This window comes from Sulfitobacter aestuariivivens, from assembly GCF_014763045.1.
GTDB lineage: Bacteria > Pseudomonadota > Alphaproteobacteria > Rhodobacterales > Rhodobacteraceae > Sulfitobacter > Sulfitobacter aestuariivivens.
On record NZ_JACTAG010000002.1, the window covers coordinates 1,576,337 to 1,633,491 of the forward strand.

At 60.8% G+C, this 57,155-nt stretch carries 48 protein-coding genes and 1 pseudogene (2 of these 49 running past the window's edge); 33 read left to right on the forward strand and 16 right to left on the reverse strand.

The features are described 5' to 3' along the window. Positions 1 to 303, forward strand: a pseudogene (locus H9Q16_RS17555) (tyrosine-type recombinase/integrase); it begins 332 nt to the left of the window's first position. A gap of 385 nt (positions 304 to 688) precedes the next feature. On the opposite strand, the gene H9Q16_RS17560 reads toward H9Q16_RS17555, so the two are convergent. The 5 genes from H9Q16_RS17560 to H9Q16_RS17580 all read right to left on the reverse strand — a co-directional run bounded on the left by H9Q16_RS17560 (position 689) and on the right by H9Q16_RS17580 (position 8,495). After that, entirely contained in the window at positions 689 to 1,774 is a 1,086-nt protein-coding gene (locus tag H9Q16_RS17560; RefSeq protein WP_191076707.1) for a C45 family autoproteolytic acyltransferase/hydrolase, read from the reverse strand. Between the two features lie 102 nt (positions 1,775 to 1,876). Then, entirely contained in the window at positions 1,877 to 3,538 is a 1,662-nt protein-coding gene (locus H9Q16_RS17565) for an ABC transporter substrate-binding protein (RefSeq protein WP_191076708.1), read from the reverse strand. Then, complete coding sequence (locus H9Q16_RS17570; protein WP_191076709.1) at positions 3,535 to 4,530, reverse strand: dihydrodipicolinate synthase family protein; 996 nt, start codon at positions 4,528 to 4,530, stop codon at positions 3,535 to 3,537. Before H9Q16_RS17570 ends, H9Q16_RS17565 begins: the two co-directional genes overlap by 4 nt. Then, positions 4,527 to 6,950: an FAD-dependent oxidoreductase gene (locus H9Q16_RS17575; RefSeq protein ID WP_191076710.1), complete on the reverse strand. Its 2,424-nt coding sequence runs from the start codon at positions 6,948 to 6,950 to the stop codon at positions 4,527 to 4,529. Before H9Q16_RS17575 ends, H9Q16_RS17570 begins: the two co-directional genes overlap by 4 nt. Before the next feature lie 3 nt (positions 6,951 to 6,953). Continuing rightward, positions 6,954 to 8,495, reverse strand: coding sequence for a trimethylamine methyltransferase family protein (locus H9Q16_RS17580; protein ID WP_191076711.1), 1,542 nt, complete (start codon positions 8,493 to 8,495; stop codon positions 6,954 to 6,956). Between the two features lie 159 nt (positions 8,496 to 8,654). On the opposite strand from H9Q16_RS17580, the gene H9Q16_RS17585 reads away from it, so the two are divergent. The 4 genes from H9Q16_RS17585 (at position 8,655) to H9Q16_RS17600 (ending at position 13,521) form a co-directional block, all read left to right on the forward strand. Beyond that, positions 8,655 to 9,632: a GlxA family transcriptional regulator gene (locus tag H9Q16_RS17585; RefSeq protein ID WP_191076712.1), complete on the forward strand. Its 978-nt coding sequence runs from the start codon at positions 8,655 to 8,657 to the stop codon at positions 9,630 to 9,632. Positions 9,633 to 10,206: 574 nt separating this feature from the next. Continuing rightward, complete coding sequence (locus H9Q16_RS17590; RefSeq protein ID WP_191076713.1) at positions 10,207 to 10,632, forward strand: ester cyclase; 426 nt, start codon at positions 10,207 to 10,209, stop codon at positions 10,630 to 10,632. Positions 10,633 to 10,873: 241 nt separating this feature from the next. Further along, on the forward strand, positions 10,874 to 12,208 hold the full coding sequence (locus H9Q16_RS17595) for a M16 family metallopeptidase (protein ID WP_191076714.1): 1,335 nt from the start codon (positions 10,874 to 10,876) through the stop codon (positions 12,206 to 12,208). Then, positions 12,205 to 13,521 carry a M16 family metallopeptidase gene (locus H9Q16_RS17600; RefSeq protein WP_191076715.1) on the forward strand — a complete coding sequence of 439 codons (1,317 nt, stop codon included), beginning with the start codon at positions 12,205 to 12,207 and terminating at the stop codon, positions 13,519 to 13,521. Before H9Q16_RS17595 ends, H9Q16_RS17600 begins: the two co-directional genes overlap by 4 nt. A gap of 21 nt (positions 13,522 to 13,542) precedes the next feature. On the opposite strand, the gene H9Q16_RS17605 is transcribed toward H9Q16_RS17600, so the two are convergent. Together H9Q16_RS17605 and deoC are read right to left on the reverse strand one after the other, a co-directional pair. Further along, on the reverse strand, positions 13,543 to 15,888 hold the full coding sequence (locus H9Q16_RS17605; protein ID WP_191076716.1) for an aldehyde dehydrogenase family protein: 2,346 nt from the start codon (positions 15,886 to 15,888) through the stop codon (positions 13,543 to 13,545). A gap of 34 nt (positions 15,889 to 15,922) precedes the next feature. Continuing rightward, entirely contained in the window at positions 15,923 to 16,927 is a 1,005-nt protein-coding gene (gene deoC / locus H9Q16_RS17610; RefSeq protein ID WP_191076717.1) for a deoxyribose-phosphate aldolase, read from the reverse strand. Between the two features lie 170 nt (positions 16,928 to 17,097). Here deoC and H9Q16_RS17615 point away from each other — a divergent pair, with 170 nt between their 5' ends. The 7 genes from H9Q16_RS17615 to H9Q16_RS17645 all read left to right on the forward strand — a co-directional run bounded on the left by H9Q16_RS17615 (position 17,098) and on the right by H9Q16_RS17645 (position 24,244). After that, positions 17,098 to 18,579, forward strand: coding sequence for a DUF4153 domain-containing protein (locus H9Q16_RS17615; protein WP_191076718.1), 1,482 nt, complete (start codon positions 17,098 to 17,100; stop codon positions 18,577 to 18,579). Beyond that, entirely contained in the window at positions 18,576 to 19,268 is a 693-nt protein-coding gene (locus H9Q16_RS17620) for a response regulator transcription factor (RefSeq protein ID WP_191076719.1), read from the forward strand. The genes H9Q16_RS17615 and H9Q16_RS17620 overlap by 4 nt, the downstream gene beginning before the upstream one ends. After that, a complete protein-coding gene (locus H9Q16_RS17625) occupies positions 19,253 to 20,197 on the forward strand; it encodes an ATP-binding protein (protein WP_191076720.1) in 945 nt (314 codons plus the stop codon). Before H9Q16_RS17620 ends, H9Q16_RS17625 begins: the two co-directional genes overlap by 16 nt. A 98-nt stretch (positions 20,198 to 20,295) precedes the next feature. Next, positions 20,296 to 21,291: a metal ABC transporter solute-binding protein, Zn/Mn family gene (locus H9Q16_RS17630; protein WP_246455788.1), complete on the forward strand. Its 996-nt coding sequence runs from the start codon at positions 20,296 to 20,298 to the stop codon at positions 21,289 to 21,291. Positions 21,292 to 21,294: 3 nt separating this feature from the next. Further along, on the forward strand, positions 21,295 to 22,128 hold the full coding sequence (locus H9Q16_RS17635; RefSeq protein WP_191076722.1) for a metal ABC transporter ATP-binding protein: 834 nt from the start codon (positions 21,295 to 21,297) through the stop codon (positions 22,126 to 22,128). Next, positions 22,125 to 23,318 carry a metal ABC transporter permease gene (locus H9Q16_RS17640; RefSeq protein WP_191076723.1) on the forward strand — a complete coding sequence of 398 codons (1,194 nt, stop codon included), beginning with the start codon at positions 22,125 to 22,127 and terminating at the stop codon, positions 23,316 to 23,318. The genes H9Q16_RS17635 and H9Q16_RS17640 overlap by 4 nt, the downstream gene beginning before the upstream one ends. Further along, a complete protein-coding gene (locus H9Q16_RS17645; RefSeq protein WP_191076724.1) occupies positions 23,315 to 24,244 on the forward strand; it encodes a metal ABC transporter permease in 930 nt (309 codons plus the stop codon). Before H9Q16_RS17640 ends, H9Q16_RS17645 begins: the two co-directional genes overlap by 4 nt. Here H9Q16_RS17645 and uraH read toward each other — a convergent pair. Beyond that, entirely contained in the window at positions 24,224 to 24,583 is a 360-nt protein-coding gene (uraH, locus tag H9Q16_RS17650; RefSeq protein WP_191076725.1) for a hydroxyisourate hydrolase, read from the reverse strand. The two genes, H9Q16_RS17645 and uraH, sit on opposite strands and share 21 nt — an antisense overlap. A gap of 228 nt (positions 24,584 to 24,811) precedes the next feature. Here uraH and H9Q16_RS17655 point away from each other — a divergent pair, with 228 nt between their 5' ends. The 7 genes from H9Q16_RS17655 to H9Q16_RS17685 all read left to right on the forward strand — a co-directional run bounded on the left by H9Q16_RS17655 (position 24,812) and on the right by H9Q16_RS17685 (position 33,474). Beyond that, positions 24,812 to 25,432 carry a rhodanese-like domain-containing protein gene (locus H9Q16_RS17655; protein ID WP_191076726.1) on the forward strand — a complete coding sequence of 207 codons (621 nt, stop codon included), beginning with the start codon at positions 24,812 to 24,814 and terminating at the stop codon, positions 25,430 to 25,432. Continuing rightward, entirely contained in the window at positions 25,429 to 26,427 is a 999-nt protein-coding gene (locus tag H9Q16_RS17660; RefSeq protein ID WP_191076727.1) for a LysM peptidoglycan-binding domain-containing protein, read from the forward strand. The genes H9Q16_RS17655 and H9Q16_RS17660 overlap by 4 nt, the downstream gene beginning before the upstream one ends. Before the next feature lie 140 nt (positions 26,428 to 26,567). Then, a complete protein-coding gene (gene puuE, locus H9Q16_RS17665; RefSeq protein WP_191076728.1) occupies positions 26,568 to 27,983 on the forward strand; it encodes an allantoinase PuuE in 1,416 nt (471 codons plus the stop codon). Next, the gene (locus H9Q16_RS17670) at positions 27,980 to 28,789 is read left to right on the forward strand and encodes a bifunctional allantoicase/(S)-ureidoglycine aminohydrolase (RefSeq protein ID WP_191076729.1); all 810 of its coding nucleotides are present in this window, start codon (positions 27,980 to 27,982) and stop codon (positions 28,787 to 28,789) included. The genes puuE and H9Q16_RS17670 overlap by 4 nt, the downstream gene beginning before the upstream one ends. Before the next feature lie 147 nt (positions 28,790 to 28,936). Then, positions 28,937 to 30,256: a uracil-xanthine permease family protein gene (locus H9Q16_RS17675; RefSeq protein WP_191076730.1), complete on the forward strand. Its 1,320-nt coding sequence runs from the start codon at positions 28,937 to 28,939 to the stop codon at positions 30,254 to 30,256. A 144-nt stretch (positions 30,257 to 30,400) separates the two neighbouring features. Beyond that, the gene (gene mutL, locus H9Q16_RS17680; RefSeq protein ID WP_191076731.1) at positions 30,401 to 32,233 is read left to right on the forward strand and encodes a DNA mismatch repair endonuclease MutL; all 1,833 of its coding nucleotides are present in this window, start codon (positions 30,401 to 30,403) and stop codon (positions 32,231 to 32,233) included. Further along, positions 32,230 to 33,474, forward strand: a complete 1,245-nt coding sequence (locus H9Q16_RS17685) for a DNA recombination protein RmuC (RefSeq protein WP_191076732.1) — start codon at positions 32,230 to 32,232, stop codon at positions 33,472 to 33,474. The genes mutL and H9Q16_RS17685 overlap by 4 nt, the downstream gene beginning before the upstream one ends. Before the next feature lie 8 nt (positions 33,475 to 33,482). Here H9Q16_RS17685 and H9Q16_RS17690 read toward each other — a convergent pair whose 3' ends face one another. Then, positions 33,483 to 34,379, reverse strand: coding sequence for a LysR family transcriptional regulator (locus H9Q16_RS17690; RefSeq protein WP_191076733.1), 897 nt, complete (start codon positions 34,377 to 34,379; stop codon positions 33,483 to 33,485). 131 nt (positions 34,380 to 34,510) lie between these two features. Between H9Q16_RS17690 and H9Q16_RS17695 the strand changes: the two genes are divergently transcribed. Further along, positions 34,511 to 35,020 carry a YybH family protein gene (locus tag H9Q16_RS17695; RefSeq protein ID WP_191076734.1) on the forward strand — a complete coding sequence of 170 codons (510 nt, stop codon included), beginning with the start codon at positions 34,511 to 34,513 and terminating at the stop codon, positions 35,018 to 35,020. Positions 35,021 to 35,095: 75 nt separating this feature from the next. On the opposite strand, the gene H9Q16_RS17700 is transcribed toward H9Q16_RS17695, so the two are convergent. Next, a complete protein-coding gene (locus H9Q16_RS17700; RefSeq protein ID WP_191076735.1) occupies positions 35,096 to 35,734 on the reverse strand; it encodes a ChrR family anti-sigma-E factor in 639 nt (212 codons plus the stop codon). Positions 35,735 to 35,738: 4 nt separating this feature from the next. Then, positions 35,739 to 36,251 (reverse strand): sigma-70 family RNA polymerase sigma factor, encoded by a 513-nt coding sequence (locus H9Q16_RS17705; RefSeq protein ID WP_386260599.1) that lies wholly within the window; start codon positions 36,249 to 36,251, stop codon positions 35,739 to 35,741. 278 nt (positions 36,252 to 36,529) lie between these two features. Here H9Q16_RS17705 and H9Q16_RS17710 point away from each other — a divergent pair, with 278 nt between their 5' ends. Genes H9Q16_RS17710 through H9Q16_RS17730 form a run of 5 tightly spaced genes read left to right on the forward strand, consistent with a single transcriptional unit; the run spans position 36,530 to position 41,135 of the window. Continuing rightward, positions 36,530 to 37,852: an NAD(P)/FAD-dependent oxidoreductase gene (locus tag H9Q16_RS17710; protein ID WP_191076737.1), complete on the forward strand. Its 1,323-nt coding sequence runs from the start codon at positions 36,530 to 36,532 to the stop codon at positions 37,850 to 37,852. After that, on the forward strand, positions 37,849 to 38,610 hold the full coding sequence (locus H9Q16_RS17715) for a DUF1365 domain-containing protein (RefSeq protein ID WP_191076738.1): 762 nt from the start codon (positions 37,849 to 37,851) through the stop codon (positions 38,608 to 38,610). Before H9Q16_RS17710 ends, H9Q16_RS17715 begins: the two co-directional genes overlap by 4 nt. Next, entirely contained in the window at positions 38,607 to 39,842 is a 1,236-nt protein-coding gene (locus H9Q16_RS17720; protein ID WP_191076739.1) for an MFS transporter, read from the forward strand. The genes H9Q16_RS17715 and H9Q16_RS17720 overlap by 4 nt, the downstream gene beginning before the upstream one ends. A gap of 52 nt (positions 39,843 to 39,894) precedes the next feature. After that, complete coding sequence (locus tag H9Q16_RS17725; protein WP_191076846.1) at positions 39,895 to 40,404, forward strand: DUF3833 family protein; 510 nt, start codon at positions 39,895 to 39,897, stop codon at positions 40,402 to 40,404. Then, positions 40,401 to 41,135, forward strand: a complete 735-nt coding sequence (locus H9Q16_RS17730) for an SDR family NAD(P)-dependent oxidoreductase (RefSeq protein ID WP_191076740.1) — start codon at positions 40,401 to 40,403, stop codon at positions 41,133 to 41,135. The genes H9Q16_RS17725 and H9Q16_RS17730 overlap by 4 nt, the downstream gene beginning before the upstream one ends. Here H9Q16_RS17730 and H9Q16_RS17735 read toward each other — a convergent pair. The 3 genes from H9Q16_RS17735 to H9Q16_RS17745 are packed head-to-tail and all read right to left on the reverse strand — an operon-like array spanning position 41,132 to position 43,463. After that, positions 41,132 to 42,181: a Rossmann-fold NAD(P)-binding domain-containing protein gene (locus H9Q16_RS17735; protein ID WP_191076741.1), complete on the reverse strand. Its 1,050-nt coding sequence runs from the start codon at positions 42,179 to 42,181 to the stop codon at positions 41,132 to 41,134. The two genes, H9Q16_RS17730 and H9Q16_RS17735, sit on opposite strands and share 4 nt — an antisense overlap. After that, positions 42,178 to 42,798 carry a glutathione S-transferase family protein gene (locus H9Q16_RS17740; protein WP_191076742.1) on the reverse strand — a complete coding sequence of 207 codons (621 nt, stop codon included), beginning with the start codon at positions 42,796 to 42,798 and terminating at the stop codon, positions 42,178 to 42,180. The genes H9Q16_RS17735 and H9Q16_RS17740 overlap by 4 nt, the downstream gene beginning before the upstream one ends. 11 nt (positions 42,799 to 42,809) lie before the next feature. Next, positions 42,810 to 43,463, reverse strand: a complete 654-nt coding sequence (locus H9Q16_RS17745; RefSeq protein WP_191076743.1) for a histidine phosphatase family protein — start codon at positions 43,461 to 43,463, stop codon at positions 42,810 to 42,812. A gap of 190 nt (positions 43,464 to 43,653) precedes the next feature. On the opposite strand from H9Q16_RS17745, the gene fdhF reads away from it, so the two are divergent. Both fdhF and H9Q16_RS17755 read left to right on the forward strand, forming a co-directional pair. Next, positions 43,654 to 46,419 (forward strand): formate dehydrogenase subunit alpha, encoded by a 2,766-nt coding sequence (gene fdhF / locus H9Q16_RS17750; protein ID WP_191076744.1) that lies wholly within the window; start codon positions 43,654 to 43,656, stop codon positions 46,417 to 46,419. 118 nt (positions 46,420 to 46,537) lie between these two features. Beyond that, positions 46,538 to 47,728, forward strand: a complete 1,191-nt coding sequence (locus H9Q16_RS17755; RefSeq protein WP_191076745.1) for a hydantoinase/carbamoylase family amidase — start codon at positions 46,538 to 46,540, stop codon at positions 47,726 to 47,728. On the opposite strand, the gene H9Q16_RS17760 is transcribed toward H9Q16_RS17755, so the two are convergent. Both H9Q16_RS17760 and H9Q16_RS17765 read right to left on the reverse strand, forming a co-directional pair. Beyond that, positions 47,715 to 48,416, reverse strand: a complete 702-nt coding sequence (locus H9Q16_RS17760) for a response regulator transcription factor (protein WP_191076746.1) — start codon at positions 48,414 to 48,416, stop codon at positions 47,715 to 47,717. The genes H9Q16_RS17755 and H9Q16_RS17760 overlap by 14 nt on opposite strands. Next, complete coding sequence (locus H9Q16_RS17765; protein ID WP_191076747.1) at positions 48,413 to 50,290, reverse strand: PAS-domain containing protein; 1,878 nt, start codon at positions 50,288 to 50,290, stop codon at positions 48,413 to 48,415. Before H9Q16_RS17765 ends, H9Q16_RS17760 begins: the two co-directional genes overlap by 4 nt. A gap of 122 nt (positions 50,291 to 50,412) precedes the next feature. Between H9Q16_RS17765 and H9Q16_RS17770 the strand changes: the two genes are divergently transcribed. From H9Q16_RS17770 to H9Q16_RS17795, 6 genes are all read left to right on the forward strand, one after another. After that, entirely contained in the window at positions 50,413 to 51,060 is a 648-nt protein-coding gene (locus H9Q16_RS17770; RefSeq protein WP_191076748.1) for a DUF1007 family protein, read from the forward strand. Continuing rightward, positions 51,060 to 51,944, forward strand: a complete 885-nt coding sequence (locus H9Q16_RS17775; RefSeq protein WP_246455789.1) for a nickel/cobalt transporter — start codon at positions 51,060 to 51,062, stop codon at positions 51,942 to 51,944. Before H9Q16_RS17770 ends, H9Q16_RS17775 begins: the two co-directional genes overlap by 1 nt. A 135-nt stretch (positions 51,945 to 52,079) precedes the next feature. Continuing rightward, the gene (locus tag H9Q16_RS17780) at positions 52,080 to 54,092 is read left to right on the forward strand and encodes an AMP-binding protein (protein ID WP_191076750.1); all 2,013 of its coding nucleotides are present in this window, start codon (positions 52,080 to 52,082) and stop codon (positions 54,090 to 54,092) included. Between the two features lie 166 nt (positions 54,093 to 54,258). After that, positions 54,259 to 55,077, forward strand: a complete 819-nt coding sequence (locus H9Q16_RS17785; protein WP_191076751.1) for an ATP-binding cassette domain-containing protein — start codon at positions 54,259 to 54,261, stop codon at positions 55,075 to 55,077. 122 nt (positions 55,078 to 55,199) lie between these two features. Then, positions 55,200 to 56,207 (forward strand): branched-chain amino acid ABC transporter permease, encoded by a 1,008-nt coding sequence (locus H9Q16_RS17790; protein ID WP_191076752.1) that lies wholly within the window; start codon positions 55,200 to 55,202, stop codon positions 56,205 to 56,207. Between the two features lie 77 nt (positions 56,208 to 56,284). Then, positions 56,285 to 57,155 carry the 5' portion of a branched-chain amino acid ABC transporter permease gene (locus H9Q16_RS17795; RefSeq protein WP_191076753.1) on the forward strand. 242 nt of this gene lie beyond the right edge of the window, so the window shows 871 of its 1,113 coding nt (coding positions 1-871); the start codon lies at positions 56,285 to 56,287; the stop codon falls past the right edge of the window.

Here is a 57,155-nt window from a genome sequence, read left to right on the forward strand (position 1 = left end):
GTTCACCCGAAAAGATTGGCTGCCCATTTCATGTTCCCCAGCCGCTTACGCGACCGTCCGCACATCTCTCCGCGCCAATATGGTCGACTGGTTCGTGATTGGGTGACTGCGATTGGATTAGAACCGAGCGGCTACGGCACTCATTCGCTCCGTCGGAACAAAGCCGCTGAGATACACCTCAAGACTGGCAACCTTCGTGCTGTTCAACTTTTGCTCGGCCATTCGAAGGTTGAAAGCACAGTGCGCTACCTTGGCGCCGTATTGGAAGATGCTCTGAGCATTACAGAGCGCATCGACATTTAAGGGATGTTCGCGAACGGTGCTTGCCGTTCGCTAACTTAGAAGAGACCTAGGATCATGCAGCGGCCAAAACGAACTGCGAGCCCCTTTCGACCGATGCTGCAACTTGCATAGTGCGCAGCGAAGGGCAGAAAGCCGACGTAAGAAAATGACAGAACCGCGCGAAAATACCACTCAGCCATGGCTCAAAAATGCATCAAGAAGCCGGATACAGAGGAGTCTCGTTACACAAAATACAGTGAAAGGTGGATCTGCATCTGATGGAATTCGCCGCCCATCTTTTGCTGTTTGAAGGCAAAGACGGGCCTCTGGAGCCGACCCTTGGTCGGGATTACCACTTGCATCAACCTATCCGCCTGCAGGGGTAAGAAACCGCGTTGAACAATGCTCAGTCTAAAGTGAAACGTCTGAAGGCGTTGCTGCAGGGCGGACCATCCGAGCAGAGCATCACGCCCGAAGCCGCGTTCATCACAACGGCTGCGCGCGACTCGGCGGTCGACACACCCGGCTCCACATGGTTGCAGATGCCCACCGGATAGTTTGCGTGATCCGCAAGAATGGCTGTGATGGTATCGGCCGTCACGGGGCGCTGAGATTTCGACAACAGCTGAAACATGCGCCCGTCGCGCACATAGGTATGGGCAGAGGGAAGCGGTGTTTCGCGCGGTTTCAGATCGGTTGATTTCATATGGTTCGAGAAAGTATGTATCGGCTCATGGGCGTATCTGATCGCGTGACTGCCCGCGCTGCTTTCCACATCGACAACGCCGTAGGGGGAGCCGACCGCGTAGTGAATACCGACAGTGCGGTGGTTAAGCACGATGGCCTCCACCGCTGAGCTGAGGCGCGTCTCGTTCAGGATCAACCGCGCGATGATCGGGGCGGGAACGCCGGGACGTTGATCGTCCACACGCAGCGCGCTGGCGACAACGGAGATGCCAGCGGCGTTCATGCCGAACTGACACAGAATACCGGCATGGCCGACAAAGAGCGCTGCGGGCGTCGTCTCAGTTGCAGCATTGCGGAAGAGAATTGGGGTCCAGATCGGTTCGATGTCGTAGGTTTGTGTCAGCAGCACGTCACCACCCGTGGCATCGCCCTGAACCACAGCACAGGTGCAACCGCCATTTGCCGTGTCCGGCCCCGCGTTTATGCGTGCACGGACGTCAGGCCAGCGCAACCGACGTATTTCCGCAACGCAGTTCATTGCAAGGATCTGTTCAAACGCGATGCCGGAGGCCTCGGCGATGCCATGCATTTCCGCCAGCAAATCAGGGGCCGCCGCGTCGATGAAGGGCAGGTGCTGAGCGGCGTAGGCAAGAACCTCAGCCTCTGACAGCGCCACAAAAGGCGGCTCGTCCGCGCCGATCATGTCGAGAAAAGCCGCATAGAGCGCATGGATCTCGTCGCGCAACATAGCACCATGTTGCAGGCCGCGGTCTTTCGGCGCTCCACTCAGTTCAATCAGTTTCATGGTGGCGCATTCCTTGACCAGTAGATGTGACGCTCTGCAATTGCTTCCAGGTCAAAACAAAATCAGGCGGGGCCACAGAGAGGAAGACCCCGCCTGCGGATATCAAGTCCAGTAAATAGCGTCTGGACGGATATCCAAGGCAATATGGTGTTCAGCGCCTTTCAGACCTTCGCGGGTGTGGTTGAACCGCGATAGCCAATAGGGCTGGATAGTGACGCCTTCGTCCTGGATCAGCCTCTCGCCACGGGCCATGATCTCGCGGCGTTTTTCGGTGTCGGCGGTGGACAGCGCCTCTGCCAGGATTGCGTCGAACTCATCATTGGCCCAGCCAAATTCGTTCCAGGCTTCGCCTCCTTTGTATGCAAGCGCCCAAATCTGGACGCCCAGGGGGCGAGGGTTCCAGTTGGTCGAACTGAAGGGATACTTTGTCCAGTCATTCCAGAACGTCGATCCTGGCAAGACCGTTCGTTTCACATTGAAGCCCGCGTCGCGCAACTGTGCCGCCACTGCGTCCGTAGTGTCTTTGCGCCAGGCGTCATCGATGGACATGATTTCCATCTCGAAGTCAGCCATGCCTGCCTCTTGCAGCAGTTCCAGCGCGCGTGCAGGATCGTGAATCGGGGCGCCGATATCTGCATATTCGGGATGCGCCGGACCAACATGGTGGTTTTCTGCAACCTGCCCGCGTCCGTCATAACCGAGTTCCAGCAAAACGCTGTTGTCCACGGCCATCGTGATTGCCTGCCGCACACGTTTGTCCGCATAGGGTTGGACCCCACCGACCTCCGCAAGTTGGTTGGGGCGTATGACGATGGTGCCCATGGTGACCACGTTATTTGTGACCCATCCGTCAAACGCGCCGATGATGTCGATGAAATCCCCTTCGACGGTATAGGTCACATCAATTTCGTCAGATTCTGCGGCTGATACCCAGGCGGCAGGTTCCGTCCCGTAATCAATATACTCGATGCGGTCCATCCAGGCACCGTTGCCTTCGTTCCACCATGTGTGTTCGGTGTTTTTGACAAGCGTCGCTTTGACTCCAACCTCGAAATCCTCTGGCAGATAGGGACCCGTTCCGATTGGATTGCTGAGCACTGTCTCCGGCGTGTAGGATTCCGGTACAATGGCGGCCGGGTAGTCGGTCATACCGGCGATCAGCGAGATATCTGCCTTTGGCAGGTTCAGCCGGATCGTGTGGTCGTCCACGATTTCGACAACATCCGACATCAGCTTTTCTGTTTCCGGATCAACAATCGTGGCAAAACGCCCTGCCATTGAGTTGCCTTCAACGCCCTTGTCACACCAGCGTTCGATGTTGCGGGCAACATCCGCCGCAGTGAAGTCGTCTCCGTTGTTCCACTTAACGCCCTTGCGCACATTCAAGGTGTAAACTGTCGCGTCATCGTTGACTTCCCAGCTTTCCAGAAGCTGCGGCTTCAGCGAGCCGTCGTTTTCGAAGGAAACGAGATACTCAAGCCACCCACGCGTCACGTTCGACATCTGAGTCCAGTCGTAGGTCCGCGTATCCTTCAGGCCCAGAACATCCATCTGTATCCGGACGGTTCCGCCCGGTTTTGCGTCCGCTGCGGCATGTGCCGGGGTCGGCAGACCCATAAGCGCGTAGGCCGTTGCCGTCGATGCGCCAAATGTTGTCGCCAGGGCCAGGAATTCTCTCCGGCTCACGTCATCCTCTCGGGTTTTTTTCGCCTGGTTGATGATCGAAAGCGGTAGTTTCTTACCGGTTCTCGTCAAATACGTCATTGTAGTTCCTCTCTGTTGAATGATGTGGTTTGGGCACGCTCCGCCAGCGGAGCGACAAGCTGCACATCGAAGCCAATCGCGTCACAGCGTTGCTCCAACCGCGCAAGCAGCCTGTCGACGCGAGACCGGTCATCCGGTGTCAGCGCCGCGCCGGGTGCGCGTAGTGTAGGCGTCGGCAGGACGCCGCGGCGGTGCAGGATGTACTTGCGCACAGCCAGCCCCGTGGTCAGTGACATCTCCATCCGCACAAGCGGCGCGAAAGCGTCGAAGACGTCGTACATCCGTTCATGCGCGTCTTGGGCTGCCAGATCGCAAACCGCGCGCAGCATTTCGGGAAAGGAAAACCCGGTCATCGCCCCGTCACTGCCGCACATCAGGTCTTCGGGCAGATAGAGCGCGCCAAACCCGCTGAGGATCGACAGCCGCCGGATCTCACCCTTGTCGGCGCGGGCGCGCAGATGGGTGATCTTGGACCAGCTGGGCCAGTCCTCCAGCTTCAGCATCATCAGGTTTTCGCAGGTCTCGCCCACCACCTTAAGTGTCTCACTCGGTAGATGAACGCCTGTTGCGACTGGAAAATCCTGCAAAACAAAGGGAATGTCGCCAAGGCCCTGACCCACTTGGGTAAAATAGGACACTCCATCGGCATCCGTCTTGAGCGTTGCGGGGGCGTTTACCATCACGCCATGCGCACCCAGATCAACAAGCGCCTTTGAGGCCTCGCAGAACGGGGCGACCCCCATCGCCCCCAGCCCCACGAGCACGGTCATATGGCCCGCGTAGCGGACCGCCTCGGTCAGCAGCGCGCGGGTCTCGCCCGATGACATCTTGGGGGCTTCACCCATGACCCCCAGCAGCGTGACCCCATCGCAACCCGCATCGCGGTAGAACGCCATCATCGGGCCAAGCGCATCAAGGTCGAGCCGCCCTTGAGTGTCAAAGGGGGTCGCCATGATGGTGAAGACGCCTGATGTGGTCTCGCTCAACCTCATGCGCGCATCCTGGTGCCATTAGGGTCGTACAAAGGGCGCGCTTGCAGATGCGCGGTGTGCCGTTCGCCCAGCAGATCAATCTCGAAGGGCTGTGTGGCATCGCCGTCAGGGCGCACATAGCCCAAAGCCACACTTTTTCCGGTGGCATGGCCGAACCCGGCGGAGGTGACGTAGCCTACGTATTCACCGCCCTGATAGATCGCCTCGCCACCAAAACAGTCGCGCCTGTGCGCTTCCATGGTGAACTGGGCAAACCGTTGATTGACAGGTTTCTCTGCGCTTTGAACGTAGGCATCACGCCCCACAAAGTCGCCTTTTTGCGGGTAAATGAAACGCGCCAACCCGCATTCCTGTGGCGTAACGTCGGCCGAGAAGTCCGGACCCCAGGAGCCAAACCCTTTCTCCAGCCGCATCGACCCCATTGCGCGGCCTCCGGCAAGCTTGAGATCGAAATCAGCGCCGACCGACAGGATGAAATCAAGCATCTGTGCATGGCTGTCGCGCGGGCAATAGAGCTCATACCCCAGCTCACCCGTGAACGAGACCCGCGCGGCAAGTACGTCGGGAACCCCGTCGATGGACAGTTCGCGCGCGGACAGAAACGGATAGGACGCCCCATCGACCGGTGCATTTGTCAGCCTCCGCATAAGGTCGCGCGCGCGCGGCCCGGCGATATGCGCCCCGCCCATCTCAAGCGAGCGGTTGGTCAGTTGCACGTCCCGGTCTTTCGGCAGTTGTTCGTCGAACCAGCGCATGTGGCTGGCTTGCATGACGCCCGAGCCAAAGAGGAAAAGCCGGGTCTCGCTCAAACGTGCAACAGTGAAATCGCCCAATAACCGGCCCTTAGGGCTCAGCATCGGGCTAAGTGACATGCGCCCATCGTCCGCTGGCACGCGCCCGGCCAGCAGGGTGTTCAGCCAATCGGCTGCGTCGCGCCCGGTGACCTCGTATTTGGCAAAGGCGGAGACGTCGATCAGCCCGACATTGCCACGCACCGCCCTGACTTCATCTCCTACGGCTTCAAACCAGTTGCCGCGCTCAAAGTCATAGTGATCCTGTGCTGCCGCGCCCTCCGGCGCGTACCACAAAGGATGCTCCATCCCGTAAACCGCGCCATGCACCGCGCCGCGCGCAGACAGCGTGTCATAGACCGCCGAGGTCACTTTTCTCCGCGCCACGTCGACCTCTTCATGCGGGTAATAGACCTTCTGGCGGTGCTCATACCCATAGCGCACGCGCGCGGCAGTGTAGTCCGCATCGGCCCAGTCTCCGAACCGTGCGACATCCCAGAAATGAACATCCATCGATGGTTCTCCATCGACGATCCACTCTGCCAGAATACGCCCGATCCCACCGCCTTGGTTGAAGCCGGACATCACCCCATTGGCACAAAAGTAGTTGCGCGCGCCCGGATGCGGGCCGACTAGCGGGGCAAGGTCGGGCGTGAGGATCATCGGCCCGTTGACCACCCGTTTGATCCCGGCCTCTGCCATCGCCGGGATGGCGCGCATGACATGGTCCATCGCTTTTTCGGCGCGCGACAAATCATCGGGCAAAAGCTCATGGCCAAAGTCGAGCGGCGTGCCCGCCTCAGACCAAAGCGTGCAGGCGTCTTCGTAGATACCCAAAAGCAGCCCTTGCCCTTCTTGCCGCAGGTAATACCCGCCGCCGGGTTCCGAGACATGCGCGATCTCGCGTGGCAGGGCTGCCAGCGCAGGCATCGGTTCGGTGACAAAGTAGTGATGTTCCACCGGCATCAGCGGCAGGCTAAGACCGGCCAGTGCCGCCACCTCACGCCCCCAAAGCCCAGCAGCGTTGATCAGCACGTCCGCGTGGATCACCCCCTTTGGCGTCACAACCTCCCAACCGCCGTCTGCCAAGGGTCGGGTCGCTTCAACAGGCATGAAACGCCGCACCTCTGCGCCCATTTTGCGCGCGGCCTTGGCGTAGGCGTGGGTCACGCTCGCCGGGTCACAGTAGCCCTTGAGCGGCTCATAAAGGATGCTGTCGATCCCATCCGTGTCGAGCACCGGCACCATCTCGCGGGCGTCCTGCGCCGTGATGAACCGGGTTTCAACGCCCGAGCGCCGCGCCTGGCTGTCCATCCGGCGCAGCTGATAGGTCTGGTCCTGCCCGCGCGACAGATAAAGCCCGCCGACGATATGCACGCCGCAAGACTGGCCGCTGAACTCTTCGAGTTCGGCATAGTGTTCAATGGTTTGTTTCTGCAGTGTCGCCGCATTCGACGGCATGGTGAGCGCAGCGAGGTTGCCCGCCGCATGCCAGCTTGATCCGGCAGTCAACTCCTGCCGTTCCAGCAGCACCGCGTCCGTCAGCCCGCGCCGCGCGAGGTGGTAAAGGGCGGCACAGCCGACGACACCGCCACCGATGATCACCACATGACGGGTTTCAACGGCCATCGCTCAAACCTCCGTGCCAAAGGCACCGGGCCGCATTGCGGCCTCGGGCAGGAAGATGTCGAACTGTCGCCTGATCTCGCGATCAACTTCAGGCGGGATCGTCTGGGGATAATGGCTCTCCAATATCTCACGCGCAGCGGATCGGGCGCGTTCACGTTGGTCCTGCGCGCCCGCATCCTGCCAATCATCCCGGTTTCTGCGGTCGGCAAGGGGGGGATAGAAGTATTCCGAATTCATCAGCTTCAGCGTCTGCGGCTGGGCCAGAAAATGCCCCTCTCCCCGGCAAACGGTGTCGATCACGGCCAGCGATAGCGTCTCTGGCGTGACCTCGATCCCGCGGACGAGACGCATGACAGCGCCGTTGATGTCATTGTCGATCGGGTATTGCTCAAAGGCGACGGTCATCAGGCTTTCCAGAAATCCGGCGGAATGATGCACGTAATTCGCCCCACTCAATGCCACGGCGGTCGTGGTCATGCCCTTTTCATACCCCGCTTGCGCATCAGGCAGTTTGGAATCCGAAATGCCCGCAGAATTATAGAGCGGTAACTCCAGATGCTGCGCGATCTGCGCAATCGCGGCGTTCATCAAGGCAAACTCCGCCGAGCCGCCGGTAAAGGCACCTGACCGCAGATCGGCCTGGCTGGGTACGCAGCCGATCAAGGTCGGGTGGCCCGGATTCTTGAGATTGACATAGACCATGCCGGAAAACTGTTCGGCGAGGATTTGCGCCAGCGTGCCTGCAAGGGCCGCGGGGGAGGTCGCGCCCGCCTGTGGAGCGGACGACAGGGCCACAGGCAGGCCATGGGCGATGACCTCATCCAGGATTTCCACGGATTCCATCGCAAAGCGCAGCGGGCTGACGGTGAAGCTGAGCGCGAAAGACAAGATTGGGCGACGCGCAAATGCCTCCACTCCCCCCGCGATCAGATCGCCCAGCGCGCGGATTTTCCAGACCTGATCGGCCCGATACTCGTTTGCCATGACGTGCTTGGTGGTGCCTGCCAGGCAGGCGTAGAAAGAGTTCACTCCGATGTCCGCTGTCTCCAGATCGCGCGGCACCACGGGGCGCATGTAGAAATGGATGTTATCCAGCCGGTCGCAGAGCCTGCCGATATCGTAATTGTCCCGCAGCGTCGTTTCGCGGACCCGCCCCTCCAGATCGAGGATGTTGACCGCCGATCCACCCGTCCCGAGGTAGACCCGCGCACCGCCAATATTGAGATCATGCTTTGCCTCCAGCCCCGCCAGTAGAACCTCTTTGCAGGCGACCTTGCGCATCCTGTCGATCAAGGCGGCAGGAATGCGCACACGCTCTGTCTCAGTGTCGAGCGGGCAACCGGCGTTCAGGAAGACATCCCGGATCGGACCCGCATCCACCTGCACGCCAGTACGCCCAAGGACTTCGTAGGCGGCGTCGATGATCTGACCCACCGCATCCGCTGACAGGGGCCGGAACGCCGTGCTGGTGGCGCCGGGCGGCACCGACTGCGAGGCGCTGCTGTCAGCGGCCAGTTCGAGTTTGCGCGCACGGGTACGTCGCATGAAGCAGCCTTTCAGGTGTTGCAGTCTCCCGATTATAGGGTGTTGTAGCGCGGTCGAAGCGGCGGGATCGGACAAAGACTGTGCGAAATCGGACGTATGAACTGCAGATTCTGCACAATTTCAATTGTGAGCTGAGGCGCGTTGCGCCACGCTTTGCCCATGAGCAAAAGAATCGGATTTTTCGTGCCACCGCAGGTCTCTCTGCTGGGGCTGGATTGCGCGCTGGACACGTTGCGGGTGGCGAACCGCGTGCGCGGCGATGATTTCTACCGCTGGTGCACAATCGGGGAAGCGGACCACGCGGTGCAAACCTCAAACGACCTGCGGCTGGCGCTCGATTACACCATGCACGAAAGCCTGCCGGAGCTTGATATGCTCTTTGTCTGTGGGTCCATTGATCCCGCGGAGCCGAAGTCCGCGCGCACGGTGCCTTGGTTGCGGTATATGTCGCGGCGTGTGCCAACCTTGGGCGGTATCACATCCGGCGCTTTCCTTTTGGCCCGAGCGGGACTGTTGGATGGCTACACTTGTACTGTACACTGGGAAAACGCAGACCTGTTTCGGCAAGAGTTTCCAGATATCCGCGTGTCAGACGCGGTCTTTGTGATCGACCGCGACCGGATGACAAGCGCGGGGGGGCTTTTGACCATCGACCTCTTCCTGCAGGTAATTTCCGCCGATTGCGGCGCGGCAATGACACTATCGGTGCTCAGCGTCTTTCAGAAAGATCGGATGCGCGGGCCTTCCGATCCGCAGACATGGTCATTGGCGCGCGGTTCCAAATTGCACCCTAGGCAGATCTTAAAGGCCGTGAATCTTATGGAGCAAAACATTGAAACGCCACTGAAGATGGAAGAGATCGCGCGCGGCACAGGGGTGTCGTCAAGGCACCTCAACCGCTTGTTCAAGCAGCACTTTGACCAAACATCCTCCGAGTACTATCGCGACCTGCGTCTGTCGCGGGCGCAGCGATTGCTGCGGACCACGTCGCTGTCGGTCTTGGAGGTCGCCAACGCCTGCGGCTTTGCTGCCCAATCGTCTTTTGCTCGCCAATTTTCGCAGACCTTTGGCCACGTACCCTCGGCGAACCGGCGGCAACACGGTCTAAGTTGCCAGCCGAGATCAGAGGATGAGTGACGTGGCGCAAGGACGCCCCAAACAGCAAATCGCAAGCAGCTATCGTCACACCAACAGGCTGCCCACAACACTCCGTCAGATCTGCTAAATCGATCAGAATATGGCAACTTTTTTTGAATGCAGCGTGCGTGTTTTTGCGACTGCCAAGAAAACCCAATTCCTGTAATTGGTCTTTCTCACGGCTGACACAATGGGCGAGCAGCGATCATTCGGCTCCAAGTACGCCACGACAACAAAGTCCCGCGACCCGATTGTTCGAACCCTGTGCGGCGAAAGGGTGGATTGGAATGCCTCATTTTTGACCCTCTCAATGGCCGCTCCGGTGAAATCCGCTGCGCTGCAAAATGCGTGCCGCTGCACGTGCGGGGAAATGCTGCTTGAGCAATAGCCGCACTTGCACAAGTCCGGTCTGTCCGCAAAACAGACCTGAGCGCGGTGCGCAGCGAGCAACTGGAATGAGCCCAGGCCTACGGGATGCTGCACGGGGAACGCATGTCAGTTATTGATCATTCGGTGACGAGCGAAGTTTTTTCATGTAGTGCCAATCAGCAAACAAGACCGAAAGACGTAGTTCATGCACCCTACAGAAAAAATTGTTCGCCAGTTTCACGGGTCATGGGGACTGCGCGATCCTGACCGCGGGGCAGAAGTTATTTCAGATGATTGCGATTTTGAAGATATCGCTCGTCAAGAAAAACTCACCGGAAAGGAGGCGTACAAGGACGACTACTATCGTTGGCGGGAGGCTTTTCCAGACGGTCTTTGCGAAATTGAGAACGTCATTGTCAGCCAATGCGGAGAATGGGCAACAGTTGAGTTCCGCAATAGCGGCATTCACGCCGGTGTTCTGCGTTCTAGTCTTGGCAATTTTCAACCAACGGGAAAGAAAGCCGAAGTTCGCTATTGCTCCGTGATGAGAGTCAAAGACGGAATGGTGGTCGAAGGCCGCGATTACTATGACAGCGCGACGATCGCCCGCCAATTGGGGTTGGTTGACTAGCGCCGTGAGTTCTTTCTGCCGCGCACATCTTACAGCCGTTGCAGAAACCGGGCGTTCGTGGCGTGGAGGAAGTGTCGGCTTCGTCCGCTTACGCAACATTTGCCACATTACGCAACGCGCACGGGGCGGGTTCCCTCACAAAACTGTAATGTGATCCGGGCCATATTTGCGCCCCCGGGCGGTTGATAAGCCTGTGTAATGACGTACCTAGGACCCAACGCATTACCAAAAGGGATATCTCATGACCCGACTGCCACTTGTTGCGGTGCTTCTGGCCATTCTGACGGCGGGCTTTGCGCGCGCCAACGAAGCGGTGACGTATTTTACGCTTGATAACGGGATGGAAGTGGTTGTGGTCGAGGATCATCGCGCGCCGGTGGTGCAGCAGATGGTGTGGTATCGGGCGGGATCGGCAGATGAGCCCAAGGGGTCTTCCGGGGTGGCGCATTTTCTTGAACATTTGTTGTTCAAGGCCACGGACAAGCTGGAGTCAGGTGAATTTTCCGCAACCGTGGCGGCGAATGGCGGGCGTGACAACGCCTTCACCAGTTATGATTACACGGCCTATCATCAGCGGATCGCGGCGGACCGGCTGGAACTGATGATGTCAATGGAGGCAGACCGGATGCGCAACATCCGCCTGACGCCCGAAGACATCCGGACCGAAAGGGACGTGATCATCGAAGAGCGCAACCAGCGGACTGAAAACAGCCCCGGTGCGCTGATGGGCGAGCAGATGAATGCGATGCAGTTCCTCAATCACCGCTATGGCACCCCGATCATCGGCTGGATGCACGAGATGGAAGAGCTGGACATGGCCGATGCGCTTGGCTTTTACGAGACCTATTACGCGCCCAACAATGCGATCCTTGTGGTGTCTGGCGATGTAGAGCCCGACGCGGTGCGCGCATTGGCTGAGACGTACTATGGCGTGATCCCGGCCAATCCGGATCTGCCCGAACGCGTGCGCACGCAGGAGCCGCCCCAGACCGCCGCGCGTCGGCTGACGTTCAAGGACGACCGTGTGGCACAGCCCTATATCAGCCGGTCCTATCTGGCGCCTGAGCGCGACCCCGGCGCGCAGGAAAAGGCTGCCGCGCTGACCATTCTGGCAGAAATTCTGGGGGGCGGTACGACATCCTATCTTGCCGAAAAGATGCAGTTCGACACCCAATTGGCGACCTACACGGGGGCGTTCTATCGGGGCAGTACGCTGGACGATGCGACCTTTGATATGGCGGTGGTCCCGGCGGCGGGCGTGTCGCTGCAAGACGCCGAAGACGCGATGGATGCGGCCCTTGAGAGTTTCATGAAAGAGGGCATCGACGCCGAACAGCTGGAGCGCATCAAGCTGCAGATCAGGGCGGATCAGATCTATGCCCGCGACGATGCCGACCGTGTCGGCAGCCGCTATGGCAGTGCGCTGGCCATCGGGCTGAGCGTGCGGGATGTGCAGGAATGGCCTGACCTGCTGCAGGCTGTCACAGCCGAAGATATCATGGCGGTCGCCGCCGAGGTCCTGCAGCCCGAACTGTCCGTCACCGGATGGCTGATGAAAGAGGAGGCCACGCAATGAGGCTGATCACCGCTGCATTTCTGGTCCTGATGGCGGCCCTGCCCGCGCGTGCCGAAGTTGACATCAAGTCCGTCACCAGCGCGGGTGGCATTACCGCCTGGCTGGTTGAGGACCATTCGATCCCCTTCGTTGCGCTTGAAATCCGCTTTCGCGGGGGGGCGTCGCTTGACGCGCCGGGCAAGCGCGGCGCGACCAATCTGATGACGGCGCTTCTGGAAGAGGGGGCCGCAGATATGGATGCGCGCGCCTTCAGCCGCGCATCTGAGGCTCTGGCGACCTCCTTTGGCTTTGACGTGAGCAACGACCGGCTGTCCGTCTCGGCGCGGTTTCTGACCGAGAACAGGGATGCATCCGTCGCCCTGCTGCGCGATGCGCTGATCGCGCCACGGTTCGATGCGGAGGCGATCGAGCGGGTGCGCGGGCAGGTGCTGTCGGTCATCCAGTCCGACCTCAAAGACCCAAGCGAGATCGCATCAGCCACGTTCAACCGCATCGCTTTTGGCGATCACCCTTACGGGTCATCGCTGAACGGCACACAAGAAAGTGTCGCGGCCCTGACGCGCGATGACCTGATCGCGGCCAAAGATGCGGTCATGGCCCGAGACCGCATTTACGTGAGTGCTGTGGGGGACATCACGCCCGAGGATCTGGGTGTGCTGATGGACACGCTTTTTGCCGATCTGCCGCAGACCGGTGCACCGATGCCGCGCCGGGCCGATGTCGATATCCCGCCCGGGGTCACGGTTGTCGATTTCCCGACACCGCAGAGTGTCGCGTTGTTCGGGCAGCAGGGCATCAAGCAAAGCGACCCGGATTTCTTCGCGGCGCATATCCTCAATCACGTGCTGGGGGGCGGGTCTTTTGAAAGCCGCCTGATGAGCGAAGTGCGCGAAAAGCGGGGGCTGACCTATGGTGTCTATTCCTATCTGGTGCCGCGTGATCTGGCAGAGGTCTATCTGGGTCAGGTCAGTTCCGCCAATGACCGCATCGCTCAGGCGGTCGAGGTCATTCGCGATGAATGGCAAAAGGCCGCACAAGACGGGCTGACGGATCAAGAGTTGAAGGACGCCAAGACCTATATCACCGGGGCCTACCCGTTGCGGTTTGACGGCAACGTGCCCATTGCGAATATTCTGGTGGGCATGCAGATGATCGGTCTGCCGATCGACTATATCGCCACGCGCAACGACAAGGTCGAGGCGGTCACCCAGGGCGATATCAAACGTGTTGCGGGCGAACTGCTGGACCCGGAGGGGCTGCATTTCGTGGTGGTTGGGCAGCCCGAAGGGTTGGAAACAACCGTGGGCGACTGACACCCAGGGTGGGCAGATAGCCTACTCTCCGTAAGGGACCCAGATGTTCTTGACCTCGGTCGCGGCTTCCAGAAACGCGCGGCCCTCACCGTCGGATGTCATCCAGTCGCGGGCCATGCCGTGGTTCACCCATGTCCGCTTGAGGTTGCCGGCGGCGGCTTTCTCGATCACGGCGGAATGCGCGGCGGCGCCAAAGCTCCAGACCGCGTCGACATCGAGATGACGCGCCATAGGCTCTGCCAGATCGGCATGCGCGCCTGTTAGGATGTTGACCACGCCCGCCGGGACGTCGGATGTCTCGAGCACCTGGACAAAGTCGGTCGCGGCCAGCGGGAAGGGTTCTGACGCGGCCAGGATCACGCGGTTGCCCATGGCGATCGCGGGTGCCATGCACGACACCAATCCCAGCAGCGGTGCCTCGTCCGGGCAGATCGCGCCGATCACGCCCACGGGTTCCTTCATCGCGAGCGCCACACCCCGGATTGGCACGCCGTGCACCTGCCCGTCATATTTGTCGGCCCAGGCGGCATAGGTAAACAGACGCTGCACGGCGGCGTCGACCTCTTTCGCGCCTGATCTGCTGCCGGTGAGATTATTCAGCCGATCGGCAAATTCCGCGTGCCGCACGACAAGATTTTCCGCGATGAAATAGAGGATCTGCGCGCGCAGATGTCCGGTGGTTGCCGACCAGCCTTTTGCGGCGTGCGCCGCCTCGACCGCATTGCGCAGGTCCTTGCGGTTGGCCAGCGAGGCATGCCCCAAAAGCGCGCCGTTCTTGCTGTAGACCCCGCGCGAATAACCGCCATCGGGCCGCGCCTGCTTGCCTGCGATGTAAAGTTTGGCTGTGCGGTCCACCGTATCCTGGGGCGCGCCGTCGCCCTCGAACGCCGCGATTTCCTTGAGCGGTCTGCGGGTGCCTTTGGGCCTGGTGTAGGCTGCCAGCCCTTCCCAGCCCCCCTCGCGGCCAAAGCCACTTTCACGCACGCCGCCAAATCCGGCGGCGGCATCCATGAGGTTGGTGCCGTTGATCCAGACAATGCCGGTTCTGAGCTTGGGGGCGATATCAAGTGCGAGGTTCACATTCTCTGACCAGACCGTCGCGGCCAGTCCGTAGCGCGTGTTGTTGGCCAGCTGTACGGCCTCTTCGGGGGTGCGGAAGGTGGTTGAGACCAGTACGGGGCCAAAGATTTCTTCCTGCATCAGCGTATCGGCGGGATGCAAACCGGTGATCAGCGTTGGCGGGTAGAAACACCCCGCCTCGGGCACATCCACGTCCGCCACAAAGCGTTCCCCGGCGGGGTTGGCGTTGATCATCTCGCTGACCGACTGCAATTGCACCGGGTCCACCAGCGTGCCCACATCAATGCTTTTGTCCAAGGGATCGCCAAGGCGCAGTTTGCCCATGCGCGTGCGCAGCTTGGCATAAAACAGATCGGCCACCGGTTCGTGCACCAGCAGTCGCGAGCCTGCACAGCACACCTGACCCTGATTGAACCAGATCGCGTCGACCAGGCCTTCGACGGCGGAATCGAGATCGGCGTCATCAAAGACGATGTAGGGTGATTTGCCGCCCAGCTCGAGCGTGAGCGCCTTGCCGGATCCTGCTGTCGCTGCGCGGATGCGGCGGCCCACGTCCGTCGATCCGGTAAAGGCGATCTTGTCGATATCGTCATGCGCCACGATCATTTCGCCCACGGCCCCGTCGCCGGTGACGATATTCACGACACCTTTCGGAAGCCCGGCCTGAAGACAGATATCCGCAAACAGCAACGCGGTCAGCGACGTGTACTCGGCAGGTTTGAGGACCACGGTATTGCCCATCGCAAGCGCGGGCGCGACTTTCCATGCCAGCATCAACAGCGGGAAGTTCCACGGGATGATCTGCCCGCAGACGCCAATCGCCTGCGCATCGGGCAGTTCGCTGTCCATCAGTTGGGCCATGCCCGCGTGATAGTAGAAATGGCGCTGCGCCAGCGGCACGTCGATGTCGCGCGCCTCGCGGATGGGTTTGCCGTTGTCCATCACCTCAAGCACAGCGAAAAGACGCGCATGTTTCTGCAAGAGCCGCGCCAGCGCATAGATATACCGTGCGCGGCCCGGGCCGCCCAGCTTCTCCCATTTTGGCTGCGCCCGACGGGCGGCTTTGACGGCGGCATCCACATCGTTCTGAGTTGCCTGTGACAGGGACGCCAGAACATTTCCATTGGCCGGGTTCTTGGCCTCAAAACCATCGGAAGGCGTGGTAAATGCGCCGTCGATGAAATGACCAAAGCGATCGCCCTGGTCCACCAGCCACGCCAGCGCTTCTGCAGCGGACTCAGGGGCCGCCCCATATTCCATCGTTTCGAATATCTCGGGGATGGTCATGCTTTCACCCTTTTTCAAATACCTAATTCCGACGTCAGCCAACTGCGTGCCGGTAGGCGGCGGAGTAGCTGCCGGTGACGTAATGCTCCAGCTGCCGTTCGATGTCCGTGAGCAGCGATGAGGCGCCAAAACGGAACAGATCTGGGCGCGTCCAGCGGTCGCCCAACTCTTCCTTCATCAGTGCGAGGTAGGTGACCGCGTCTTTCGCCTTTGAGATACCGCCCGCAGGTTTGTAGCCGACGCGCAGCCCGGTGCGGTCGTAAAAGTCGCGGATCGCGCGGATCATTACCAGACTGACAGGCAGGGTCGCGTTCACGCTTTCCTTGCCGGTGGAGGTCTTGATGAAATCGGCCCCGGCCATCATGCACACAAGGCTGGCGCGCGCGACATTGCGCAGGGTGCCCAGCTCGCCGGTGGCGAGGATCGCCTTGACATGGGCATCGCCGCAGGCGGCGCGCATCGCGGCCATTTCGTCATAAAGCGCCTGCCAGTTGCCCATCAGCACATGGCGCCGCGAGATGACGATGTCGATCTCGGTGGCGCCGGCCTCGACGCTCATCTCGATTTCGCGCAGGCGCAGCTCGAACGGGGACAGGCCCGCCGGAAAGCCGGTCGAGACGGCGGCGATCGGGATATCCGTGCCCTGCAGGGCCTCGACGGCAGCCGGGATCATGTCATGATAGACGCAGACCGCCCCGGTGGTGATCGGTGCCATGCCCAGTGCGTCGAGGATTGCGGGGGCCACGGGCTGTTTTGCCTTGGCGCAAAGCCGCTGCACGCGGCGCGCGGTGTCGTCGCCCGAAAGCGTTGTCAGATCGATGCAGGTGATCGCGCGCAAGAGCCAGGCCGCCTGATGCGCTTTCTTGACTGACCGGCGTGTGCCGATGGTGCCGGCACGCCGCTCAATCGCCGAGGTGTTGGCCTGCACGGAACGGACCCAGTTCATGTCGAGCGGCAGGCCGGGATTGCGCGGTTCCGTGACCTGCGGCAGGTGACCGTGCGATGCGGCAACGACGGGGTCTGTGGTTGTGGTGGACATGCGTGATCTCCGGCGGGGCCATGAGGGCGTTAAGGTGCCACGCGCGCCGGGCAGGCGCAAGCGGCGCTGCCCTCCGGTCATCTGCGCGAAAACTGCACAAACGGCCAGCAACCTTTGCACTTGGTGCGGCGATACAGACCTCAGGTAAGAAAACCGAAAGAGGCAAAGGCATGAAGACTTTTCTGATCCGTGGCGTTCCCGAGGCCCTGCAGCAAGACGGCTGGTGGCTGAACGCGCCGCCGCCGCAGCCACCCGCGCGCACCGCTGCACGTGGCGCGACACAGCCGCCTGTCTGGCGGGCAGGGCTGTTGCTGGCGCTCATTGCGCTGGGGGATCTTTTGGTCTGGCAGGTCGCGCCGGGGCTTTCCCTTGCGGTCTTTGGGGCGGCCCTTGTGCTGGCCGCCATTCTGGCCGTGGAGGTGACATTGAGCCTGCGGGCGCAGGGCCAGATTGCCGCTGGTCTTACGCTGGCGCTGTGCCCGCTTGTCGAACTGGTCCAGCCGCTGTCGCTGCTGATCGCCGTTCTGGGCATCTCGGCGATCCTGGTGCTGATTGCGGGGCTCAGACGGGGACAATTGGCGCTTGGCATGCTGCGGTTGTGGCCTTGTGGCGCCCGGCAGGGGTTTGCGGATCTCAGGCAGGGCGTTGGGGGCCGGGGGGACCGGGATGTTTCCGGCAGCATCGGTCGGGCGGTTCTGGGCTGGCTGATGCCGGTGGCCATGGGGCTGGTTTTCGTCTGGCTATTGCTGATCGCCAATCCCATCGCCGAGCAATGGCTGGAAAGGTTCTGGGACAGCGACCTGAAGATGCCGGACCCCGGTCGGATGATTTTCTGGCTGTGCCTTGCCCCGGTGATTTGGACCGCCCTCAGCATCGCGCAGATGCGCGAGCGGCTGGCGGCAGCGCCCCGCCTTGCAAAGGCGGGTCCCGCGCCGATCGGCCTGATCAATCCCGCTTCGGTCAGCCGTGCGCTGGTGTTGTTCAATGCCGTCTTTGCGGTCCAGACGGGACTGGATGTGGTCTATCTTTACGGGGGTGTCGGCCTGCCCGAGGGGATCACCTATGCCGAATATGCTCATCGCGGTGCTTATCCGTTGGTGGTGACGGGGTTGCTGGCAGGTGGATTTGCTTTGCTAAGCCGCCGCTGGGTTCAGGGCAGCTACATGCTGCGCGTCCTGCTGATGCTGTTTGTCGCGCAGAATGTGGCGCTTGTGATCAGTTCATTGGTCAGGTTGGAACTTTACATCGAGGTGTACGGGCTGACCCGTCTGCGCATGGCCGCAGCAATCTGGATGGGGCTGACGGCATCGGGGCTGGCGCTGATCCTGTGGCAGGTCTGGCAAGGGCGGGACAACCACTGGCTGGTGTTGCGGGGCGGGGCGTTGACGGCGGCGGTTGTGTACGTCTGCGCCTTTATCAGCTTTGACGCTGCAATCGCACGGTACAACCTTGGCCATGATGTGACCCCGGACCGCTATTATCTATGTAACCTTGGCGATGCGGCAAAACCTGTGATCGCCGCCCATGACCGGAACCTATGTGCCACACGCCAGATGCGTATCGTTGCGCCCGACGACTGGCGCGAATGGGGCTTTCGCAACTGGCGGGCGCGCACTAGCCTCGCGGCACTGGACACCGGAAACCGCCCATGAGCTCGCATATTCTGATTGTTGATGATGACCCGCAAATCCGCAGTGTTCTGCGGATCGCGCTGAAACAGGCGGGCATGCAGATTAGCGAGGCAGGAGACGGGGCCGAGGGGCTGGCCAAGGCGCGGTCGGGTCGGTTTGACCTTGTTGTGCTGGATATCGGACTGCCCGAAATGGACGGGCTTGAGGTGTGCCGCGCGTTGCGCGCGGGCGACCAGACACCGGTCTTGTTTCTGACCGCGCGCGATGACGAGATTGACCGCGTTCTGGGGTTTGAGCTGGGGGGGGACGACTATGTCACCAAACCGTTCTCGCCGCGTGAACTTGTTGCGCGGATCAAGGCGATCCTCAAGCGCAGCGGCGGACACCCTGACGCGCTGATTGGGGCCTTGCAGCGCGGCAGCTTGCAGATCGACCCCGCGCGGCACCTGTGTCTGGTGGCGGGCGCGCCGACCCCGTTGACCGCACGCGAAATGGGCATTCTCGCGCATCTGATGGCCCGCCCTGATCAGGTTGTGCCGCGCCCGGCGCTGACCGATGCGGTCTATGGCGCGCATGTCCATGTTTCGGACCGCACCGTTGACAGCCATCTGCGCAATCTGCGCGCCAAGCTTGCGGCGGCGGGGTGTGACGACGCCATCGAGACGGTGCATGGCGTCGGTATCCGGATGGGATCATGTCGCAGCAGGTAAGGCGCAAATGGCGACCCCCGCTGGCCCTGATCATCATCGGGGCCATGGCCGGGATTGTCGCCCTGCCGGTGATCGGCATTGCGTATTTTCGCCTAGCGGGGAACATCCTGAGCTCGCGCGAAACGGTGCTGGTTCTCTTGGGGCTGGCCATCGTTGCCGCCGCCATTCTGGGGTATCTGCTGTGGCGGTTGGTGCTGCGTCCGGTGACCGCATTGACGCGCCACGCGCGGGCGATGAAGGCGGGCCGCGTCGGCGCGCCGCCGCCCGCCCAATTCGGCACGCCGGAGTTTTCCGATCTGGGGCAAAGCGTGATTGATATGGGTGAGACACTGCACAATCGCGCGGCAGGCGTGCGGGCATATGCCGATCATGTGACCCATGAACTGAAATCCCCGCTGACGGCCATTACCGGGGCATCCGAGCTGCTGCAGGGGGCTGTGGATGATGCGGACCGCGCCGCCCTTGCCGACACGATCAAGGTCGCAGCGCAGCGGATGGAAACATTGCTGAGTGACCTGCGCGACCACGCGGCTGCCGGTGGGGCGCGCAAAGAGGGTCACGCGATGTTGGGCAACGTTGCCGGGACGCTGACAGGGATCGAGGCGTTCGTCGTCCGCGACGGTCGTGTGCCGATGCCAGCCGAAGATCTGCATGCCGTGCTTGTCCAGCTGGCGCAGAATGCCACAGGCCATGGGGCAACGCGTCTGGATCTGGAATGGGATGCGCCGGTGTTGCGTGTCGCCGACGATGGCACCGGCGTGGCGCAGGGCAATCAGGCGCGCATTTTCGATCCGTTTTTTACCACGACACGCACTGACGGCGGGACAGGGATGGGATTGAGCATCGTCAGAGCGATGGTCGAGGCCCACGGCGGCAAGATCGTGTTTGTGCAGGGCGATGGTGGCGCGCGCTTTGATATCACTTTCTAGACGACATTTTAATGGATTCAGGCGCTTGGCCGCCTGTTTCGCAGGCGGTTCTCTGGAATGCTTCTGAGAATCACTTGCAACTGGTTGACTTGTTGCGAATGGATCGCATATTACACTGTATGCACGAAAAACCGTTTTCCCTGACCCGTCGCGCCGCCCTTGCTGGGGGTGTGGCGGCTGTTGTGGTGGCCCCTTTTGCGCAGGCGGCTGACCGGCTTTCTGTTATTGCCACGACCGGCATGATTGCGGACACCGCGCGCCGGATCGGCGGGGCTTTGGTGGATGTGCGCGGGCTGATGGGGCCGGGCGTTGATCCGCACGGCTATCGCCAGACCCGCAGCGATATTGTCGCAATGACCCGCGCCGATCTTGTCTTGTGGCACGGGCTTTATCTTGAAGCGCAGATGGAAGACTTTCTGGGTGATCTTGCGCGCAAGCAGCCGGTCATCGCGTTGGCGGACCAGCTGCAGGCAGATCAATTGCTGGGGCACGAAGATTACGATGGCCGGTTTGACCCGCATGTCTGGATGGACCCGGTCTTGTGGAAAGACATCGCATCGTTCACGGCTGCGGCGATCAGCGGCGTGCGGCCTGATCAGGCCAAGGTGATTGCGGCAAATCTTGACGCCTATCATGTCGAACTGGACGCGCTTGCAACTTATGCGCACGCCACGCTTGCCATGGTACCCGATGAGCAGCGCGTTTTGCTCACGGCGCATGATGCCTTTGGCTATTTCGGTGCGGCGTATGATTTCGAAGTGATTGGCATTCAGGGCATCTCTACCGAGAGTGAGGCCGGGCTTAACCGGATCAGCACGCTGGTGGATGAACTGGTCGCGCGCAAGATCAGGGCCGTTTTCGTTGAGACCTCAGTCTCTGACCGCAACATCCGCGCACTTATCGAGGGTGCTGCGGCGCAGGGGCATGAGGTGACCATTGGTGGCGCGCTTTACAGCGATGCGATGGGGCCTGAAGGCACCTATGAGGGCACCTACATTGGCATGATTGACCACAACGTGACGACCATCGCCAGCGCATTGGGGGCCGAGATCGATCCCCGTGGCATGGCGGGTAAACTGGCAGGGGCAAGCTGAGTTATGGCACTGAGACTGGCAACCGATCAGGGCCACATGGCCGCAGAAGCAGAGCGCGCCGGCAGCCCGCTGGCCATTCGCGGTATGACCGTTTCCTACGGTCAGAAGCCAGCGGTCTTTTCCGTCGACATGACCGTTGAAGCGGGCAAGATGACGGCAATCATCGGCCCGAACGGGGCGGGTAAATCCACCCTGTTGAAAGCGGCCCTGGGCATTCTCAAACCACTTGCGGGCACGACCACTGTTTTCGGCAAGGCGGTCGTGGCGCAGCGTCACCGGATTGCCTATGTCCCGCAGCGCGCCTCTGTTGATTGGGACTTCCCGACGCGGGTCATCGATGTGGTCTTGATGGGGCTTTATCCGCAGCTTGGGCTTTTGGGCCGGGTACGACCTGCACATCGTGCCAAGGCAGAGGACTGTCTGGCACGGGTGGGGATGCAAGACTTTGCGACACGGCAGATCGGGCAGCTTTCCGGGGGTCAGCAACAACGGGTGTTTCTGGCACGCGCGCTGGCGCAGGATGCGGATCTCTATTTGCTGGATGAACCTTTTGCGGGCGTCGATGCAGCAACCGAGAAAGCCATCATTGGCGTGCTGAAATCTCTGCGGGATGCGGGCAAGACGGTTGTTGCGGTGCATCATGACCTGAGCACCGTGGCGGAATATTTCGACAACGTTTTCCTGATCAACACGCGTCGCGTCGCCGAAGGTTCGGTGGCCGCAGCCTTTAACGACCGTACATTGCAGGACGCATACGGCGGGCGGCTGGCAGGCGCGCAGATGGAAGCACTGCGCGCGGTCGAGGCCCCGCAGACGGAGGCACCACAGCTTCAATGATCCGCGACGCGCTGCTTTTGGGGCTGGGGTACAATGCGACCCTGGTGACCATCGGTGCGGCCTTGCTGGGTATGGCTGCAGGCGTTGGCGGCACCTTTTTATTCCTCAGAAAACGCGCGCTGGTCAGTGACGCCATCAGCCATGCAACGCTGCCCGGTGTGGCTTTGGCCTTTATGGTTATGGTGATGCTGGGTGGTGACGGACGCAATCTGATCGGACTGCTGGCCGGGGCGGCGATCACCGCCGGGACGGGGTTGCTGATCGTGACCTGGCTGTCGACGCGGACCCGGTTGGCCGAGGACGCGGCCATCGGGGCGGTGCTGTCGGTCTTCTTTGGGTTCGGGATCGTTCTGCTGACGGTCATCCAGACTATGAGCGCGGGGCGGCAGGCCGGGCTGGAGGGCTTTTTGCTGGGCTCGACCGCCGGCATGCTGCGGAGTGACGCGCTGGTGATCGCGGTATCCGCCGCGCTGACCCTTGCGCTTGTGATGCTGTTGCGCAGGCCGCTGACGCTGGCGTCGTTTGATCCCGAATACGCGACCTCACTGGGTCAGAATGTGACGCGCACCGATCTGGCGATGATGGGGCTGGTACTGGCGGTCACGGTTGTGGGGCTCAAGATTGTTGGGCTGATCCTGATCGTGGCGCTGCTGATCATTCCGCCCGTTACTGCGCGGTTCTGGACGGAACGGACGGATCATGTCGTGCTGATTGCCGGATTGGTTGGCGGGGTTTCCGCCTATGTGGGTGCGGCGATTTCGGCGGCGGTGCCAAATATGCCGACAGGGCCGATCATTGTGCTGGTCAGCTTTGCGCTGTTTGCGGTGTCATTGTTGTTATCGCCCCGGCGGGGGGTGGTGTCGGCCTTGCTGCGCCATCGCGCCTATCAGCGCCGGGTCCACCTGCGGCAAGGGCTGCTGGCACTGGCGCAGGGACAGCCGATTTACGAACGCCTGACATTGCGCCTGTTGCGACGCCGTGGCTGGGCGCTGCCCGACGGCGTTCCCACGCCCGAAGGGCAGGGGCGCGCGACGCGTGCGTTGCGCGACGAGGTGCGCTGGCAACTGGTGCGCCGCGATCCGGCCTACGAGGTGGCGGCGGCGCGGTATGACGGGCTGACTCCGATCGAAAGCGTGCTGACGCCGGACCAGATTGAGGATATCGACAGCCGGATCGGAGCAGGCGCATGAGCGGTGCCGAGTTTGTACCCCTGAGCCTTGTGCCCCTGCTGACCGGCATCTTTGTGGCGGTGGCCTGTGCATTGCCGGGGAATTTTCTGGTGTTGCGTCGGCAGGCGCTCATTGGCGATGCGATCAGCCATGTTGTGCTGCCGGGGATCGTGGTGGCGTTTCTGGTGACCGGGGCGGTCACGACATGGCCCATGCTGCTGGGTGCGGCAGGTGCGGCCCTTGTTGCGGTGATCGGCATTGAGGGCGTGCGGCGGCTGGGACAGATCGAATCCGGTGCCGCGATGGGCGTGATCTTTACGGCGATGTTTGCAGGTGGCGTGCTGCTGCTTGAGCAGTCAGATACATCGAACGTGCATCTGGATGTGGAACATGCACTTTATGGCAATCTGGAGAGCCTGATCTGGCTGGATGCCGTAGGCTGGTCGTCGCTGTGGGATGCTCAGGCGTTGGCGACGCTGCCTGTCGAACTGCCCCGGATGGCCATCACGCTGGTTTTCGTGGTGCTGTTCACGGTCGTGTTCTGGCGGCCTTTGAAAATCAGCACCTTCGACGAAGGCTTTGCGCAGACCATCGGGATGCGGACCAATCTGTTGGGGCTGGCGCTGGTGATCGTGGCGGCCATTGCGGCGGTTGCTGCGTTTGATGCGGTTGGCAGCATCATTGTGATTGCGATGTTCATCTGTCCGCCTGCGGCGGCCCGATTGATGACCAACCGGCTGGAGCGACAGGTCGCCTGGTCGGTGGTCTTTGCCGTGGTAGCGGCGGTGTTGGGCTATGTCTTTGCTGGCTATGGTCCGTTGTGGCTGGGCTTTGCCGACAGCGTGTCAGCAGCCGGGATGATCGCCACTGTTTCGGGTGTTATCCTTGGGCTTGCGGCTGTCTTTGGTCCGCACCGTCTGCGCGGGTCAGCTGCCCCGGTAGGTTGAATACCCAAATGGCGACAGAAGCAGCGGCACGTGATAGTGCGCCTCAGGGTCTGAAATGCCAAATCTGATCGGGATCTCGTCCAGAAAACGGGGCTCTTCCGCCGGGGTGCCCCGGGCATCCAGATAGGCGCCTGCGTCGAACACCAGTTCGTAGGTTCCGGCGGCGAACTGGCCCTTGGGCAGGATCGGCGTATCAGTGCGGCCATCCGCATTAGTCTGCATCTGCACGAGCATCAGACGGTTGGCCCCTTCCAGACGATACAACGTTATCGCAAGCCCGGCGGCGGGCGCGCCCAGGGCGGTGTCCAGAACATGGGTGGTGAGGTATCCGTCAGGCATGGCCGCTCCTTCGATTGGCCTTGAAGGATAGTGCCGCGTCAGGGGAGGTCAATTGGATGTGATGCGATTCGGTGCGCTTTGCGGACTGATTCGCACTTTTTGCCAGAGTGATTCGTTTTCCCTTTGACGGGCGAATCATCCTTTGCCTATATGTGGTGCATCTGGCCAGAAGTGCGCGTCTTTGAAGTGCGTACGACGAGATATGGTAGACGTCTGGGGGACGGGAGTATGAAGGGGTGGACCGCGTGTAGTGCGGCGGCCTGGCTTATTGGAGCCACGGCCGGACTGGCGCAGGAGCAGATTTCGGAGGCCAAGGCCTCTTTCATCTTTAACGAAGAGCGCGTGAAGATCAGCCAGGGCACTCCCGATGCTGTCGCGTTTATTGAGACTTTTGCGGCACCGACGTCCGCGTGTGGCGCTGGCTGTGTCGTGCCGATGCAGGCCGCCCGCGGCGTGCCCACGCTGGGCGAGATCGAAGTGCTGGCGTTTCTGACCGACGAAGTGGCGGGCAATGCGGGTTTGATGGTTGATGCACGTGCGCCGCAGGACCGCGCCAAGGGGTTCATTCCCGGCAGCGTAAGCCTGCCGCAGCATACGCTGAGCGAGAGCAATTCCTTTCGGGATGACATCCTGCGCGCACTGGGGGCGCGAGATCTGGACGGTGTCTTTGATTTCACCAATGCCCGGGCGTTGCTGGTGTATGATACCGGACCCGGTTCTGATGATGCGGGCAAGCTGATCTCGAAACTCATGACCACCGGGTATCCGGCTGAAAAGCTGTTCTATTATCGGGGCGGCATGCAGGTCTGGACGGTTCTGGGTTTCAGCATTGAAAAGGGTCAGGGATGAGACCTCAACGCCCCGTCGATCCGGTCACACCGATCATCACATTCGAGAGCTATGTCATCCCGGGCACGGTCACCACGCACGAAGCCGGACGCACCGGGTCAGCAGTGCAGACACTGAAGCGGATCGATCCAAAGATTGGTTTGATTAGCGGTGTCGCGCTGCTGGTGTTCGGTCTGGGGGTGCTGACAGCGGTCCTTATCACCCCGCGCGAGGTACAGACGGTTCCCGTTGCCGATGCACCCCCGGCGCCGCCGCAGACCGCGGCCACGCCTGTGGTCTTGCAGCAGGTTGTCGACGCCAGCCTCGCGCAGACGGTGGCGCGCGCGCAGGCGCCCGACATTCTGTCGCCGGTGCCCGCGCAACAGCCGACACATATCGACGATCTTCATGCGGCGATCCTTGAGGACCTGACACCGAAACGGACCGTTGGCACGCTGACCGACGCAGAACGCGCCGAGCGGGTGCGCGTCGCGGTCGACATCGTCAGCCGCAACAAGCTGCGGATGCTGCGCGAGGGCGTTCTGGCGGGGCTTTATACGGTCGAGACCCGGCAGGACGGTGACCGCCGGTTCATTGCGCTTAGAACAGTGAATGCGCACCTGACCAGTGCGACGATGGCGGACCTGCTGAGAAAGGCCGCCGAGGACGGGCAGATTGTGGTGCCCCCTTCCTTGAGCAGAGCAGACGGCGACGTGGATATGGAGACGATGATCTTCCATCTTGTGCACACGTCGCTTGCCAACGATGGCACAATTGAGGGTGCGGAAGCCGCCCGAGAGCTTAGCCGTCGGGCCTTTGCCGCGTCGACCGCCGAAACCCGAGACGTTCAGGGGCAGCGGGTCTATGTGGTCAAGGCCGGCGACAGCCTTGCCTATATCTCATTGCAATTTTACGGGCAGCCCGACGCCTACGAAAAGATTTTTCACGCAAATCGGGCGATCCTTGCTTCGCCCGATCTTATCAAGACTGGCCAGCGCCTAATAATTCCAGGATAATAATAAACACAGGACGCAGCAGCCATTCTGGCAACGGGCCGTACCCTTAGGGCGGCCCGTTCGCTTTTTGAGGGCCTTGCGCGATGGCGAATTGCCGTGGCAGACCGAAAGGTGCAGGGTTGGTCAAAAAGAAGGATCCGATGAACAGATACCCCAGAGATTTTCATGGCTATGGTGCCACCCCGCCCGATGCAAAGTGGCCCGGAGGCGCGCGGATTGCCGTGCAGTTTGTGCTGAACTACGAGGAAGGTGGCGAAAATTGCCTGCTGCATGGCGATGCCGCATCAGAGGCATTCCTTAGCGAGATTGTTGGCGCGCAGCCCTGGCCGGGGCAGCGGAACTGGAACATGGAAAGCATCTATGACTACGGCGCGCGTGCGGGGTTCTGGCGGCTGCACCGGTTGTTTACCGGGGCGGGCGTTCCGGTCACGGTCTACGGTGTCGCAAGCGCGCTGGCGCGCGCGCCCGGCCAGGTTGCCGCGATGAAGGACGCCGGTTGGGAGATCGCCAGCCACGGGTTGAAATGGATCGACTACAAGGATCACGGCGAAGCCGAGGAACGTGCCGAGATTGCCGAGGCGATCCGGTTGCACACCGAAGTGACAGGCGAAGCGCCGCGTGGCTGGTACTGTGGGCGGACGTCGGTGAACACGGTGGCATTGGCAGCGCAAACGCAGGTGTTTCGCTATATCTCGGACACCTATGATGACGATCTGCCCTACTGGATGCAGATCGACGGGCGCGATCAGCTGATCATTCCCTATACGCTTGATTGCAACGACATGCGGTTCGCAACGGCGCAGGGGTTCAATTCAGGCGATCAGTTCTATGCCTACCTGCGCGATACATTTGATACGCTTTACGAAGAGGGCAGGGCAGGCAGCGCCAAGATGATGTCCGTTGGACTGCATTGTCGCCTGATCGGGCGGCCCGGACGGGTGCAGGCGCTGAAGCGCTTTCTGGAGTACATCAAAGGGTTCGAAGGGGTCTGGACCCCGCGCCGGATTGATATCGCGGATCACTGGCGTGCGGTGCATCCGCCCGCAGCACGGCGTGAGCGCCCCAGCCACATGGACCGCAAGACGTTTGTCGACACCTTCGGTGGCGTTTTTGAGCATTCTCCGTGGATCGCGGAACGCGCCTTTGATCTTGAGCTGGGGCCTGCGCATGACACCGCACAGGGGCTGCATAGCGCCTTGGCGCGGATGTTTCGGTCTGCGCGCGACGACAAGAAGCTGGGCGTGCTGACCGCGCATCCCGATCTGGCGGGCAAGCTTGCCGCCGCCAAACGACTGACCGAGGAAAGCACGGCTGAACAAGCCAGCGCCGGACTGGATGCGCTGACCGATGCCGAACGGGCGCAGTTCGAAAAGCTGAACGCGGCCTATGTGGAGCGTCACGGCTTTCCCTTCATCATTGCGGTCAAGGATCATGACAAGGCGGGCATCCTGCGCGCTTTTGAAACCCGGATTGCCAATGACACGCACGTTGAATTCGCCACGGCCTGCGCGCAGGTTGAGCGGATCGCGGAAATCCGGTTGGAGGACATCTTGTGACCTATGCATTCCCGCCCGGCGGTCTGCCGGATCAATCGGTGAACCCTGAGGGCACAGCCGTTTTTACGCCGGCCTACGCGGTGCTGCCTGCCGTCACTCAGCGCGATATCGTCACCAGCTTTCTGCCCGGCTGGAAGGGCATGCGCATGTGGGTTCTGGCACGCCCGCTGAGCGGCTTTGCTGAGACGTTTTCACAATACGCTGTTGAGCTGGAACCGGGTGGGGGAACCGACGCGCCGGAAGACGACCCTGAAGCACAGTCCGTTGTGCTGATCGCGCGCGGCGGCGTGACGCTGAACATCGACGGCAAGGTGCATAATATGGCGGAGGGCGGCTATGCCTACATTCCGCCCGAAGCGACGTGGACGATCTGGAACGATGGGGCAGAAACGGCCCAGCTGCATTGGGTGCGCAAACGGTATGTGCCTGCCGACGGGGTTGATCTGCCAGAGGCCTTTGTGACCTCGGACAAGGAAGTGGCCCCCATAGAAATGCCCGATTGCGATGGTGTCTGGGCGACGACGCGCTTTGTTGACCCCACTGACCTGCGCCATGACATGCACGTCAATATCGTCACGTTCAAACCGGGCGGGCGCATCCCCTTTGCCGAAACCCATGTCATGGAACACGGGCTTTATGTGCTGGAAGGAACGGCGGATTATCTGCTGAACACGGATTGGGTCAGTGTCGAGCCGGGGGATTTCATGTGGCTGCGCGCCTTTTGCCCGCAAGCCTGCATCGCCACCGGGGACGGGCCGTTTCGGTACCTTCTCTACAAGGATGTGAACCGGCACATGCCGCTTTAGCGGGCGTTCCAACCGGAAGGCGCTGTCTATTCAGGCGACCCAGAGCCCCGCAAAATATAGTGAAGATTTTCCTTGATCCACAACATGCAGTGGTCCCATAAAGTTGTAGCCTAAAAAATAGGCAGAAAAATACGACAGGGACAAACCATGACAGAGACAACAACGGGCGCTTTTCGCGATCCGAATGACACGCCGCCGCTGGCACAGGCGGTGCCGCTGGGCTTGCAGCATGTGCTGGCGATGTTTGCATCGAACGTTACGCCTTCGATCATTGTAGCCGGGGCCGCCGGACTGGCCTTTGGTGGGCCAGAGCAGGTCTATCTTATCCAGATGGCAATGCTTTTTGCGGGCATCGCGACGCTGTTTCAGACCGTGGGTGTGGGCCCGGTGGGCGCGCGATTGCCGATCATGCAGGGCACGTCTTTCGCTTTTGTTGGTGTGCTGGCAGGCATCGCAGCGACGCAGGGTCTGGGGGTCGCGCTGACGGCCTGTATCATTGGCGGTGCGATCCACTTCGTGCTGGGCGCGTTCATCAGTAAGCTGCGGTGGCTTTTTCCGCCACTGGTGACGGGGCTCGTGATTCTGGCCATCGGTCTTTATCTCATCCCCGTGGCGATCAAGTATGCCGCCGGCGGGGCGGCGAGTTTCCAGATGGAGGCCGAGAGCTTTGGGTCGCTCAAGCACTGGTCCGTCGCACTGACGGTGGTGATTGTGGCGCTGGTGCTCAAGTTCTTTACCAAGGGCACCATCAGCAATGCGGCGATCCTGATCGGGCTGGTTGCGGGCTATGTGCTGGCCTTTCTTCTGGGCATGGTCAGCTTTGGCGCGGTGGGCAAGGCCAGCTGGATCACGGGGATCACGCCATTGCCCTACGGGTTTGAGTTCTCATTGGGGGCTGTCATTGCCGTGACGCTGGTTTGCATCGTCTCGGCCATCGAAACGGTGGGTGATACCGAAGCGACCACCAAAGCAGGGGCGGGCCGGGGTGCCAGCGACCGGGAGATTGCCGGCGCCACATATGCCGACGGTCTGGGCACGGCGATTGCCGGTGTCTTTGGCGGCTTGCCCAATACATCGTTCAGCCAGAACGTGGGCATTGTCGGGATGACAGGCATCATGTCGCGGCACGTGGTCACGATCGGGGCACTGGTGCTGATCCTTTGCGGGCTGATCCCCAAGATCGGGGCTGTCATCGCCTCTATGCCGCTGCCCGTGCTGGGTGGGGGTGTGATCGTGATGTTCGGGATGGTCGCAGCAGCGGGGCTCAACGTGCTGAGCGAAGTGCGGATGAACCGCCGGAACATGGTGATCATCGCCGTTTCTCTGGCGGCAGGTCTGGGTCTGAACCTGGTGCCGACGGCGGTGCAGTATCTGCCGGGCGTGGTCAAGACATTGGCGACCTCGGCCGTGGCGCCCACAGCCTTGGTGGCGATCGTGCTTAATCTGGCGCTGCCGGAAGAGATCTGACCCTTGGGCTGACGATAACTGGGCCTGCGCCGGATCCGGTGCAGGCCCTTGCTGTTTCCGCGCTTTTGTCTCGTCGAAAATTCCTGTTGATAACTGTGCCCTACGGGTAGCGGAATCGCCCGCAGCCATGCTAGGTTTTGCGTCATGGCATCCCCGAACCCCAATATAGGCGAAAATCGCCCGTCGATCCGTCAATTGGACGATGCTGCCATCAACCGGATTGCCGCAGGCGAAGTGGTGGAGCGCCCGGCCTCTGCGGTCAAGGAATTGGTTGAGAATGCCATTGATGCAGGTGCGCGGCGGATCACGGTTGACTATGCCGATGGGGGCAAGACGCTGATCCGGGTGACGGACGATGGGTGCGGGATATCCGGCGCGGATTTGCCACTTGCGCTGTCGCGCCACGCGACCTCCAAGATCGATGGCTCGGACCTGCTGAACATCCATACCTTCGGTTTCCGGGGTGAGGCGTTGCCGTCGCTTGGTGCGGTGGGGCGGCTGTCCATCGCCAGCCGTCCCGAGGGCGAGGATGGCGCACAGATTTCGGTCAATGGCGGCCAGATGGGGGCGGTCAAACCAGCCGCCCTGAACGGCGGCACGGTGGTCACCTTGCGTGATCTGTTCTTTGCCACGCCCGCGCGGCTCAAGTTCCTGCGCACGGACCGGGCTGAGGCGCAGGCGATTGGTGATGTGGTCAAGCGGCTTGCGATGGCCGAACCCTTTGTGCAGTTCGTTCTGCGCGATGTGTCAGGCGAAGGCGCGGGGCGCGAGGTGTTTCGTGCAGGTGCCGAGCAGGGTGATATGTTTGCCGCGTTGCATGGCCGTTTGGCGGGTGTTCTGGGCCGTGAGTTTGCCGAGAACGCGCTGGCGATCGACGCGCAGCGCGAAGGGCTGCATCTGACCGGGTATGCCGCGTTGCCGACTTATTCGCGCGGCTCTGCCGTGGCGCAGTATCTGTTCGTCAACGGACGGCCTGTGAGGGACAAGCTGCTGGTAGGGGCGCTGCGCGGGGCCTATTTCGATTTTTTGAGCCGCGACCGGCATCCGGCGGCGGCATTGTTCATTGGTTGCGATCCGACGCTGGTGGATGTGAACGTGCACCCAGCGAAATCCGAGGTGCGGTTCCGCGATCCGGGGCTGGCCCGGGGATTGATTGTATCGGCCTTGCGGCACGCGCTGGCCGAGGCCGGGCACCGCGCGTCAACGACGGTGGCCGGGGCCACGCTGGGGGCGATTACGCCGGAGCCTTTGGGCGCCCGGGTTTATCAGATGGATCGGCCTGCACCCGGGCCAATGGCCCCGCCGCCTATGGCTGGTTTTGCTGAAACCCAGGGTGTCTGGGGGCGGGTGGATGTACCGGACGATGTGGTGGTCGCAGAAAGCGATGAAGCACAGAGTTACCCGCTGGGGACCGCACGGGGACAGGTGCATGAGAACTACATCATTGCGCAGACCGACACCGGCATGGTGATCGTCGATCAGCATGCAGCGCACGAACGGTTAGTCTATGAAAAGCTCAAGCGGCAGATGGCCGAAAACGGCGTGGCCGCGCAGGCGCTGCTGATCCCTGAGATTGTTGAGCTTTCGGCAAATGACTGCGCGCAGCTGTTGGCGTTGTCCGCAGAACTGGAAAAATTCGGGTTGGGCATCGAGGCCTTTGGCGGCAGTGCGATTGCGGTGCGCGAGACGCCCGCCATTCTGGGCACCGTCGATGCCCGGGCCATGCTGCTGGATATCCTTGATGAGTTGGCCGACCAGAACGACAGCAATCTGCTGCAGGCGCGGATTGAGGCGATCCTCAGCCGGATTGCCTGCCACGGTTCAATCCGGTCGGGCCGCCGGATGCGTGCCGAAGAGATGAACGCGCTGTTGCGCGAGATGGAGGCGACGCCGCATTCCGGGCAGTGCAACCATGGCCGGCCCACCTATGTAGAGCTTAAGCTGGCCGACATTGAGCGGCTGTTCGGGCGAACATGATCACCTTCCTTGGACAAAGCTACGCCTACGACGATCCGCGTGTGATTGCGGCAGCCTTTGGTGCCGCGATTTTGGTACTGGTGCTGGTGCTTTTGATCATGGCCGTGCGTGCGGCGGGACGGTCAGCGCGGATGGCCGCGCCATTGGGTCAACAAATACAGGTGTTGGGCGGCCACGTGCAGCAATTGGGCGCCTCTCAGGAACGGTTGCAGGGCGGATTGCAGACCGTATCTGACACGCAGGCCAACGCACAGACGCAGATGATCCAGACAGTGGAAGCGCGGCTGAACACGGTGCAGCTGCAGATGCAGGAGCGGCTCGCGGACAACGCGGCGCTATCGCAACGGGCGCTTTCTGAGATGCAGGAACGCATGAACACCACGCTGCACGGATCGGCCAAGCAGACGACGACGAGCCTGACGCAATTGCAGGAACGGCTGGCGGCCATCGACAAGGCGCAGGACAATATCACCAAGCTTTCGGGAGATGTGTTGTCGCTGCAGGATATCCTGAGCAACAAGCAGACGCGCGGGGCGTTTGGGGAAATTCAGCTGACCGATATCGTGTCCAAAGCGCTGCCAAAAGACAGCTACGCCTTGCAGGCGACGCTGAGCAACGGCAAACGGGCTGATTGTCTGATCCAGCTGCCCAATCCGCCGGGGCCCATCGTGATCGACAGCAAGTTTCCCTTGGAAGCCTATGAAGCGCTGCGCAACGCAGAGACGGAATTTGCGCTGAAAGACGCGGTTGCAAAGATGCGCGTGTCGGTCAAGGCGCATATCAAGGCAATTTCCGAGAAGTACATCATCGAGGGCGAGACGGCGGACGGTGCCTTGATGTTTCTGCCGTCCGAGGCGGTTTATGCCGAGTTACACGCCAACTTTCCCGAGCTTATCCGCGAAGGGTTCGCTGCGCGGGTCTGGATCGTGTCCCCGACAACCTGCATGGCCACGCTCAATACCATGCGCGCCATTCTCAAGGACGCGCGGATGCAGGAACAGGCGGGTGCCATCCGCAAGGAATTGGGCATGTTGCACGCGGACGTGGAGCGGCTGGTGACGCGGGTTGGCAGGCTGGACACGCATTTCAACCAGGCACGCAAGGATGTCGATGACATTCTGATCAGTGCTGAAAAGTCATCCAAGCGGGCAGGGCGTCTGCACAACTTTGATTTTGAAGAGTTGTCCGAAACCGTGGCGGACGAAACAGTCGTGCCGTTGGGAAAGCCCAAGCCAAGCTGACAGGCCGGTCAGTCGGATGAGAGAGGCGCGCAGGTCGCCTTGAGCCAATCCAGAAACAGGCGGACCTGACCCGGAACGGGACCATTGGCGTAAATCGCGTAGTAGGCCCCGCGCATATCCAACGCCGCCTCGACCTTGACCAGAGAGCCGTCGGCAAGGCGGTCCCTGATAATCAGTTCGGGCCCGAAATGCAGGCCGTATCCCATCAGCAGGGCCTCAAGTTCCATCTTGCCGCTGCCGGGGTCGACAAGGGTAATGGCGTCGGGGTCGCATCCGACCATCCGCACGGCCTGTTCAAAAGCACCCCCGCCGATGCCCCGGTCAGATATCCATGGCATTGTTGCAAGGTCGACCTTGCCATTTCCAACCAGGGCCGGTGCCGCGCTGATGACCATTGGAGTTTCGACCAGTGTGATCTGTTGGTGCTGCGCCCATTGATGACCCGGTGCGTCGCCCCGGATGACCACGTCAAAGTTTTCCAGATCGACGGGGGCGGTGTTGCCGTCGGGTGAAAAGGAAACCTGAACAGTCGGGTGTTGCTTCCAGAATGCGCCCAACCTTGGCAGGATCACCGAGCTTGCAAAATAGTCTGTGGTCGAGACACGCACCCCACGGCTGGCTTCGGCGCGATGCAGATCGTCGATGCCGTCCGCGATCAGGGTAAAGGCCGCGTGCAAGGGTTCGGACAATCGGCGTCCTGCGTCGGTCAGGGCCAATCCCCGGCCCTCTTTTCGCACCAGCGGGGTGCCGATATCCACCTCAAGTTTGCGGACCTGCTGCGCAATGGCGGCAGGCGTCACATTGAGCGCCCTTGCGGCGGCTGAATACCCCTCAAGCCGCGCGGTCGCCTCAAAGGCGCGCAGGGTGGTCAAGGACGGAATCCGGGACCAGTTGATATCGGCCATTTGATAGTTCTTCTTAAAGGTTAAACATTATTCCTGACTCTCAGCCGTCAGCGTAGCATGTTAGAAAGTTCCTGTTAACACGAGTTACAGAATTTCCATCATTAGCTCAGCTATCAATAAAGGGGGTCATTATGACTATTAAGTCCACTATCTTCGCCGCTGCGGTCGCTGCCGTTGCCCTGTCACAGGTCGCGGGTGCGACAAGCCGGCAGGAAGAGGCCGTTCATCAGGCACATGAGAGATATCTGGCCGCAATCAATGCCAATGATACGGATGCGTTTCTTGCAACTGTGACCGATGACATTGTGTTTATTGCGCCAAACTCACCCGTGATGGTCGGCAAGACCCAGGTTGGACCATGGGTGCGCGGCTATTTTGATGCCGTGGAAACATCCTGGCAGAAAACATCGGTCGAATTTGTTGTCTCGGGCGACTGGGCGTTCGAGCGGTATACCTATCAAGCTGTCGATACGCCTCGAGCAGGCGGCGCGGCGTCAGTCGATACGGGCAATGGCATAAATATCTACCGCGTCGGCCAAGACGGCGTCTGGCGGGTTGCGCGGGATGTCTGGGCGACGGACGGGGGGCCAGTGGTGACCCTTGAAGGTGGCACCTGTATGGGTGTGGCCGCCCCCTGCTGAGCGGGCGGCCCATTGGACCGCAAGACGCCGTGAAGTCAAAAAGGGCCGCCCAAGGGTGGCCCTTTTGTTACTTCATCAGATGCGCACGAAACGCTGCATGATGCGCGGCAACCAGCCCTTGAAGCGCAGCGGGGCTTCGGTGACGGCCAGACAGATGCAGTCTTCGCCGATATCCGCGATGGGGGTGTGATGAACATCCGCGTCTGCCACTTCCACGTCGCCCCGGGCAAATCGGCCATCTTCGTCTTCAAACGCGCCCTGCAGAACAAGCGTCATTTCGGTGCCCTTGTGGCTGTGGTGCGGCATGGCAGCACCTGCCGGGATATAGAGCAGACGCGCTGTCGCGGCGGATGAGGTTGGCAGGATGGCTTGCTTGACGCCCATGCCAACCGGTTGCCAGCGAATTGAATCCACGTCGCCGCCAACATAATCCTGCAACGGCGTTGGCAGGGTTCCGGGCGTGTGACGCTTGCGTTCCGGCATTGTCTTGACGTCCAGACGGGCGAGCGCGCGGTCCAGGCTTTCTGTGTCCATCGACGCGACGGTGCCGGTTTCGATCAGAGCGCCACCCAGCGTGTCGTGACTTTCGACGATCGCACGGCATTCATCGCACAGCGACACGTGGCTTGCGACGATCAGATTGAACGCCTCGGGCAGGTTGTTTGTGGCATAGGCCAACAATGTGGATTCTTCGGGGTGATGTTTGATTGTCATGGTTTCATTGCTTCATTGCGTGGCGCAGGCGGTCCAGCGCCAGTCGGATACGGGATTTGATCGTGCCAAGCGGCAGACCGGTTATCTTGGCTATCTCGGATTGTGTGAGGTCCCCGAAATAGGCCTTTTCGATCAGGTCGCGCTGGACCTTTGGCAGGCTTTTGAGCGCCTTCGCGAGGTTGTTCGTTTCTTGCTGCAGAGCCACGACGTCTGCCTGATCCGGTTCCGGTTCTGGCCCCCAGGTCAGATCTTCGGGCTCTGGTCGTCTTTGCTTGCGCAACATGTCGATGCGCCGGTTGCGTGCGATGGTAAAGATCCACGCGGCCACTGAGGCGCGGGAAGGGTCAAACTGCGCCGCCTTGTGCCAAAGCGTTGTCATCACATCCTGCGCGCATTCTTCAGCCATGCTGGGATCAGCGCCGGAATTGATCAAAAACCCTTTGATACGTGGCGCGAAGTGTTCGAACAGTCGGGCAAACGCGGCGCGATCACGATGATCACGTACCGCAAGTATCATCAGGACCCAGTCGGGTTCGGTCTGCTTTTCGTTTTGCCCCGTCAAGATGCGCTCCGACATGAGGCCCATGTGCACCCTTTGAGAAGGGGTGAACCCGGATGAGGGCTGGCCTTTTGGCTGATTTATGTCAGATATCTTTGTCAACATGAACAAGTTACGGCACCGCAGTCCAGTTGGATCACAATAGAGGCAAAAAAACCTGCAACTCTTTTTGATCTGTCAACGTATGTACAGCGTACTATCTGAAACAACGACGAAACGACTGGAACAAAATTCTCATGCCTTTTGAAGCACTAAACCTCGATCCCGTCCGGGGAAAACCCATGGCCCGCAAGATAGCCGTGATCGGTGCAGGGATCTCTGGAATGGGGGCGGCCTACAGAATTGCGCCTGACGATCACGTGACCCTGTTCGAGGCCGGAGACCGGATCGGGGGCCATGCACGCACTGTCATGGCGGGCAAGAACGGGGACCAGCCTGTCGATACAGGATTCATTGTTTTCAACTACGCGAACTATCCGCATCTGGCCGCGCTTTTTAATGAGCTGGACGTGCCGGTGACGAAATCGAACATGAGCTTTGGCGCGTCGATCGACGGTGGCCGGCTTGAGTATGCGCTGACAAGCGCAAATGCCTTTTTCGCCCAAAGAAAGAACGCGCTTAATCCGTCTTTCATCCGGATGCTGCGGGATATCTTCAAGTTCAACAAATCGGCGTTGAACGTGGGCAAGAACAAGTCGCTGTCGATTGCAGAGTTTCTGCAGGTGCTGGGCACGGGGCGGTATTTCCGCGACTACTATCTGTCGCCCCTGTCAGGCGCGATCTGGTCGACGCCGACGGAAAAGATCATGGATTTTCCGGCCTACGCGATGGTCGACTTTTTCCATAACCACGGATTGCTCAACTATTCGGGTCAGCATCAGTGGTACACGGTCGATGGCGGGTCTTGGGAATATGTCCGGCGTCTAGAGGCCGGGATGCGCGCGCGCGGGGTCGAGATCAGATTGAACGCGCCGATCCAGGGCGTTCGTCGCACCGCAATGGGGGCCGAGGTGCGTGCCGCATCCGGTGAATGGGAAGCATTTGACGCTGTCATTTTTGCCACGCATTCCGATGACACCCTCGCCATGCTCAGCGATGCAACCCCGGAGGAACAGGCGGCCCTTGGCGTCATTCGCTATCAGCCCAATGACATCGTTCTGCACGCGGACGCAGCCATCATGCCCAAACGCAAATCCACATGGGCCTCATGGGTCTATACCCAAGACAAGAATGCGCAGAGCGACCGGATCGATCTGACCTACTGGATGAACTCCTTGCAGCCGATCCCACAGGATGATCCGCATTTTGTCACGCTCAACACCAATCGCACCATCCGCGAAGAGCTGATTTACGATCAGGTCACCCTGCGCCATCCGGTGTATGATCTGGAGGCGCTCGCCGCGCAAAAGACTGTGGCGGCGATGAACGGCAAGAACAATACCTGGTTCTGTGGCGCCTGGATGCGACACGGCTTTCACGAGGACGGACTGGCAAGCGCCATTGATGTTGTCAAAGGTCTGGGCGGGACCACCCCCGTCATGCCGCTTGCTGCTGAATGACCGCAACGGTCGATCATATCGCCGGGCATACCTTTCATGGCCGCAAGGGCGGGGTCGAGAACGCGTTTCGCTATTCGATTGATTACGTCATGCTGGATGCGGAAGCGCCGCTGAAGACGCCCTTCCTTTTTGGACGCAATCGGGGCGGGCTGACTTCTGTTCAGGACAGCGACCATGGGGGTGCGCCCAAGGCGGGGCGCGGCGCGCGGTGGGTCCGGGATGTGCTGGCTGCCAACGGAATTGAGAGCGTGTCCAAGATCGAATTGCTCGCGCAACCGCGTGTTCTGGGGCACGTCTTTAACCCCGTCAGTTTTTGGCTGTGCCGCGATGCTGAAGGCGTGATGATCGTGGTGATCGCAGAAGTGACCAATACTTATGGCGACCGACATTCCTACCTGTGTCATCACGATGATCTGCGGCCCATTCTGCCCAGTGATCATCTCAGGGCGACCAAGATCATGCATGTGTCGCCTTTTCAGCCGGTCGAGGGTTCCTACACCTTCCGGTTTGACATTCGGGACGACCGGATCGGCATCTGGATCGATTATGTGCAGGGCAACGGCGGATTGATTGCGACGTTGACGGGCGAACGCAAACCATTGGGCAACGGTGGGATCTTGCGCGCCATGTTCCGCCGCCCTTTGGGCGCGCGCCGGGTGCTGGCGTTGATCCACTGGCAGGCGCTCAAGCTGTGGTGGAAGGGGGCGACGTTCCGCGCGCAGCCGACGCCGCCTGCGGATGAAATTTCGCGCGGATGACACCGCGCGCGCAACGCCTGCCAGCCTACGCCCTTTTTGCGGCGCTGCTGTCAGCGGCAGGCTTGCCGATCTATATTCACGCGCCCAAGTTTTATGTGGACGAATACGGTGTCTCACTGGCAGCACTTGCAACTGTTCTTTTCGTATTGCGATTGCTGGACGTGGTGCAAGACCCCCTGCTTGGCAAATTGTCAGAGCGGTTGCGGCATCACCGCGGGAGCGCAGTGGCGGTTGGTGCCGGGGTCATGGCGTTGTCGATGGTGGGGCTTTTTGCGGTGACACCGCCGGTCAGCCCGTTGCTCTGGTTTGGCGGGATGCTGACCCTCGTCTTTTCCAGTTTCAGTTTTCTGACGATCTGCTTTTACGCCCAAGGGGTCGCGAAGGCCAAGACGCTGGCGGGCAACGGCCACATCGCGCTGGCGCGCTGGCGCGAGACCGGCGCGCTGTTGGGCGTGTGCGTTGCATCGGTCACGCCCGTGGCGCTGGGGGTCTTTCTGGAGGCACCCTTTGCCGGGTTTGCTGTCGGGTTTGCGGTGCTGGCCATAGCGGCGGCCATGGCAATGCGCGCGGAATGGCGCCCGTCAGGGGTGCCTGCCGGGACTGGATTTGCGACAATCCTGCGCGACAGCGTGGCGCGCAGGCTCTTGCTGGTGGCGCTGGTGAATGCCGCGCCGGTCGCCGTGAGTTCGACCTTGTTTCTGTTCTATGTGGAGATTGCGCTGGAGGCGCCGGGTTGGGAAGGCGCGCTGCTGTTGCTGTTCTTTCTGTCAGCGGCGGTTGCGGCCCCGTTCTGGGGCGCGCAGGCCGCGCGGTTCGGACCCAAGCCGGTGCTGCTGGTTGCCATGGTGCTGGGGATTGCGGCCTTTGGTGGCGCGCTTTTTCTCGGCGCTGGTGATCAGTGGCTCTTTGCCCTTGTGTGCATTGCCTCAGGTGCTGTGCTGGGGGCGGATCTGACCTTGCTGCCCGCCATGTTCGCAAACCGCATGTCCCAGATCGCGCCGTCCGGTGCAGAAGGGTTTGGCTTGTGGTCGTTTGTTTCCAAGTTCACATTGGCTTTGGCTGCAATTGCACTACTTCCCGTTTTGGAAGGGGCCGGTTTGCAAACTGCCGGTGGGGCCAGTCCGGATGAAGCGGTATCACTGCTTATCTGGTTTTATGCAGGTGTGCCGTGCCTGCTGAAGGTTCTGGCGATCCTTCTGCTTTCGCGCGTGAACGTAACTGAAGACCCATGAGGACCCCGTGATCTATTTTATTCTTGGCGTTCTGTTTACTCTCGGACTTGTGATGCTGCGCCGCAGTTTTGCGGAGTTCCCCGGCCAGAAACCGGAGGAATATGTTGATGACTATCCTGCCTTGGATTTGCGCAGTTCTTTGCGTGGCCCGCTGATTTGCGAGGGTGTCATCTTTGGCCCGATGGGGCGTGTCACCAGCCGTTTTGTCGCTGATTTTCATCCCGTGTGGGACGGTGACACCTGTGTCATGAAAGAGGAATTTCGTTATGACGACGGGTCAAAACAGCTGCGGGAATGGACGCTGAAGTTCGCCAGCGACGGCACGTTTGTGGCCACCGCGCCAGACGTGCCGGGGCAAGGGACAGGCAAGCAGGCCGGCCCAACTGTTTGCCTGACCTACCAGATAAAAATGCCCGAAGATGCAGGTGGCCATGTGCTGAGCACGGTCGACTGGATGTATCTGACCCCCTCGGGCACCATCGTTAACCGCAGCCAGTTCCGCAAATTCGGTTTCCGCGTCGCCGAACTGGTTGCCACAATTCGTCCGGTGACATCGACATGAGCAGAAATTGGATTGCAAAGCGGTATTGGCTGGTTGGCGCCAGCGACGGTCTGGGGGCTGCATTGGCCCACAAGCTGAGCGCGGCGGGTGCCGAAGTGATCGTGTCGGCGCGGTCGGAGGACAAGCTTGCAGCACTGGTAGAAGAACTGCCGGGCACCGCGCGCTTTGTGACGGTAGACGTGTCAGACAACGAAAGCGTGGTTGCCGCTGCCAAAGAGGTCGGTGACGTTGACGGTGTCGTCTATCTGGCGGGGGTCTACTGGCCGTTCAGCGCACGGGAATGGGACGCGGATCAAGCCAATGCGATGGCTGACATCAATTTCACGGGGCTGATGCGGGTGATGGGGCAGGTTGTCCCCCCGATGGTTGCACGCGACAAGGGGCACATCGTCATCACGTCCAGTCTGTCAGGTTTTCGCGGCTTGCCGGGGTCGATCGGCTATACGGCATCCAAGGCTGGCACAATGTCTTTGGCAGAGTGCATGCATGCAGACCTGCGCAAGACCGGCGTGGCGGTACAGGTCGCCAATCCCGGCTACATCAAGACCCAGCTGACGGACAAGAATGACTTTAACATGCCGTTCATCATGACGCCTGAGGAGGCGGCGGCCCACATGTTCGATCACATGAACACGGATCACTTCAAAGCGAACTTTCCCTGGCTTTTCTCACTGTTTTTCCGGGGGTCGCAGTTCATGCCGGACTGGATGTATTACCGGATGTTTTCCTAAGCCGCATTCCGATGTTCGGCAAAAAGTGCCGCGGCGCGGGCCCAGATCCCGTCGGGATCGTCCTGCAAGGCTGACAGGGTCGGCAGCAGCTGGGCTGCGTAGTCTTCAGAGCTTTCCAGCGGCAACATCGAGGGCAGGTTGTCGATGGCCATCACATCCAGGGGCGGCGTGTCGTGGACCCGCGTTGCGGGGGCCTCCCAGGTGGTTGTCGTGTCATAGACCTGCACGGGGTTGAACGGGCTGTCTGGATCACAGGCGATGTCACCGATGACACGCAGATCGCGCATTGCGGCGGGCGCGTCGGGTCGCACAAAAGCGGGTGTCTGGGCGTTTGCCAGAATGCAGTTGATAAAAAGATCGTGGCGCAGGATTTCGGGAAATGGGCCGCCGTGCGCTGTTTCCGCCATGTCCCAGCCGGTGACCGAGACGCCCATTCTGGTCAGCAAATCTGACGCGCCCGTCCCCACCCGGCCAAGTGCGCCGATGATCAGGGCATCGGGTGGGGTGTAGGGGGCCAATGCGGCTGACAAATCCTGTGTCATCTCGTCTGCGGTCTCATAGGGCGAGACGGGCGGGCAGATGCCGTCCTGTTGCTGTGCGATCCAGCACTTCAGGGTGACGGCGGCCCCGGCGAAGCCGGCCCAGTATCCAAAGGCCGCGACACGGCGTCGGGTGTCATCGGTCAGGTATTCGAGGTCCAGCAGCGTGCCGCCGCCCGCCTTGAAGCGGTCGAGCAGGATGCGCCCCGCCGACTGATCCTTGAAGGCGTGGCCGAACATGATGTGGCGGTGGTGCAGGGGGGTGCCGTCGTCGGGCAGTTCCTTGAGGCCGAAGATGATCGCGTTATCGGGTGCGTCCGGCCAACTGCCCTCGGGGGCGATGGTGCACCCCGCGTCAGCGTATTTTGACGTCGCGATGATGCGGTCCTCGGAGGCCTCGACAGTGACGTCAAAGCCTGCGGCCAGCAAGGATGCGGCCCCCTGCGGGGTCAGGCCGACACGACGTTCATGCGCACGGGGCTCGGCGCGGACCCAAAGGTGCGTCACAGGATACCCTTTGCGCGCATGGCCTTGACGCTGTCGCGCGCATTCATTCGCTCAAGAAAGGCAGCAACGGCGGGATAATCGCTGACAGTTACACCGTCGCCTTGGAGCCAGTTGCAGACTACAAAAAGATAGGGATCGGCGATGCTGATGGTATCACCCAGCACGTAGGCGCCGCGCAAACAGTCGCTTTCAACGTAAGCTGCGCAGTCAGCCATGGTCTGAGGCACCTTGGCGGTCATGTCGTCAAAGCTTGATTGCTGGTCGGCCCAACGAGATCCGCGCATCTTGTGGGCGTGGGCCACATGCATGGTCGAGGCGAGATAGTACATGACGCTGCGCATGTGCTGTGTGACGGCCGGATCGGTGGGCCGCAGGCCTGCGGCGGGTGCGATGTCGGCGATATAATCCAGCAGAGCGCCGGTTTCGGTCATCACGGACCCGGATGCTGTCACAAGCGCGGGCACGCGGCCTTTTGGGTTGACCGCGAGGTAGGCGGGTTTGGTTTGTTCGCCTGCCGCAAAGTCGACTTTTACGGCCTCGTAGGCCAGACCCGCTTCTTCCAGGGCGATGGCGACCGCGATGGAAATCGTTCCGGGAGCGTAAAAGAGTTTCAGCATGGAGAGGCCCTTCAGATATGGGTTTGCGCCGCGCGGCGCTCTGGCGTGTCGAGGTGGGGCACGGCGTTGAACAGGACCGGTGACCAATGGCCGCCGATCGGGAACAGACGGTGCATTGAGGTGTGCATGATCGCCAAAGCGATCCGCGCCATAGCCGGGATGCCCAAGCCCATCGCCTGGGCCATCGCCATGGAGATGAGGCCCCCGGACGTTACCACCAGGGCCGGACCCTGACCTGTCGCAATTTCGCGCAGTGCGTCATCGATGCGGTCATGGAAGCTTTGCCAGCTTTCGGGGGTTCCTTCGAGTTTGCCTTCTTTCCAGTGGTCGAACACCTTTGGCAGGTGGTGGGTGAAGGCGCCCTGTTCTGACGGGAACGGCACACCGTGTTGATCCTCCAGCAGGGTGGCGAGGGTGAAATACTCCAGCTCGTTGAGGCGTTCGTCCACCACCGCGTCGAGGCCGGTGTTCATGCCATCGGCGGTCTCTTTGTGGCGGCGCAATGTGCCGGTGTAGAGGCGCGTGTGATGGGTTTGGCTGTCTTGCAGGTAGCCGCCGAGCCAGCCAGCCTGCTGGTGGCCGAGATCAGAAAGCTTGTCATAGCTTGCCTCATCTGTGGCGGTGGAATTGGCTTGGCCGTGGCGAATAAGAGTGATGTGGGACATGGGCGCTTGATAGGCCAGCGCTGGGGCGGGGGAAAGGGCAGCGATGAGGTATTTTCAAAAGGGTGAAAGGGGGACGGTCGCGCAAGAGAAGCGTCGTGGCGCAAAATCGGGTTCCTGTGTCGGGATTGTGACCCCTTACTTATCGTCACTTTCGCTATAGACAGGGGGAGAGACGCGAGGAGCATGTGCGATGGCCGGGAAGATCACCTTTACGCTGAACGGCGAGACCGTTGAGGCAGAGGCAGGCATGACCATTTGGGAGGTCGCAAACGGGCGCGGTCTGAAGATCCCGCATCTGTGTCACAAGCCCGCGCCGGGATATCGCCCTGACGGGAATTGTCGGGCGTGCATGGTCGAGATCGAGGGCGAGCGGACGCTTGCGGCCTCGTGTATCCGCGAGCCCGTGGAAGGGATGGTCGTGACCACCGACAACGCGCGGTCCGAGAGCGCGCGCAAGATGGTGGTTGAGCTGTTGATGGCCGATCATCCCGAGCAGGACGTGGCGCACGACAAGTCCAGCCACATGTGGGACATGGCCGCAATGAATGGTGTTGCGGAGAGCCGCTTTCCCAAGCTGGAAGAAGGGCGCATTCCGCTGCTGGATGACAGTCACGTGGCGATGTCGGTCAATCTGGATGCGTGTATTCAGTGCGGGTTGTGCGTACGCGCGTGTCGTGAGGTGCAGGTCAACGATGTGATCGGCATGGCGGGACGCGGGCATGATACCTATCCCACGTTTGACATGGCTGATCCCATGGGGGCGTCGACATGTGTTGCCTGTGGCGAATGTGTGCAGGCTTGTCCGACGGGGGCGCTGATGCCCTCTACCGTTGTGGATGAGAATCAGATCGGGGATTCCGCCGATTTTGACGACGAAGTCGAAAGTGTTTGCCCGTTCTGCGGGGTCGGCTGCCAGATTTCGCTGAAGGTGAAGGACGGCAAGGTCAAATACGTGGACGGGATCAACGGGCCGGCCAATGAGGGGCGGCTATGCGTCAAAGGGCGGTTCGGATTTGATTATATCCACCACGACCACCGTCTGACCAAGCCGTTGATCCGGCGCGCGGATGCGCCCGCCAAGGGGCTGAATGTCGATCCCGGTAACTGGCAAGAATTCTTTCGCGAAGCCAGCTGGGATGAGGCATTGGATTTCGCCGCCAGCGGGTTGAAGGACATTGGCGGGACCGGCGTGGCGGGCTTTGGGTCGGCCAAGTGCACCAATGAAGAGGCTTATCTCTTTCAGAAGATGATTCGGCAGGGGTTTGGGCATAACAACGTCGATCACTGCACGCGGCTGTGTCATGCGTCATCCGTTGCCGCATTGATGGAGAATGTGGGGTCAGGGGCCGTGACGGCAACGTTCAACGAGATCGAGAACGCGGATGTGGCGATTGTCATCGGGGCCAATCCGGTTGAGAATCATCCGGTTGCGGCGACCTATTTCAAGCAGTTCACCAAGCGCGGCGGCAAGTTGATCGTGATGGACCCGCGTGGTGTGGGGCTGCGGCGGTTTGCCTATCAGATGTTGCAGTTCCGGCCCGGGACGGATGTGTCGATGCTCAACGCGATCATGAATGTGATCGTGGAGGAGGGACTGTTCGATCAGCAGTATATCGACGCCTACACCGAGAACTGGGAGGCGGAGAAAGAGCACCTGAGGGACTTTACGCCAGAGAAGATGGCGGAGGTCTGCGGGATTGAGGCAGATGTGCTGCGCGATGTGGCGCGGACCTTTGCCGGGGCCAAGGCGGGGATGATTTTCTGGGGGATGGGGGTCAGCCAGCATATCCACGGGACGGATAATTCGCGCTGTCTGATTTCACTGGCGCTGATGACAGGCCAGGTGGGGCGCCCCGGCGCGGGGCTGCACCCCTTGCGGGGACAGAACAATGTTCAAGGGGCGTCGGATGCCGGGCTCATTCCGATGTTCCTGCCGGATTATCAGCCGGTCGGCGATGATGGCGTTCGGTCGGCCTTTACCGATGTTTGGAAATCGGGCGATTTCTCTGCTCAGAAGGGTTTGACGGTCACCGAGATCATGGATGCGGTCCATGACGGGGACATTCGGGGCATGTATGTGCTGGGCGAAAACCCCGCCATGTCGGACCCGGATGTGGAGCATGCCCGGGATGCTCTGGCCAAGCTGGATCATCTGGTGGTGCAGGATATCTTCATCACCGAGACGGCGAATTATGCGGATGTGATCCTGCCTGCGAGTGCGTTTGCGGAGAAATCCGGCACCGTCACAAACACCAACCGGCAGGTCCAGATGGGCCGGCCTGCGGTGCCGCCCCCGGGTGAGGCCCGCGAAGACTGGTGGATTGAGGTGGAACTGGCCAAGAGGCTGGGGCTGGGCTGGACCTACGAGAGCCCGGCGGATGTCTTTGCCGAGATGAAGCTGAATATGAAGTCGCTGGACAATATCACGTGGGAGCGCCTCGAAGCTGAAAACGCTGTGACCTATCCGTCGCTGTCGCCAGAAGATCCCGGTCAGCCGATTGTCTTTGGCGATGGGTTCCCGCGGCCTGAGGGACGCGCGCGGTTCACACCTGCCAGCATCATTGCGCCGGATGATGTGCCGGATGCGGAATATCCGATGATCCTGACCACGGGCCGGCAGTTGGAGCATTGGCATACCGGGTCGATGACCCGGCGCGCGACCGTGCTGGATGCGGTGGAGCCTGAGGCGAATTGTTCGCTGCATCCTGCCACCTTGCGCAAGCTGGGTGTCGCGCCCGGCGGACGGGTGCGCCTGACCACCAAGCGCGGATCGATTGAGATCATGGCACGGATGGACCGGGCTGTGTCACCGGATATGGTGTTTTTGCCCTTTGCCTACGTTGAGGCGGCGGCCAATATTCTGACCAACCCGGCCGTGGATCCTTATGGGAAAATCCCTGAGTTCAAGTTTTCCGCGGTCAAGGTAGAGGCCGTCGACGCCATCGCGGCGGAGTGAACCTGGCGTGATCTGAAGGGGCGGGCAGGCCCGCGCGCGACTTTATTTTGGCTGACGAGGGGGCGCTGCCCCCTCGAGCTCCCCCGAGGTATTTTCAAAAGGGTGAAGGAGACGTGTTGTGGTGATCGACGAGAGGCGGTTTCTGGATGATCTGCACACGTTGCGGTCCTTTGGGGCGTCCGGGGTTGGGAGGGGTGTTGTGCGGCGCGCGTTCTCGGAGGCGGATATCGCTGCGCGCGACTGGCTGGCGACGCGATTTGAGGAGGCGGGATTGCGGGTTCAGATGGACCCGGTGGGCAATCTGTTCGGGCTGGCGGGCGGGCCATCGCTGTTGATGGGATCGCATTCAGATACGCAGCCGGAGGGCGGATGGCTGGATGGGGCATTGGGCGTGATCGCGGCGTTGGAAGTGGCGCGGTGTCATCGGGGCGTTTCGGTTGTGTCGTTTCAGGACGAAGAGGGGCGTTTTGGCGGTTTGACCGGGTCGTCGGTTTGGAGCGGGTATTCGGCGCTTGCGGAGGTCGATCTTCACGAAGATCACGATGGGGTCAGCCTGGGACAGGCGCGCGCGGCGATTTCAGATCGTGTGGGCGACCCCGTTGATCCGGCCCAGTTCACCGGGTTTATTGAGCTGCATATCGAACAGGGTTTGACGCTGGATGCCGCGGGCGAGCAGATCGGTGTTGTCACAGATATTGTCGGCACCCGGCAGATCCCCATTACCTATCTGGGTCAGCAGAATCATGCGGGCACCACGCGGATGGATTTGCGGCGCGATGCCTTTCAGGCGGTTTCTGCCTTCAATGAACGGATTAACGATCGGTTTCGCAATGTCGTCACGCCGACGACCGTTTGGACGGTTGGCCATGTTGCCCTGCATCCGAACGCGGGGTCGGTTGTGCCGGGTCGTGCGACATTTACCATGCAATGGCGCGATGGGGATGCGCGGCGGCTGCGACAGATGGAGCAGATCGTGCGCGGAACCGCGCAGGAGATTGCGGCGGAACGCGATGTCGCGGTCAGCTTTGGCGAGATGTGGGAGCTGGAGCCCACGCACATGGATGCGCGGTTGCGCGGGGCCCTTGAGAAAGGGGCGGCGGTGGTCGCCCCCGGCAAGTGGCGGTGCATGCCGTCCGGCGCCTTGCATGATGCCACGAACGTCGCGCGTCTGATGCCGGTCGCGATGTTGTTTGTGCCCAGCATTGGCGGGATCAGCCACGCGTTTGAGGAAGACACCGACGAGGCAGATCTGGTGGCGGGTGTACGTGTGCTTGGTGAGGCCGCGCAGGCGTTGATCAGCGCCAGCTGACGTCGCCCAGAAAGATATAGCCCGCGCCGTAGATCGTCTTGATCAGTTGCGGGTTCTTGGGGTCTTCGCGCAGCTTCGTGCGCAGGCGCGAGATGCGCACATCCATCGCCCTGTCAAAACTTTCGGAGGCAGCACCCCCAAGGTGTTCTTGCATCTGTGCGCGGCTGATCAGCCGCTTGGGTGCATCCAGAAAGAGGCGCAAAACTTCGCCTTCGGCATGGGAAAACGGTGTTTCATGACCCTCGGCGTCTTCCAGCATGTAGCGCTCGAAATGGGCCGTCCAGCCGTTGAATTCGGCCGTATTGCCCGACTGGGGGGCGGGCTTGCCAGCGCGCAGGCGGGCACGGATGCGGGCCACGACCTCGGCCGGATCGAAAGGTTTGATGATGTAGTCGTCGGCCCCAAGCTCAAGCCCGGTCACGCGGTCCTGCACCTGCGCACGGCCCGAGATGATGATCACGATGGCACCCTGTTCGAGGGCCAGCCGGTGAACCACCGCAAGACCATCGGTATCGGGCAGGGACAAATCGACCAGGCAGACCGCGGGGGTGTGTGTGGCAAGTGCCGCCTCGAACGCGCTGGCGCGGCCAAAGCTGAGGGTGTCAAAGCCTGCTTCTTCCAGCGCATCGGCCAGCATGGTGCGAATATCGGGTTCATCATCGAGGATGGTGATCAAAGGTCGGGTCATTGGGCGGCGTGTCTTTGAGGGGCAATAAGAGCAGCGAGGGTTTCGCTGTCGAAGGGTTTGCGCAGCACCGGTGCGTGGGTCTGCGCGGCGGCAAAGAGCGGATGGTCGGCAGGCAGCGATGTCATCAGGATAAGCGGAAGGCTGGTGCCGATGCGTTGCGCCAGATCAAGGCCTGTCGCGTCGCCCACCAGTTGGATGTCAGACAGGACGAGCGCGATATCGGGCAGATCGGCAATGAGGGCCGTGGCCTCATCCGCGCTGGTGGCTTCAATGACAGAATGGCCCAGCTGCATCAGCATGTCGCGGATGGTGGCGCGCAGCGTGTCGTCGTCTTCGACCAGCAGTACCATGCCAGTCGTTGCAGGCAGAGCGCGGCGCAGAGGCAGGCGCAGCGTGACCTCGGCACCGCCGTCCTTCGGGTTGCGCAGCCGCAGATCGCCGCCAGCGGATTTGGCCATGTCATAGACCATCGACAGGCCGAGGCCCGACCCTTCGCTGCCTTTGGTGGTAAAGAACGGGTCAATCGCGTGATCGAGGGCGGATGCGGAAAATCCGGGGCCGGTATCGCGCACAGACCATTCGATCCAGATGTCCTGCACGATGCGTTGGGTCAGCGAAATCTCACCGCCGATCCCGATGGCGTCGCGGGCGTTCAGGATGAGGTTCAGCAGGCTGTCCTGCACCCGCCCCTTGTCCAGCAAGGCGGGCGTATCCTCGGCCTGGGATGTGACGGTCAGCGTGACTTTTGCCGGAAGCGTCGGGGTTGCCAGAACTGTCAGATCGCTGAGCAGTGTGTTGAGATCAGTGGCTGCCGGGCGCAGTGCGCTGGGGTCGGTCACATCCGCGATGGTGCTGAGCAACGCCCCGCCACGACGGGCGGCGGCAAGGGTGCCTTCGATCAGGGGGGCGGCGTCGGCTGGGGTGTCGGGTAGGCGGTCCAGTTTGGATTGCAGGCCCAGGATGATCGTCAGAAGGTTCGAGAAATCATGCGCCAGACCAGAGATCATCTGGGCCGCCAGCTGCCGTTTGCGGGTTTGCTGCAGGGCAACGCGGGCTTGTGTTTCTTCGGTGATGTCCATCGACAGGATGTAAACACCGCCCCGGGTGTCGGGGGTGAATGCCACGCGGATGCGCCGGGCGCTTTCGGTGTCAGTAAACTCGAAGACTGACGCCACGCCCGCATAGGCCTTTTCCAGCGAGGGCGCGATGCGGGCATGAGCGGCCCCAAGCGCGTCGCGGATGTGCAGGCCAAGGATGTTGCTGGGTCGGCCCGGGATAACTGAGGACAGGCGGCGGTTGGAATAGGTATAATGGCCCGTGTCGTCTACGTGCGCGATATGCGCGGGCATCATTTCGGTGGTCAGGCGGGTGCGGGCTTCGGAATCGGTCAGCTGGCGTTTGGTTTCTTCCAGCGTGGTGATCATTGCGGCCAGTTCGCGGTTGGTTGCCGAGAGCGCCTCGGCATGGGCCAGCACCTGATCCGAGAGGGCATCCGAGCGCGCGCGCAACAGCGCCTCTTGCTGCTTGATCTGTGTGATATCGGTATAGACGGTGACCCATCCGCCTTGTGGCAGCGGGGATCCTTCGACGCTGATGGTGCGGCCATTGGCACGGGTGCGTTCCATATAATGCGGCGCAAATGCGCGGGCGACATTGACGCGTTCCGCCACGAAGGTTTCGACATCTGCGATTTCGCCGTATTCGCCGCGTTCGGCCAGATGGCGGATCGTGTCTTCGAACGTGGCACCGGGGGTGACCAGCGCATCCGGCAGGTCGAACATTTGCTGGAACGGGGCGTTGCAGACAGCCAGCCGCAGATCGTTGTCATAGATCGTCAGGGCCTGAGCGATCAGGTTCAGGCCTGCGGTGGTCATCGCTTTGCTTTGTTCAGGGGTCTGTGGCACCGTATCCTCCGTTTCGGCGCAGGGGTAGCATTATGCCGCGCAGCGTCAAAGGGTGGTTTGCAGACCGGAGCGCGGCGGCTTACATGACGTGCATGAAAAAGACCGTCCTCTTTGCCCTGCTTGTCGCTGCTCCTCCGTTGGACGCGCATCCGCATATCTTCATTGATACCGGGCTTGAAGTGATCGTTGATGAAGAAGGTCACGTGACCTACGTCAAGGTGACGTGGACCTATGACGCGCTTTATTCGTTGCTGGTCACCGAGGACAAGGGGATGGACCTTGACGGTGACGGCGCGCTGAGCCCGGAGGAAGAAGACGCGCTGGCCGGGTTTGATATGGCATGGATCCCCGGGTTCAATGGGGATCTGGTTGCTCATCTGGACGATGCGCCGCTGGCATTGGGCGGACCCGAGGCCGCGACGGCAGAAATGATTGACGGCCGGATCATCACCACACACATGCGCGCGGTCGCGGGGACGCCCGCGCTGGGCGACGCGACGCTGTCGCTCAAGCCATATGACGAGACCTTTTATACCGCCTATGATGTCACCGGCACGATCGCTGTTACAGGTCTGGATGGGTGCGATATCCGCAAGGTCGAGCCAGACGTTGATGCCGAACTGGCCAATCTGCAGTACCTGCTGGGCAAACTTTCACAGGATCAGGACGCGATCGAGATGGGTTTCCCCGAGGTGGGGGAATCCTTTGCAACGGATGTGCAGGTCACATGCGCAGCCTGATGATCGGAACGACACTTGTGCTGGGCGCTATCGCGCTTTGGCTTTTTGCGTTGGGCGGCGCGGGGGATGTCGCGAGCTGGGCGGCAGGGTATCAGCGTGATTTTCAGAACCAGATTGCGCTGGCGCTGCGCGGCGTCCGCGCCGGCAACGCAGAGGCGCTGTGGCTCCTGCTGGGGGCCTGTTTCGCTTATGGATTTTTCCATGCGGCGGGCCCCGGCCATGGCAAGGTTTTGATCGGCGGCTATGGGTTGGGGCGCAAGGTTGCGGTGGCGCGGCTGTCGGTGATTGCGGTTCTGTCCAGTTTGGGGCAGGCGGTGTCTGCCATTGCGCTGGTGCATGGCGGGCTATGGCTGATCGGGATGAGCCGCGAAACGGTGACAGGCGTCGCGGAAGATGCGCTGGCCCCGGTGAGCTATGGCGCAATTGTGCTGATTGGCGTTTGGCTGCTTGCACGCGGTGCGCGGCATCTTTTCCAGCGACCCGCCCCGGCTGATCACGCGCCGCACGCGGGTGGGCATTGCGACACTTGCGGGCATCGCCACGGGCCAACGCTGGAGGAAGCCCAGGCGGTGCGGTCGCCCTGGGAAGCGGTGATGCTGATTGCAGGCATCGCGATCCGTCCCTGTACCGGGGCGCTTTTTGTGCTGATCATCACCTGGCAGATGGGGATCAGCGAGGCCGGGATCGCAGGCACTTTTGCGATGGCTCTGGGCACGGCGCTGGTGACAGTGCTGGTCGCGGTCGGTGCGGTGGGATTGCGCGGCGGCGTGCTGGGGGCGCTTGCGGGCTCTGACATGGCGACGCGTGTGGTGCCTGTGATTGAAATTGCCGCAGGCCTTTTGGTGGTGGTGGGGGCAGGTGCGCTGCTGCTGGCGGCGCTGTAAAGCGCCCAAAGGGCTGAAGCGATACTAGATATCGCAAATCCGGGTGCCCGTAACAATTCGTTAGAATTGGGCAAATGTCAGGAAAAAGTTGACCTCTACGCTCAGTGCGACATCCTTTGGTTAAGGATTCGCGACATGCGACCAGACCTGCCGAAAAAGGCGGGCACGGGAGGAAAAACATTGGCTCAATCATCGCCCGCCGGGGGACCGCAATCGGTTCCGGCGCTTTTGCATCGTAATGCGCAGAAATTTGCGAACGCCCCGGCCTACCGGGAAAAAGAATATGGCATCTGGCAAAGCTGGACCTGGAGCCAGACCCGCGACGAGGTCGAGGCGCTGGCGCTGGGTTTGTTGGAGATGGGTGTCAACGAGGGCGATTTCATTGCCATTATCGGGCGCAACCGGCCCTATCTTTATTGGGCGATGGTGTCGGCCCAGATGGTAGGGGCCGTGCCCGTGCCGCTGTATCAGGACGCCAATGCCGAAGAGATGGCCTATGTGATGAACCACTGCGGCGCGCGTTTTGCCGTGGTAGGCGATCAGGAACAGGTCGACAAGATCATCGAAGTGCAGGCCGGATTGCCGGACTTTGAGCAGATGATCTACCTCGATCCGCGGGGGCTGCGAAAGTACGACCATTCCGCACTGACGCAATATGAGAATGTTCAGGAACTGGGCCGCCAGCACCGTGAAAAGCACGAAGCGGCGCTCAAGGCGCGTCAGGACAAGCTGGATTACGACAGCACGGGCGTGATGCTGTATACGTCGGGGACGACCGGCAAGCCCAAGGGCGTGGTGCTGAGCAACCGCAACGTCATCGAGACTGCGAAGTCTTCGTCAGAGTTTGACGGCTTGCGCCAGACCGATGATATCCTTGCCTATCTGCCAATGGCCTGGGTCGGCGATTTCATTTTCTCAGTCGGGCAGGCGATGTGGACGGGGTTCTGCACGAATTGCCCCGAAAGTGCAGACACCATGCATGTGGACCTGCGCGAGATCGGTCCGACCTATTATTTCGCACCGCCGCGCGTGTTTGAGACGCAGCTGACCAACGTTATGATCCGGATGGAAGACGCCAGCCGGTTCAAGAAATGGCTGTTTGATCATTTCATGGCGCATGCCCGCAAGGTCGGCCCTGCGCTGCTGGACGGCAAGACTGTCAGCTTTGGCGACAGGCTGAAGTACAAGCTGGGCGAATTGTTTGTTTACGGTCCCTTGAAGAATACCCTGGGCTTTAGCCGCGTGCGTGTGGGCTATACGGCCGGTGAGGCGATCGGGCCGGAAATCTTTGATTTTTACCGCTCGCTGGGGATTAACCTCAAACAGCTTTACGGGCAGACCGAAGCAACCGTGTTCATCACCGCCCAGCCTGACGGCGAGGTGCGCAGTGATACCGTTGGCGTGACCTGTCCGGGCGTGGAGCTGAAGATCGCGGACAATGGGGAAGTGTTCTATCGCTCTCCGGGTGTTTTTGTGGAGTACTACAAGAACCCCGAAAGCACCGCTGATACCAAGGATGCAGAGGGCTGGGTCGCCACGGGTGATGCGGGTTTTATCGAGGAAGACACCGGGCATTTGCGGATCATCGACCGGGCCAAGGATGTGGGCCAGATGGCAGACGGATCGCTTTTTGCGCCCAAGTACGTGGAAAACAAGCTGAAGTTTTTCCCCAATATTCTGGAGGCGGTGGTCTTTGGCAACAAGCGCGAAGAATGCACGGCCTTCATCAACATCGACCTGACGGCCGTCGGCAACTGGGCGGAGCGCAACAATATTGGCTATGCGTCCTATCAGGAACTGGCCCGGCATCCGCAGGTGATGGATACGATCCAGAGCCATGTGGAAGAGGTGAATGCCTCAGTTGCCGGGGACGAGATGTTGTCAGGGTGTCAGATCCACCGGTTTGTGGTTTTGCACAAGGAGTTGGATGCGGATGATGGTGAGTTGACCCGGACCCGCAAGGTGCGCCGGCGGATCATCGAAGAGAAGTACGATGATATCATTGCAGCGCTTTACGGCGACGATAAAACAGTCAGCACCGAGACCGAAGTGACCTATGAGGATGGGCGCAAGGGATCGATCAAGGCGACATTGGAAGTGCGGGATGCCAAGGTGTTTCCGGTGACCAAGCGGATGGCAGCGGAATGACGGTGCGGCATGCGCGTTCGTTCCGCCTTCAATCGCTCTCCCGGAGCGATTGCCGTAATGCGGACCATGCGAAACCATCCTGCCCGCCCTCTTGCGGTGGATTGAACGCGGGCGTTTCGCGGGGATCGCGCGGCGCGCAAAGGTATTTGAAAAAGGGTGAAATGACGTGAAAGATCAGGCTGATAGTTACGTCACGGATGACGGGCGCACCATTGGGCCTGTGGTCATGGAGATGAAGAATATCACCCTGCGGTTTGGGGGTGTTGAGGCGATCAAGGATATCTCCTTTGACATTCGGGAAGGGGAGATCCGGGCGATCATCGGGCCAAATGGCGCGGGCAAGTCGTCGATGCTGAATGTGATTTCGGGGTTCTACGTCCCGCAGGAAGGCGAGGTTTGGTACAAGGGTGCCAAGCGCCCGCCGATGAAGCCCTTTCAGGTGGCCCAGCAGGGGATTGCGCGGACCTTTCAGAACATTGCGCTGTTTGAGGGCATGAGCGTGCTGGACAATGTGATGACCGGGCGGTTGACGCATATGGAAAGTGGCTTGCTGGGGCAGTCGATCTGGAAGGGCAAGGCAGAGGCCGAAGAGATCGCCAACCGGGAAGTGGCGGAAAAGATTATCGATTTTCTGGAAATTCAGGCCATTCGAAAGACGCCGGTGGCGCGGCTGCCTTACGGGTTGAAAAAGCGTGTGGAACTGGCGCGGGCACTTGCGGCGGAGCCGACGATCCTGTTGCTGGATGAGCCGATGGCGGGGATGAACGTCGAGGAAAAAGAGGACATGAGCCGCTTTGTTCTGGATGTGAACGATGAGTTTGGCACCACGATTGCGCTGATTGAGCATGATATGGGCGTTGTCATGGACCTGAGCGACCGGGTGGTCGTGATGGACTATGGACGCAAGATCGGGGATGGCACGCCCGATGAGGTGCGCAACAATCAAGAGGTGATCGATGCCTATCTGGGGGTGGCGCATGACTGATTTAACGCAGTGTGCGCGACGTCGGTATTGCGTCGGTATCACGTCGGTATCACGTCGGTGCATCCACCGATTTCGGGATCGATTGACGGGTGCGCCCGTCGGTCCAACGGGGGAGGCAATCAATGCCTGAACAACTTGCCTTTACCATCGAGGTTTTCCTCAACGGGCTGATGGCCGGGGTGCTTTATGCGCTGGTCGCCCTTGGTTTTGTGCTGATTTACAAAGCGTCGGGGATTTTCAATTACGCGCAGGGTGTCATGGCGCTTTTTGCGGCGATGACGCTGGTGGGCATTCAGAATGGACAGGTGCCGTTTTCGCATCTGATCAATGCCATCTTTGGCACGGAAATCCATCACTTTGGCTGGCATGTGCATTCGGTGCTCGCCATCGCGTTTACCGTGGTGGTGATGATCATTCTGGCCTGGGCGGTGCAGCGGTTTGTGTTTCGCCATCTGGTGGGGCAGGAGCCGATCATCCTGTTCATGGCGACCATTGGTCTGGCTTATTTCCTGGAAGGGGTCGCGGATCTGATGTGGGGGTCCGAGATCAAGGCGTTGGATGTGTGCATGTCGGAGGGCAACTGCCTGCCGCAGGGCATGAACGGGTGGATTGATCAGACCACTTTTGATGTCTTTGGCTATGGGTTCTTCATTGATAATCTGGATATCGTTGCGTCGATCGTGGCAGCCCTTCTGGTGGCAGGGCTGGTGATGTTCGCGCAATATACCAAGCAGGGGCGCGCAATGCGTGCCGTAGCCGATGACCATCAGGCGGCCTTGTCGGTTGGGGTATCGCTGAACTTTATCTGGATACTGGTATGGTCGCTGGCGGGCTTTGTGGCCCTTGTGGCCGGGATCATGTGGGGCGCAAAATCCGGTGTGCAGTTTTCGCTGTCGCTGATTGCGCTGAAGGCCTTGCCGGTCTTGATGCTGGGCGGTTTCACGTCCATCCCAGGTGCGATTGTCGGCGGGCTGATCATTGGAGTGGGCGAGAAGCTGTTCGAGTTTCTGATCGGCGCGCCGTTCCTTGGGGGCGCTACGGAGAACTGGTTTGCCTATATGCTGGCGCTGTTGTTCCTGGTGTTCAGGCCGCAGGGATTGTTCGGGGAGAAGATCATTGAACGTGTGTAGATGCGGCAAGGCAGGGACTGGGGCGCTGCCCCAGACCCCGGGATATTTTTCGCCAGAAGAGAACAGGGGCGTAGCTGATGTTTTATCGTGAAGCTGGGGATTTCAGCACCACCTATGCGGAAGACCAGCAAACCTTTCCGATCAAGTTTGATCGCTATCGGTATTATGTCGTGCTGTTCATCGCAATTGTCGTGGTGCCGTTTGTCATCAATGACTACTGGGCCAACAGCCTGCTGCTGCCCTTTCTGATCTACGCGATTGCGGCGATCGGGCTGAACATTCTGGTGGGCTATTGCGGGCAGGTGAGCCTTGGGACCGGGGGGTTCATGGCGGTGGGGGCCTATGCCTGCTACAAGTTCATGACGGGTGTAGATATCTGGTGGGGCGGTGAATTGCTGTTCCGGTTGCCGGAGTTCAACATCTTTTTCAGCGTGATCATGGGCGGGGTGATGACGGCCCTTGTCGGTGTGCTGTTCGGTCTGCCAAGTCTGCGGATCAAGGGGTTCTATCTGGCGGTGGCGACGCTGGCGGCGCAGTTCTTTCTGGTGTGGCTTTTCAACCGGGTGTCATGGTTCTACAACTATTCGGCCTCGGGGCAGATCAATGCACCCGAGCGGGATCTGTTTGGTGTTCTGATCACCGGGCCGTCGACGGAGCCCTGGGCCACCTATCTGTTCTGCCTGTTTTTCACCATCGTCTGTGCCGTGGTGGCGCGGAACCTGACGCGCGGGGCATCCGGGCGCAAGTGGATGGCCATTCGTGACATGGACATCGCTGCCGAGATCATCGGGGTGAACCCGTTACGCGCCAAGTTGACGGCCTTTGCGGTCAGTTCGTTCTTTGTGGGCATTTCGGGGGCGCTGTTCTTTGCGGTCTATCTGGGCGCGGTCGAGGTGGGCGAGGCCTTTGGCATCACCAAGTCGTTCCTTGTGCTCTTCATGATCATCA

What these genes read in the sequence shown, in the direction of transcription:
- H9Q16_RS17560 (WP_191076707.1), bottom strand. Translation starts at nt 1,774, where the DNA reads ATGAAACTGATTGAACTGAGTGGAGCGCCGAAAGACCGCGGCCTGCAA.
- H9Q16_RS17565 (WP_191076708.1), bottom strand. Translation starts at nt 3,538, where the DNA reads ATGACGTATTTGACGAGAACCGGTAAGAAACTACCGCTTTCGATCATC.
- H9Q16_RS17570 (WP_191076709.1), bottom strand. Translation starts at nt 4,530, where the DNA reads ATGAGGTTGAGCGAGACCACATCAGGCGTCTTCACCATCATGGCGACC.
- H9Q16_RS17575 (WP_191076710.1), bottom strand. Translation starts at nt 6,950, where the DNA reads ATGGCCGTTGAAACCCGTCATGTGGTGATCATCGGTGGCGGTGTCGTC.
- H9Q16_RS17580 (WP_191076711.1), bottom strand. Translation starts at nt 8,495, where the DNA reads ATGCGACGTACCCGTGCGCGCAAACTCGAACTGGCCGCTGACAGCAGC.
- H9Q16_RS17585 (WP_191076712.1), top strand. Translation starts at nt 8,655, where the DNA reads ATGAGCAAAAGAATCGGATTTTTCGTGCCACCGCAGGTCTCTCTGCTG.
- H9Q16_RS17590 (WP_191076713.1), top strand. Translation starts at nt 10,207, where the DNA reads ATGCACCCTACAGAAAAAATTGTTCGCCAGTTTCACGGGTCATGGGGA.
- H9Q16_RS17595 (WP_191076714.1), top strand. Translation starts at nt 10,874, where the DNA reads ATGACCCGACTGCCACTTGTTGCGGTGCTTCTGGCCATTCTGACGGCG.
- H9Q16_RS17600 (WP_191076715.1), top strand. Translation starts at nt 12,205, where the DNA reads ATGAGGCTGATCACCGCTGCATTTCTGGTCCTGATGGCGGCCCTGCCC.
- H9Q16_RS17605 (WP_191076716.1), bottom strand. Translation starts at nt 15,888, where the DNA reads ATGACCATCCCCGAGATATTCGAAACGATGGAATATGGGGCGGCCCCT.
- deoC (WP_191076717.1), bottom strand. Translation starts at nt 16,927, where the DNA reads ATGTCCACCACAACCACAGACCCCGTCGTTGCCGCATCGCACGGTCAC.
- H9Q16_RS17615 (WP_191076718.1), top strand. Translation starts at nt 17,098, where the DNA reads ATGAAGACTTTTCTGATCCGTGGCGTTCCCGAGGCCCTGCAGCAAGAC.
- H9Q16_RS17620 (WP_191076719.1), top strand. Translation starts at nt 18,576, where the DNA reads ATGAGCTCGCATATTCTGATTGTTGATGATGACCCGCAAATCCGCAGT.
- H9Q16_RS17625 (WP_191076720.1), top strand. Translation starts at nt 19,253, where the DNA reads ATGTCGCAGCAGGTAAGGCGCAAATGGCGACCCCCGCTGGCCCTGATC.
- H9Q16_RS17630 (WP_246455788.1), top strand. Translation starts at nt 20,296, where the DNA reads ATGGATCGCATATTACACTGTATGCACGAAAAACCGTTTTCCCTGACC.
- H9Q16_RS17635 (WP_191076722.1), top strand. Translation starts at nt 21,295, where the DNA reads ATGGCACTGAGACTGGCAACCGATCAGGGCCACATGGCCGCAGAAGCA.
- H9Q16_RS17640 (WP_191076723.1), top strand. Translation starts at nt 22,125, where the DNA reads ATGATCCGCGACGCGCTGCTTTTGGGGCTGGGGTACAATGCGACCCTG.
- H9Q16_RS17645 (WP_191076724.1), top strand. Translation starts at nt 23,315, where the DNA reads ATGAGCGGTGCCGAGTTTGTACCCCTGAGCCTTGTGCCCCTGCTGACC.
- uraH (WP_191076725.1), bottom strand. Translation starts at nt 24,583, where the DNA reads ATGCCTGACGGATACCTCACCACCCATGTTCTGGACACCGCCCTGGGC.
- H9Q16_RS17655 (WP_191076726.1), top strand. Translation starts at nt 24,812, where the DNA reads ATGAAGGGGTGGACCGCGTGTAGTGCGGCGGCCTGGCTTATTGGAGCC.
- H9Q16_RS17660 (WP_191076727.1), top strand. Translation starts at nt 25,429, where the DNA reads ATGAGACCTCAACGCCCCGTCGATCCGGTCACACCGATCATCACATTC.
- puuE (WP_191076728.1), top strand. Translation starts at nt 26,568, where the DNA reads ATGAACAGATACCCCAGAGATTTTCATGGCTATGGTGCCACCCCGCCC.
- H9Q16_RS17675 (WP_191076730.1), top strand. Translation starts at nt 28,937, where the DNA reads ATGACAGAGACAACAACGGGCGCTTTTCGCGATCCGAATGACACGCCG.
- mutL (WP_191076731.1), top strand. Translation starts at nt 30,401, where the DNA reads ATGGCATCCCCGAACCCCAATATAGGCGAAAATCGCCCGTCGATCCGT.
- H9Q16_RS17685 (WP_191076732.1), top strand. Translation starts at nt 32,230, where the DNA reads ATGATCACCTTCCTTGGACAAAGCTACGCCTACGACGATCCGCGTGTG.
- H9Q16_RS17690 (WP_191076733.1), bottom strand. Translation starts at nt 34,379, where the DNA reads ATGGCCGATATCAACTGGTCCCGGATTCCGTCCTTGACCACCCTGCGC.
- H9Q16_RS17695 (WP_191076734.1), top strand. Translation starts at nt 34,511, where the DNA reads ATGACTATTAAGTCCACTATCTTCGCCGCTGCGGTCGCTGCCGTTGCC.
- H9Q16_RS17700 (WP_191076735.1), bottom strand. Translation starts at nt 35,734, where the DNA reads ATGACAATCAAACATCACCCCGAAGAATCCACATTGTTGGCCTATGCC.
- H9Q16_RS17705 (WP_386260599.1), bottom strand. Translation starts at nt 36,251, where the DNA reads ATGATACTTGCGGTACGTGATCATCGTGATCGCGCCGCGTTTGCCCGA.
- H9Q16_RS17710 (WP_191076737.1), top strand. Translation starts at nt 36,530, where the DNA reads ATGCCTTTTGAAGCACTAAACCTCGATCCCGTCCGGGGAAAACCCATG.
- H9Q16_RS17715 (WP_191076738.1), top strand. Translation starts at nt 37,849, where the DNA reads ATGACCGCAACGGTCGATCATATCGCCGGGCATACCTTTCATGGCCGC.
- H9Q16_RS17720 (WP_191076739.1), top strand. Translation starts at nt 38,607, where the DNA reads ATGACACCGCGCGCGCAACGCCTGCCAGCCTACGCCCTTTTTGCGGCG.
- H9Q16_RS17725 (WP_191076846.1), top strand. Translation starts at nt 39,895, where the DNA reads ATGCTGCGCCGCAGTTTTGCGGAGTTCCCCGGCCAGAAACCGGAGGAA.
- H9Q16_RS17730 (WP_191076740.1), top strand. Translation starts at nt 40,401, where the DNA reads ATGAGCAGAAATTGGATTGCAAAGCGGTATTGGCTGGTTGGCGCCAGC.
- H9Q16_RS17740 (WP_191076742.1), bottom strand. Translation starts at nt 42,798, where the DNA reads ATGCTGAAACTCTTTTACGCTCCCGGAACGATTTCCATCGCGGTCGCC.
- H9Q16_RS17745 (WP_191076743.1), bottom strand. Translation starts at nt 43,463, where the DNA reads ATGTCCCACATCACTCTTATTCGCCACGGCCAAGCCAATTCCACCGCC.
- fdhF (WP_191076744.1), top strand. Translation starts at nt 43,654, where the DNA reads ATGGCCGGGAAGATCACCTTTACGCTGAACGGCGAGACCGTTGAGGCA.
- H9Q16_RS17760 (WP_191076746.1), bottom strand. Translation starts at nt 48,416, where the DNA reads ATGACCCGACCTTTGATCACCATCCTCGATGATGAACCCGATATTCGC.
- H9Q16_RS17765 (WP_191076747.1), bottom strand. Translation starts at nt 50,290, where the DNA reads ATGACCACCGCAGGCCTGAACCTGATCGCTCAGGCCCTGACGATCTAT.
- H9Q16_RS17770 (WP_191076748.1), top strand. Translation starts at nt 50,413, where the DNA reads ATGAAAAAGACCGTCCTCTTTGCCCTGCTTGTCGCTGCTCCTCCGTTG.
- H9Q16_RS17775 (WP_246455789.1), top strand. Translation starts at nt 51,060, where the DNA reads ATGATCGGAACGACACTTGTGCTGGGCGCTATCGCGCTTTGGCTTTTT.
- H9Q16_RS17780 (WP_191076750.1), top strand. Translation starts at nt 52,080, where the DNA reads ATGCGACCAGACCTGCCGAAAAAGGCGGGCACGGGAGGAAAAACATTG.
- H9Q16_RS17790 (WP_191076752.1), top strand. Translation starts at nt 55,200, where the DNA reads ATGCCTGAACAACTTGCCTTTACCATCGAGGTTTTCCTCAACGGGCTG.